Genomic DNA, 47,626 nt, shown 5'->3' on the forward strand with positions numbered 1-47,626 from the left:
GGCGGCCGTTATTCGTTGTGGTCGGCAATCGGCTTGCCGATTGCGCTCGCCGCCGACATGGACAACTTTTATGCCCTGCTCGCCGGTGCGCGCGGCATGGACCGGCACTTTGCCACCGCGCCGCTGGAAAAAAACCTGCCGGTGATGCTCGGCTTGATCGGTATCTGGCAAATCAATTTTTTCGCCACCTCATCCCATGCGGTATTGCCGTACGATCAATCGCTGCATCGCTTTCCCGCTTATTTGCAGCAACTGGAAATGGAAAGCAACGGCAAACGCATCACCCGTGACGGCGAAGCGGTCGACTATGCCACCGGCGCGGTCGTGTGGGGCGAGCCGGGAACCAACGGGCAGCACGCGTTCTATCAATTATTGCATCAGGGCACGCAAACCGTTTCCGCCGATTTCCTGGCGCCTTGCCAGAGCCATTATCCAATCGGCGATCATCACCGCATGCTGTTGGCGAATTACTTCGCCCAGACGGAAGCATTGATGACTGGCAAGAATGCGCAGGAAGTCCGTGCCGAGCTTACCGCGCAGGGTATGAGCGCGGACGCCGTGGAACAACTGCTGCCGCACAAAATTTTTCCCGGCAACCGCCCGACCACGTCGATTCTGTTCAAAAAACTCGATCCGGAAACGCTGGGCGCGTTGATTGCCCTATACGAGCATAAAGTGTTCGTACAAAGCGTGATCTGGAATATCAATCCGTTCGACCAATGGGGCGTGGAGCTGGGCAAGCAACTGGCCGGAAAAATCCTGACCGAATTGGAACACACAGGTACCGTCACTTCGCATGATGCATCCACCAACGGCTTGATCGGTTACTTCAAAGCCAACCAGTAGACAATCCTTATGCCGTCACCGCAAGAACTGCGTGTTCTATTCATCACGCCGGAAGTTTTTCCACTGTGTAAAACCGGCGGTTTGGGCGATGTCAGCGCGGCATTGCCCGCCGCATTGCGCGCGTTGCATACCGATGTGCGGCTGCTGCTGCCGGGCTACCCTCAAGTGCTGGCCGGGGTTAAATACAAATCCAAAGTCGCCGAGTTCACGGCGCTGCCGCAATTCCCCCCTGCCACCTTGCTGTCGGCACGGCTTTCTCTCAGCAAAGCCGTGCACATTCCGGTCTTTGTCATCGACTGTCCGGGGTTGTACCGCCGCGATGGCGGGCCTTACATGGATGAATTCGGGCGCGACTGGCCGGACAATGCGCTGCGTTTCGGTTTGCTGTCGAGAATCGGCGCTATTTTGGCCAGCGACGCCAGTCCGATCGCCTGGCGTCCGCACATTGCGCATTGCAACGACTGGCAAAGCGGTCTCACACCGGCCTATTTGCATTCCCATGCCGGTAAAAAAGCCGCCACGCTGATGACGATCCACAACCTCGCATTCCAGGGTGTTTTCCCGCCCGGCAGCGTGGTGCAATTGGGGCTGCCACCGCACAGTTTCGCTATCAACGGCGTGGAATATTACGGCAATCTGTCGTTCCTCAAAGCCGGACTGTTTTATGCCAATCACATCACCACGGTCAGCCCCAACTACGCGCAGGAAATTCAAGCCGAACCGCTCGGTTTCGGTATGCAAGGCTTGCTGAAATCGCGCAACCGCCACTTGACCGGGATCGTCAACGGCATTGATGTCAACGAATGGGATCCCGCAGCCGACCGGCATCTGGTCAAAAACTACAGCAGTAAAAAACTCGCGGACAAAGCGCACAACAAAAGCGCATTGCAACATCAGATGGAACTGACGGTTAACGCCGAGATCGCGCTATTCGGTATGATTAGCCGCTTGAGCCACCAGAAAGGCATCGATGTGCTGATCGAGATTGCACCGCAACTGGTAAAAATCCCCGCGCAACTGATCGTGCTCGGCAGCGACCAGGCGCAATTGGAACACCAGCTCACGATGCTGGCGCAGGCTCATCCCGGTGCTATCGCCGTGCGCATCGGTTTCAACGAAGCGTTGTCGCATCTGATCGAAGCCGGGGCGGATTGCTTCCTGATGCCGTCGCGTTTTGAACCATGCGGACTGAATCAAATGTACAGCCAGCGCTACGGCACGCCGCCCATCGTGCACGCGACCGGAGGCCTGCTCGACACCGTGGTCGACTGTACGCCGCAAACCCTGGCCAATGGCAGCGCCAGCGGGTTTGTATTCGATACGATGAGCGCGGAGCATCTGCTCGCCACGATCAAACGCGCGGCAGCGGCTTATCACGATAAAAAAATCTGGCAGCGCTTGCAGAAAAACGGCATGGCGAAGGATTTCAGCTGGCATGCCAGTGCAACGGCTTACCGGGAAATCTATTTGTCATTGTTATCCTGATCCCAGGATTCTGGCTACTCGTCATCGAGTCATCAACGCATGCAGGACAAGATAGCTATCAATCAAGCGCTTCCGTATTATAAGCGCCGCACATCGACAAATCGGATTCGTTGACGGACGGAAGCTGCACCGCCAGAGCACGCAATGCCGTGCGCAAGCCTTCCTCCAGAACCGGATGGTAAAACGGCAGACGCAGCAACTGCTGCACTGTGAGCGAGCGATCGATAGCCAGCGCCAGCAGATGCGCCATATGCTCGCCAGCAGGTGCGCACATTTCCGCGCCCAATAACCGGCCGCTGACCGCGTCGGCATAAAGTCGTTGGATACCCTTATTCCGCTGCCCAGCACGCGCCCGACCCTGACGGTCAAAATATACTTCTCCAACCAGAATCTTTGCAGGGTCGAGTGTCTCAAAGCGGCTGCCTACGACTGCGATGTCCGGGTCAGTAAAAACGATGGCCAGGGGCGTCCGGCGTGTAAAGCAAATCGGATGAGAGCGCATGGCATTAAGCCCGGCAATGTATCCTTCATCGGCCGCTTCATGCAACAGCGGCGCTTGGTCATTCGCGTCACCTGCCATGAATACCGGCAGATTAGCCACTTGCATGGTCCCAGGATTTACAGGCGGCATGCCGTGTTCATCAAGCGAGACGCCCAGTGTCTCGAGACCCAGATTGTCGATATTCGGACGGCGCCCCAACGCCGCAAGCACACAATCGACCACCACCTCTATACTCCCGGCACGTACCTGCACGCCATCGCTGACAAGACTTAATTCAGCTTTCTCACCCAGATGCAGAGGAAATTCTTTCTTAAACAGATCTGTCGCCACTGCGATCACCTGCGGGTCTGTTAATCCGGCAATCGCTTGGTTACCGCCAAATGCCGCCACTTGAATACCCAGGCGCGAAAGCGCCTGCGCCATCTCAGCGCCAATGGGCCCCATTCCCACAACAGCCATACGTGCGGGCAGCGTCTCCTGCTCAAACAAGGTATCCGTCGTGAGCAGACGATCCCCCAATGTATTCCAGGGCGCAGGTACAACCGGACGCGATCCGGTCGCAATAATAATTTTATGCGCACGCAATTCCTCGCCATTGACTTCCAGTCTATCCGGCGCAAGCAGACGCACACGTCCGGAAATGGCTCTTTCGCCCAGTTCTTCCGTCGTTTTTACTGTGCTGGCAACAAAATCATCGCGCAACCGCCGCACACGCCGCAGCACGGCAGGTATATCAAGCGTGAGCTGATCGGCACCGCGAATACCGAATTCTTCAAAGGTACTACGACGATGAAAGGCATTGGCCGCTTCGATCAGCGTCTTGGATGGCATACAACCCACCCGCGCGCAAACAGTCCCCCAGGGTCCGTCATTGATAATCACAAAGCGTTGCGTGTATTTTCTTACCTCCCGCAGCGCAGCCAAACCTGCGCTACCCGCCCCGACGATAATCACATCCAGTATTTCATTCATAGCAATTTCCTCCGATGAGGGCGGCAATTCAGTACCGCACCCGTTTTCAGTTCAAAGTTCCGGTGTTCCCGTATTTTGATTTCCCAGATTTAGCTACCAGATCACGCTGCGCATACGATACTTCCTTCGGTACTTAGCTGGCATGGGAAGCACGGTGTGGCACTCTTACAGAGCGCTACGCCTCTAATTTGACATTGGATTCCGGCTCATTCTTGTTTGCACCACGAATGTTCAGAGCGGCCAGAGCAATCTGCAAAACCACGAGTGCATGCGCATGGGCATGCCATCCCCAGACTAACCAGAGAAAGTTGCTGAATAGAGAACACCAGAAACCGAACTTACGCCTGCGTTTATCCTGGGAGGCAATCAGCCATGCAGCGATTATGGTGACGATCATTGCAGGCCACTGGAGTTGATGCAGGTAATCCATCGTTTTGACTGGCTACAGTATCAAAACTGGAGAAACTGAAGATTACCGTTGGATTTCACCTCAATTCGGTGGCGTGGTGGCAGCCATTTTACGGCAGCTCTCCGCGCATTCGCGGCAGGCTTTGACGCAATCTTCCATGCCGCCGATCTGCTCGCAACTCTTGGCGCAAGCCTCGCAGATTTCGGCACAGGTAGCGCAAACCCTGTGATGAAAGATCGAACCGCTTAACATTAAGTCGGCTGAAAACTGGCAGATGTCGACGCAATCGATCATAAGGCGAAAATGACTGGCTTCGACATGTTTGCCGCCTACCGCAAGGCAATGATTCATCGCGGTATGCAAGCAGGTTTCGTGACAGTGACGGCACGCATCTATGCATGCCTGCATGCTGATATCGTTCATGGATACTCTCCCGCAAGATAAAAGGCGCCAAGCGATTGGCATTCATTGCAGTTCACCTGCAAGAAAAAGCGGCAGATATGAATTGCAATTACCCGAAAGATACGAGGCGCGAAAAGAAGCGTCTGTACGGTATCGCACAGAGCGAACATTCAAATTTATGCTAGTATTTGAACTAGCAATAATTTCCCTCAAAAATATCAACAAGTTCCAGACGAACTGACGATTCAGGTCAAGGCCGGAATAATTTGGATAGCCATTATGCCCACGGTCGAAAAAGCTCCCTCCCAAATACAGAATCTGCTTCTGGCAGCCTTGCCGCAAAACGTATTCGATAAGATTGAACCTTCGCTAAAACTGGCCGACTTGAAACTGGATGAAATCCTGTGGGAAATGGACGAAAAGCGCAAGCATATCTATTTTCCCACGAGCGCCATGATCTGCCTGCTTTACGAAACGGAAGAGGGCGAATCGATTGAGGTTGGAATGACCGGGAGGCAGGGAATGATCGGTGTCGTCACTTTTATCGGCGATGCCCGCATGGCTAAACGGGCCTTAGTCATCAGTCCCGGACAGGCTTATGTGATGAAAGCCAAAGATGTTGAACAATATTTTGAAGAAATACCCGATTTTCAGGAAATTTGCATGCTATATACACAGACGCTGCTGGCCCAAATTTCTCAGAATGTGATCTGTAATCGCCTGCATTCTATCGAACAACAGCTATGCCGATTCCTGATGATCGTCAGCGACAATCTGCAAACAGCAACCATTCATATGACCCACAACCGCATCTCCAGTATACTGGGTGTGCGTCGCGAAAGCGTTTCCGCCGCAGCCGCACAGCTTCAGGACAATGGTCTCATCAAATATACACGCGGCAAAATCGAATTGCTTGACCGGAAGGGTCTGCTGGCTGCCACGTGTGAGTGTTACGGGGTTGTTAAGGATCAATACGAAAGGATACTGGGAAAATATATTTCCCAGCACGACTCGTAGTGACACTTTGCCAGCAAGCCTTATCGGGATCTCAGATACTTCAGCATAGCGTCAGCGCCTGAAATCTCAAAAGGATCGGCAGTACAATTGTCCGCAAAACCTGGCTCGACGAATATTTTCTCGATCTGCTTATCCTGAACCACCATGGAATACCGCCAGGAACGCATGCCGAATCCTAAGTTCGATTTGTCTACAAGCATTCCCATCTTGCGCGTGAACTCGGCATTGCCATCGGGCAGCATAAATACTTTCTCGACCCTCAAATGCTTACGCCATTGAAACATGACGAATGCATCGTTCACCGACAAGCAAATCACCTCATCGACACCCAACGTTTTGAAGTCATCATAGTGCTGCTCGTAACCGGGCAAATGCGCAGTAGTACAGGTCGGTGTGTATGCGCCGGGTAATGCGAATAATACAATCCGCTTATTCTTAAAAATATCGTCCGTTGTTACATCCTGCCAGCGAAATGGATTATCGCCGCCTATCGATTCATCGCGCACGCGCGTTTTAAACGTTGCACCGGGAACTTGCCATTGCTCTATCATGATTGCCTCCTGAAATGATTGCGCTATTTTTTCAATTGCTATACCCGAATGGGCAGATAACCAGGGGCGCTATCCCGCATTAGCCATCCCCTTTACTGCGCTCTCACAACTCACGGGTTAAATTGGCTACTCCGTAAACAGCATCAAATCTCGAACAATGGATGCCCATCGATTAATCCCGGGGCTATTCGGATTTGGCACCCCCCAGGCATGGCGGCGAATCAGGAAGTGTTCCATGCTTTTCAAACCATTCTTCCATCGTCATGGTGTGCAGAACAAGCGCATGAATCGATTGCGTCAATTCATCAGCCAGGATTGCATTCACCATCCGGTGACGCGCTAAAAGCATTTTTCCCTGAAATGCATCGGAAACGATCGTCACCTTGAAATGGGATTCGGATCCTGCCGGTACATTGTGCTGGTGGCTTTCATTAACCACTTCCAGAAACTGCGGTTGCAGTGATTGCAGTTTGGTTTCGATCGAATTCTTAATGTTCACAGTACGGTCACTCTCCTATCACGCAGCGCGGATTCCAACAGACAAAGTCCGTCAGTCTACCGCGATTCGCCCGTCCTGTTCAGCCTTGCTCGTGTCATTTACCTTGTTCAATATCTTGCTTGAGATCACCATAACCTTTCTGGGCTTTGCCGACATTTTTTTGCACATTGCCTTCCGTTTGCATTTTTTTATCATCCAGTATCACGCCGGCGGCTTCCTTGGTCTTACCTTCGGCTTCACCGACCCGGCCATCCACTTGGTCTTTATTCATCGGTGCGGGCACATGGCTCTTTTGCGCATTAACGCCAAATGTGCAAAAGGTCAATGCGATGACGGTCACTAACTGAATACATTTCATTTTATTGAATTGCATGTTTTTCTCCCTGAGAAAATAATTGAAATCAGGAATTTCTCCTGAAAACTTTTCAGCCGCAACCGGATAGTTGCAACCCGGGCGTGAATTACTTATTTCACTGCCCGGAAGTTACATTACAATCATCTTTGAATTGGATCTGTACAGTAACGCACATATACACAGGATAAAATCAAAAAACCGGTTAATCCGCTCCCGATGCGCCGTATCAAAGCTAAGCGGCAACCGGCCCGCGCTGAGAAATGCCTCGCAGCCTGGAGCCTTCTATTCAACTTCACGATAAGGAATGTCAATGAAAACCCGGATCGCTGCTCTGTTTGCCCTATCCGCCATCACCCTCGCAGCCTGTAGTTCGCATCCCCTGGAAGCCCCATTGCCTCCGGCTTATGTCAGCCCGGTGCCGGATAACTGGCCACAGGCGCAAGCCAAAATAGTGCAGAAAAAAGCGGACTATCTCCAGTCGCATCAAGTCGCTTACGACTGGTTCGGCAATTTTGCCTTCAGTGAAGCCGACGGCATTCCCTATGTCGTCTTGAAACTGCTGCCGAAACTCGCGCCGGAACTGTGGGGCAGCGAGGACAACTTTCTCGACGCGGTCGGCCTGTTCATCGACGAGCGGCAAAAAACTTTCCCGGTGGCACGCGGCGTCGGTTTCAGCGGCTTATCGCGGGCCGAAGCGCAAGGCAACATCGACTACGCTTCGTTTACCTGCGGCGCTTGCCACATTGGCCGCGTGCGGCTGGAGAACGGGCAAATGGATTACCTCGACGGCGGGGTGAACGGTTCGTTCAATATTGTGCAGTTCCGCGTCAAAGCGTATCAAACGCTGCAAAAAGCCTATGCGGGAAAAACCGGCGATGAACGCTTCGCAGTATTAACGCAAAAGCTGCTGGATGCGTTGGACGCCACACACCAGCAAAACCCGAATTACTTTTACAACAATTACCAGTCCGCGGGCAGAAAATTCGATGCGGAGTACGAAGCGGCGCAGATCGCGCTGTTCAAGAAAACCGCTGGGCAAACGGTGAAAAAATACGCGCAACGCGTCGAAGCGGAATACGAAGGCTTTGGCGCTCTAGTCGCGAAAAACTACACCGGTCTTGAAGCCGCGATGATCGCCGGATTTCCCGGCATGGCCGACGCCACCGGCTTGAGCGCGATCAATGGCTATATCGGTTTGCGCAGCAACCCCATATTGAAATGGTTTGCCGGTATCGTCCTGCCGCCGGAGCCGGGCATTACCGATTTCATGTCGGTCTGGGAACAAGACAAACGCCTCGCCAGCTGGGATGAAGGCCATAAACGCCTGATCAACGGTGGCGGGCAATGGAACGGCAATATCCCGATGCCGATCTACCGCAACCTGGTCGCCATGCTGACGTTGGGCTTGGAACAGACCGACGTGCGTGTCGCCGCGTTTGCCGAAGAATTGCTCGATGGCCTCCCCGCCAGTCCTTATCCGTTCGCAGTCGATGTTGCATTGGCTAAAAAGGGACAGGATTTATTCGCCGAACACTGCGCCGATTGCCATCAACCGAAAAACGGCAAGGTGTACGACAACCTCGGCACCAGCATGAAACGCGCTTACGTGGTCGGTGCAGTGCTGAACTACGCCGCGCGCAAGGGGTTGTACGACAACTGCTCCCCGGATACCACCATCCGGCTGTACAACAAAGACATCAAGCCGTGCGCCGAATTTGACGGCGTTTCGCTGGCCGGTAAAAAAGACCTGCTGATGTCACCGAACAGCGAACACCACGGCTACAACGCCCGGCCGCTGAGCGGTGTGTGGGCGCAAGCGCCGTACTTGCACAACGGTACGGTGCCGACGATTTACCACTTGCTGGTGCCGGACGAACGCCCCGCCAGTTTCGTCAAAAGCCGCCTCGATTACGACCAGAAACTGCTCGGTTTCTCCTGGAACCCGCAACAGGCAAACGGGCAAGAAGAAGGCTATGTGTTCCAGACCAATGCGGTTCCCGCGCTGAGCAACAAAGGCCATGACAAGGACATCGTCGAAGGCAAGAAAACCTACCGTCTCAATTGGTCGAACGACAAGGACGGCGCGTTTGCGATCATTGAATACTTGAAAACTTTATAATGTCCTATCACTCACCCAAGGAGCCATCATGTCCAATCCGTTGATTCAACCTTATTTGATGTTCGGCGGGCGCTGCGAAGAAGCGCTCGAATTCTACCGCAGCGCGCTCGGCGCGCAGGTCGATATGCTGATGCGCTTCAGCGAAAGCCCCGACCCCACGCCACCCGGCATGCTACCGCCGGGTTTTGAAAACAAGATCATGCACGCCAGCTTCCGCATCGCCGGCAATGTGATCATGGCTTCGGACGGTTGCGAGGTGGGAACGCAATTCAAAGGCTTCTCGCTGTCAATCTCGGTTACCACCGAAGCCGAAGCGGATCGCTATTTCGCCGCGCTGTCGGATGGCGGTCAGGTGCAAATGCCGCTGACCAAAACCTTCTGGTCACCGCGCTTTGGCATGCTCACCGACCGCTTCGGCATCGCCTGGATGATCAACGTCGTCGGCAGCGAACACACCGCATGAACTCCCGCATTCTGGCCATCGTTGCCGCCATCGCTACGGTGACGGCAACCGGCTGCACCGCGCAGCAGCTCTACTCCACCGGGCAATCGTGGCAACGCAACGAGTGCAGCAAAATCATGGATCAACAGGAACGCGCCCGCTGTTTATCGAGTACCAGCGCTTCTTATGAGGCCTATAAGAAACAATCTGACATTGAAGGAAAGCAAGGAAGGTAGTTAAACGGTACGGTAGTTCTTCCAAGTTACACAAGGAGATATTTCATGAATCAAAAGGTATACAAAGGCAATTGTTTTTGTGGCGCGGTTGAGTTTACGGTTACCGGCGAACCGGATGCGATGGGTTATTGTCATTGCGAATCCTGCCGGCATTGGTCTGCCGGGCCGGTCAATGCTTTTACGCTATGGAAGCCGACAGCACTGCAAATTACGCGCGGCGTGGAAAACATCGGCACCTACAACAAAACAGCGCAAAGTGCCCGCAAATGGTGCAAAACATGCGGCGGCCACATTTATTCCGAGCATCCCGGCTGGAATCTCATCGATATATTTGCCCCCATTCTGCAGAATTTTTCGTTTCAACCGGCCATTCATGTGCATTATCAGGAATCCGTGCTGCGCATCGTGGACGGACTGCCCAAGATGAAAGATGTTCCGAAGGAAATGGGCGGTTCGGGTATCAGCATCGCGGAATAAATAACCGGTATTCGCATTAAAGGAAATGACTCTGAACTTTGAAACCATGAGCGAACAGCAGATATGGGCTATCGCCAATCCGATCATGGATAACTTGATGGATGCCTCCACCCAGCTCGACCACGCCCGGCACGTGCGCGATTTCACCGGACGATTGAAAGCCATCGTCACACCGGAATACTTTGCACGCATCTGCCAGCAATACCAGGCGGAAAAAGGCTACTTCACCACCCGCACCCCCGTCGCCATCTTCCGCCGCCCGGATTCTGCGGCGTTTGTATGGAAGCAAATATTCACGAAAGCACCGGGCGAGTTTGTCGCGGAAATGGTGCTGGTGTATCGGGATGGTCGGTATTGGGTGGATCATGTGATGGTGTTTTGAACGGTAACTTGATTTGATATGATGAAAACTCAATTGCCCCATTCTCATAAAGATTAAGGAAAAAACGTGAATCCTACCGTGATAGATCTCATTCTTAACGTAGTAAATTGCGTCATTTCAGACATCTGATTTTAATTAGACATCACATGCCTTGCGCACTGTGCCTTCAAGAAGCTGAACTACGACGTTCGCACGTCATTCCAGAATTCCTGTATGAGACTCTTTATGACGAGAAACACCGCCTTCAGGTGCTATCGATCATTCCAGAACAAGGAAATTGGCGCGAGCAAAAAGGGTTGCGGGAAAAATTGCTATGCGATGCATGCGAACAAAAATTCTCAGTCTGGGAGCGCTACGCCAGCTTGGTTCTCAAGGGCGGCATACCCCTCACAGTCAAGCAAGAGAGCAACATTGTTCATATTTCGGGCCTCGACTATAAACGATTCAAGCTATTCCAATTATCGGTACTATGGCGCGCTGGTATTTCCTCTCTCCAGTTCTTCGAAAAGATTCAACTCGGAAAGCACACCGAGGAATTACGCCGTCTTCTTCTCGAAGATAACCCTGGTTCTCCTGAGCGATATGGCTGCTTCATGTTCGGGTTAAAGCACAACTCCGAAGCTTTCACTGGAGTCATCATGCAGCCTGGAAAGGTTCGCCTAGACGGCCATATTGCTTATCGCTTCGTTTTTGGTGGCTTCCTCTGGGCCATGCTCGTATCCAGCCACGACCTTGGAGCGCCTTTGAATAAATGCACCCTAAGCGCCTCTGGTGATACGGTCTTACTACTGCGCAACGCTAGCGACATGGACAACTTGGTAGCTTTCTCAGTTGAACTTGGTCAAATGGGACGTGCGCCATCATCTTAAGTACGAAACCTATCCTTTCAAACGAAGTTAGGTCGCGAACAAAGAAAATGGACAGGTAACATAAAACAAGTAATCACTATCTTGAATGCCTAGGAAACCCGCCACCATGACCTCCACCTCCACGGCCCTTACCGAATAATATCGCAACAGCAACAAGACCAACGATAGCAACACCCGCTACTACTTTTCTCCAATCAACGACGGTCTTATAGAGCTAAAAATCCTCGCGCCAGTGCATGCTTTGCCAGATTTCATCCCAGGCCAATGCATTGGGGCGGCCAACGGCATTCGGCGTGACGGTGATTTTTTGATCCGCCCGGACAACCACGAATTGCCCGGTATCCTCCCGCGTCATCACTTCGATCGTGCTGCTGAGCACCATGATGTCGGTTTGTTGTTGCGACACATTGATTTGCAGCACTGCGTTTCTGGCTTGTATCCTGGCATGCAGTGTCTCGATGTTGTGCGGGCAGCTCGATGTGTCCGCGTACGCTTTGCCGGAATTGAACTGGTCGACGCGTATCGAACAGGTTGAATCCGATGCTTTGAATTCGACGCGGGCCCCGCTTTGCATTCCCGAGCTCACAAACGAATTGTTCTTCACCGGCGCGGAAACTTTTACTTGATCGCCGTTCAACAGCACATTTTTGCCCGATGCATAGAGCGTTCCGATATAGGCGGAATCCTATAGCCTCGTCTTGCTCCCAGAAACCGCCGTTTTCAGCAAAACAGCATTCTTCATCAGCCCTCGGTAGCGGGTCCGGGTGAATCCAAACTGCCGCTTGATCACCCGGAATACATGTTCCTTTACTCAACTTTAAAGACTCGAACTAAATTTTCGGCTTAGCGAGCTTGCGTACATAACTTTCCTATAATTTTAAGTAGACTTTTCTCAAGCTTATTAAATAAGCGATTCCATTTAACTAATTAATTATTTATTTAATTTAAAGGAGTTTCAAATGACTACTACTAAACATTCCAATGATAATGATAACAACTCTTCTAATAAAGGATTTGCATCGATGGATCCTGAAAAACAACGTGAGATAGCAAGCGAAGGTGGCAAAGCTGCTCATGCAAAGAAAACAGCCCATGAATTTGATTCTGAAGAAGCGGCTGATGCGGGAAGTAAAGGAGGACAGTCACGAGGAAGTAATGCGTCAAAAGAAAGTTCATCTTCTACTACGGGCCGCGGCAAAAATAGCAATGATGGTGAAGATTCAAAGAGTAATACCCGCTCCACCTCCTCATCCGAAGGCGACTCATCTTCCACCCATGCGAAATCGGGTAGCCAGAATAAACATTCAAATGATAGTAACGACGATGATAATGAAAATAGTGAATCCTCAAGCGCGAGAAACAGTTCATCAAAACAGCACTCAGAGGCGGGTAAGAAAAGCCATACCAATAAATAAGGAACGTTGGTATTAAGCTTTATTTTTAAGACGAGGAAGATCTATGGCATTCATTCCTTAAACATAATAATTTTGGGTATTTTTATGTTAGCCAACGAACAGATTCTTTACTAAGTCTCAAAGATAATCTAATTCATAGTTTTACAAAGGAAACCAATGATGTTCAAATTAAAATTGAATTCTTTATTATTTACAAGCGCCGTATTCCTATTGGCGAGCAATTTTGCACAGGCTGATCCCGAGCAAAAACAAAACAAGTCTAGCGAACATCGTGAATCACAAACACCTGATGCTGATGCTTATCCTTCAACTGAATCACCTCATGGCATAAGTGAACGCAGTAACGAAAATAGTTCAACGCCTTCTGGTTCTTTTAATAAAAGCACCGGTTCCGAGGGAACAGAAAAAAGCAAATCATCTTCTTCAAATGGTGGTAATACTCAACGTGGTTCAGATTCATCAGATAGACACTCAGCTCCCCAATCTTCCGGATCAAGCCACCAACACTCTGGTTCATCAGATGGTGGGGCTGGTAAATAACTTTATTAAACACTCTTATGGAGACAATCATGCATACATTTACTGTTGAGTCTAAAAACAAAAAGAAAGATGATGATAAAAACAAAACCCCAAGTAAGAAAAAATGATTCTTGAATTAAACCCGCTCAGGCGGGTTTAATTTTTATAATGAAGACGTATTGGAGAACTATTATGTATGAAGTTACAAACGCTCAAACCAACCCTCCTAATCCGGCACATCCAGAAGTAAAACCTGAACGGGAAAAACCAGAAATTCCAAATAATCCTGCTCTGGAACCGGAGATTCCATCGAAAACTTTCATACCAGAGAAAATTCCTCCGCTAACTGAATCAGAGTTGGACATTCCTAGAGAATAAAGCGCCCCGGTGCAAGCAGCGGGCTATCAACTGCACTCTTCAGTCAGCTGGTCTTTCACCAGCTTTCGCCCCAAGGAACGGGGAATTGAATCCTCAGAGATTAAATATCACTATATTGATAAATATGTTTCTCGGTTTATTGGAAGTGTCATCCAAGGGAGATATTAAATGATTAAGCAACTGGTATCAGTATTATTACTTCTTATTATTCCTTCGCACTTTCCTGTTTTAGCTCAGGAAGTTCCTTCAACTGCTCAAGCTTTGCAAAATTTCAATATCAATCCTAAGCAAATTGAGAAACTTGAGCAAGGTGAAATAGTGAGTTATAAGGTTAATGAAACTAACAAAAAAGAGTTAGGAATTGGGTTAGCTATAATCATCCCTGCACCTCTACCTAAAATTGTAGATTACATCAGAGAAGGCAGATTTACGCTTCACGAAATCAATTTAATTTCAAGTGGAATACTTCATATTCATGCCAATATCAGCAGCTTTAAAAAATTCGGCTTCACCCATGATCAAATCGATGAAGCAAAAAAATTTATTAATGCTAAATCTGGAGAAGTTTTTAACTTATCAAAACAGGAATTGGATAGCCTAGGGTCAATTAGAAACCAAAAAGAAGAAGACAATAACGAAAAAATATTAGAAATAGCCAATCAAAAATATCGGGAATTTCTATTACATCGTTTTACTACTTACGGGAAAAAGGGACTTTCAGGTATTGAATCATACAAGCGGGAAAAGAGTTTCGCAGATCCCGGTCAGGAGCTGCGCACCGATGCTGTCAATAGTAAAGCGTGGGCAAAATATTTTCCAGAGTTGCAGCAAGCTTGGCTAAACTACCCTGCAAAACCACCCAAAGATACTAAAGAAGAGTTTCTGTGGATAAATCGTATCATTGAAGATCGGCCTACTGCGATTCTTATGCATCGCATGATAGCTTCTAATGAGACAGGCAGCATTCTCTTATCAAGACAATTTTATGTTGGACATTCATATAACTCCAGTCAAGTAGTAGCAGGAGGTCTCCCTTATAAAGATGGCATTCTTGTGTTTTATTCGGTTCGCAGCTCTACTGATCAGGTTTCGGGTGTAGGAAGCAGTGTTAAGCGCTCATTAGGACGCGCTCAATTAAAAAAAGAAATGATTGCAAAACTAGAACAAGTAAAAGAAGATTTGAAATCGCCCGAATGACACTGTCTACATCGATGAAAAAAACATTCCATGCATGAAGTTTCGAGTATCGAAAAACCCCGACACTATTCACCTATCTCCTGAGATCATCAATTTTGTGGGAGAAAAAAACGATCCGCAGGGTAAGTGGTTAATTGAAGTGGAAATCCAGGATGTAAATAGAAACACCACGTTGCAGCTTAAGACCCGTTTTATCTTGAAAGCTGGTAGTTAAACGCTAGCGATGCCTGGGAAACCCACTACCATGACCTCCGCCACCACGGCCTTTACCGAACAATATCGCAACGGCGACAAGCGCAACGATAGCAACGCCCGCTACTACTTTTCTCCAGTCAACGACAGTTTTGTAGAGCTGAAAATCCTCGCGCCAGCGCATGCGTTGCCAGATTTCATCCGGGGCCAGTGCATGGGGTTGGCCGATGGCATTCGGCGTTACGGTAATTTTTTGATCTGCCCGGACAGCCACGAATTGCCCTGTATCCACACGCGTCATCACTTCGATCGTGCCGCTGAGCACCATGATGTCGGTTTGTTGTTGCGACACGTTGATTTGCAGGACTGCGTTTCTGGCTAGTATCCTGGCGTGCAGCGTCTCGATGTCGTGCAGACAACTCGATGTGTCCGCGTACGCTTTGCCGGAATTGAACTGGTCGACGCGTATCGAACAGGTTGAATCCGATGCTTTGAATTCAATACGAGCACCACTTTGCATGCCCGAGCTTACAAACGAATTGTTCTTTACCGGCGCGGAAACTTTTACTTGATCGCCGTTCAACAGCACATTTTTGCCCGATGCGTACAGCGTTCCGATGACGGCATCGCTTGCACCGGCGTTGCGATGAAGGCGGAATCCCATATTCTCGTCTTGCTCCCAGAAACCGCCGTTTTCGGCAAAATTCCTGTCCTGGATGGGCACGGTTTTACAACCCGCCAGGAGTAAAACTGTGATCAAAAGCAGCAGCCATTGATTGTAAGAAGAAGCCATTAAGCGTGGATAGTAACTCCGGTAAATGCCCCCCCTTATCTTGCAGAAGAATGGTTTGGTTAGAGTGGTGTCCATTTTGCTTTCCTTTTCATGGTCGTTGCGAGTGGATTGCGGATGGAGTCACTGTACCGTGATTAATCTGAATCTGCACTGAATGCAGCAAAGCGTGATCAGAGCGTTTTTTTGCAGTGTCATTTCACAGAACGTGTTGATTACGTTTGGAGTGCGCTGGTCGAGCTATCGACGTAATCCACTTAGCCTGTATCAAACAAACAATAGATCGGCAGTTACTTTATTCCGGCTCCATGTGCGTTACCGAACTGATCCCATCGGCTGAGCGTGCAATGATGAAAATAAGCGCTGAAATACATTGTTTTAAATTTCCGGAAATTCCGGATTGGCCGTCTTATCTATCATGGTGTAGTACCACCACACCGCCATTTCATCTTGCCAATTTTCACGCGACCCCAGCAATTAATACAAAGCTCTGCATCGGAGCGGTTATTAAAACATTCACGCTAAGAAATTTTTGTTACAGGAGAAATTTATGAATAATCAATATCGATTAGCAGTCATTCCAATCGTTGTTTTCAGCTTATTTACAATGGGAGGGCTTCATGCATTTGCAACGGAGCTTGGCAAGGAAGTTTCTGTGCAAAACCATTTGCAGGACGGCGATGAATTCAACACGAAAATGCGAAAGCTCATCAGTCACGGCAAGCTCTTATTCGGTGCGGCCTGGACCAGTCAAGAAGGCGGCGGGCGGCCATTAACGAAAGGAACGGATTCTCCGTTGACGGATTCATCCTCGCCCTTGGTTTTTCCACGCAATTTCAATCGTATCTCAGCACCGGATACGAATTCCTGCTCGGGCTGCCATAACAAGCCCCGCATCGGTGGCGGCGGAGAAATTGTTAACAATGCATTCATTACCGGACAACGTTTCGATTTTGCAACCTTTGACCATAACGACACGACGCCCAAGCGGGGCGCGTTAGATGAAGAAGGCAAATTTGTGCAACTGCAAACCATTGCCAATTCCCGTAATACGCTGGGTCTGTTTGGTTCGGGTTATATCGAGATGTTGAGCCGTCAGATGACAACAGATTTGCAAAAGATCCGCGATTCCATTGCCGCCGGCAAGAATGCGGAACTGATTAGCAAAGGAGTTTCTTTCGGGACTTTAGCGAGGAATCAGGATGGCAGCTGGAATACCAGCCATGTCAACGGATTGCTTGCATCAAGCCTGACTAGTGATGGTGCCGATCATCCACCGAGTCTAATTATTAAACCCTTCCATCAGGCGGGTGGCGTAGTGTCGTTACGTCAATTCACCAATAACGCATTTAATCAACATCATGGCATTCAGTCTACCGAACGGTTCGGTATCAATGTCGACGCGGATGGCGATGAGTTCGTTAACGAAATCACGCGTGCGGATATCACCGCAGTAACTTTATTTCAAGCGCAACTTGCAGTGCCTGGCCGGGTGATTCCTAATAATCCTGAAATTGAGGCGGCTGTTCGTGCGGGTGAGCAGATTTTCCAAAATATTGGATGCTCGGGCTGCCATGTCCCTAAATTACCCTTGGATAAAAAAGGATGGGTCTTCAGTGAACCTAATCCTTTCAATCCCAAGGGCAACTTACAAGCAGGCAAAGCCCAGGAGTATAAACTGGATTTAACAGATGACAAGCTTGACCAGCCAAGACTGAAAGTGGAAAAGGAAATAGTGTGGGTGCCCGCGTTTACCGACCTGAAACTACATGATATTACCAGCGGCCCCGGCGATCCCAATCGAGAGCCCATTGACCAGAATGCGCCTGAAGGATCCCCTGAGTTTTTTGCAGGAAACTCGCATTTCATGACGCGAAAACTCTGGGGAACAGCGAATGAACCGCCGTATTTTCATCATGGACAATTTACCACCATGCGTCAGGCCATCGAAGCGCATCGTGGTGAAGCCTATGGCACCTACGTCAAGTGGATAGCTCTCAGCGAGGCACATCAGAACTCAGTCATTGAATTCCTGAAAACGTTGCAGATTTTGCCTGAAGGCACTACACATCTGGTGGTCGATGAGCGTGGCCATAAGAAAGATTGGCCTTAATAAGTAATATTTAGTTCTCAGTTTCATGATTGAGAAAAATTCCTATGTGACTTTTGCTTTCCACTCATAAAAGTCCGTAGGGATTTTGGCCCAACCATCACTACCGATACTTAGTTCCTTTTATTTAGTTTGTCGATGACAAACACATATTTACCTGACAGCTCTCTTAATGAATCAACAGATATGCAAGATTACGAGTTTCATCTTGATATCTGTTAAATGAACCATGAATATCAACTCATTGATTCACAGCATTATTTTCATCTTCACTATTTTCTCCTCCCATGCTCTGAGTGCAGAAGATGTCATCAAGCCTCAAAATAACCTGCAAGAGTCAGCAAAAGATCCGGCCATAATTAAATTAGTCGACATTATTCAAAGCATAAATGCACGCAAAAAAGAAATAGGGGAAAAATTACAGTCTCTAAAGAAAGCAAAAACCGATCAAGAGAAAGAAAAAATTCAATCGATCATAGACACAATCCAGCAAGGCATTTCTGACCAAGAAACATCATTTGAAATGATTCTTACCGCGGGCATAGAGTTAGGTATAGATGAAACCGCTGCCAAAAAAGAATTTGATTGGCAACAAGACTTAATAGATATCTTGCAACCCTTTTTGCGAGAATTGCACAAGATCACAGAAAACAAGCGAAAGCTGGATACGCTGCACTACAAAATTGTTTTTCATCAATTACAAATTCAGAGAATTAATGAGGCGCTTAAGCATATTTCAAAAGTTGATAAGGAAAGCCTGCAAAATGAAGTGCTAGTTGAATTTGAAAGAATTATTAAGAAATGGCAGGATCAACTCAAGGAAAGCACACATCTATTTGAAGTAGCGCAATTACAGCGCGATGAAATGGTACAGTTTCAGACAGACCAAGAGATCTCATTTGTTGAATACATTCAAGAAATCGCTGCGGGACGCGGCGCCACACTTTTATACGCAATAACAGCATTTATTGGGGTTTGTTCCATAATGCTGCTGTTCCTGAGATTCATCAGCTGGATTACTAATCGTCGAGAAGACAAAACAAGAAGCTACTACCAGAGAGTTGCCACGCTCATATACTATTTTCTTATGGTGGTGTTGGCAGTAATTGCATTCTTTTATGTTCTGGAAGTTCGTGACGACCCGGTGATGACGGGCATCACTATCGTGCTTTTAATCAGCGTTGTCTGGGTATTAAAAAGCTCGATACCGACTTACATTGATGAAATAAGGTTATTGCTCAATACAGGTTCGGCAAGAGAGGGAGAAGCCATTGTCTATAATGGCATTCTTATGCAAATTGAGAGCTTGCATTACTATACTAATCTTAAGAATCCATTATTACCGGATTTAAAGTTGAGACTGACACTGTCAGAATTGACTAAATATGTTTCTCGCCCCATTTTAAGTGATGAGCCATGGTTTCCTTGCAAAAAAGGGGATTATGTGATGGTTTATGGCGATATTTTTGGAATGGTGAAATACATCACCCATGAGAATATCGCCTTATCGCTACCCGATGGCACAATGCCAATAACATACACCATCGAGGATTTTTTGATTGCCAATCCCAGAAACTTTTCATTGGGGTTTATTGCAAAAACCAAGATTGGCATTGACAATAAAAATCAACCTATAAGTACAGTAGAAATACCTAGAATCATGACTGAAGGAATTCAACAAGGATTATCAAAAGAAAATTACGGTAATGCATTAAAGAATTTGTCAGTTCACCTTCAAAAAGGCTGCTCAACTTTTCTGGAATACGAGATTATTGCCGTCTTTGACGGTACGGCAGCAAGTGAATATTATTGTATATTACGTGACTTACAACGATATGCGATTGAGATTTGTAATCAACGGAAATTGATGTTGATGGAATAATGTAACAAAGCCGTGGTCGAGTTACGTGCCGGACGGCTCCAGCCGGTGCAGGCGAAGCTGCCACGCCAGCAGCCAAAATAGATGGTTATTCTCTCATGCCGCGATAATGCCGGGTCAATTTAAACCCGGTGCCAACAATATAACTGCCATCTTGTACTATAATTCCGCACTATCCGGAAATTCATATCCTTATCAAACGAAATCCATGAGTACCACAGATATCAAAAGTTACATGCAGTCCGTCGGACAGGAAGCACGCGCGGCGTCACGGCTGGTTGCCAAAGCGGATACGGCGGCGAAGAATCGCGCGCTAACGGCGATGGCGGATGCCATCCGGCGCGACGAAGCGCTTTTGCTGGCAGCCAACGCCAAGGATTTGGACAATGCGCGCGCCAAGGGCTTGGAAGCATCGATGATCGACCGTCTGACATTGTCGGCCAAGGGTGTGGCAACGATGGCGGAAGGCCTGTTGCAAATTGCGGCACTGGCCGATCCGGTGGGCGAGATCAGCGGGTTGAATTACCGTCCGTCCGGCATTCAGGTCGGTAAAATGCGCGTGCCTTTGGGGGTAATCGGCATTATTTACGAGGCGCGCCCGAACGTCACCGCCGATGCCGCCGGTCTATGCCTGAAAGCGGGTAATGCGGCGATTCTGCGCGGCGGCTCGGAAGCGATTCACAGCAATCAGGCGATTGCCGCGTGCGTCAAGGAAGGTCTACGCGTGGCCGGGTTGCCGGAAAGCGCGGTGCAAGTGATTGAAACCACCGACCGCGCCGCAGTGGGCGAGCTGATCACGATGAAGGATTATGTCGATGTGATCGTACCACGCGGCGGCAAGGGGTTGATCGAGCGCATCGCCAACGAAGCGCGTATCCCGGTAATCAAGCATCTGGACGGTGTTTGTCATGTGTACATCGACGATCAGGCGGATTTCGACAAAGCGATCAAAATTGCCGATAACGCCAAAACGCAGCGCTATGGCACCTGCAACACGATGGAAACGTTGCTGATCCATGCGGGCATCGCAGAGAAAATTCTGCCCGCGTTGAGCAAGATTTATTTCGATAAAAATGTTGAACTGCGCGGCGATGCGGCGGCACGCGGCATCGTTCCGCAAATCAAGGAAGCCACCGAGCAGGATTGGTACGAGGAATATCTGGCACCGATTCTGAGCATCCGCATTGTCGATGGGTTGGATCAGGCGATCGATCACATCACCAAGTACGGCTCGCAGCACACCGACGCCATCGTCACGGAAAACTACACGCGCGCGCGCCGTTTTCTGCGCGAAGTCGATTCCAGTTCGGTGATGGTTAACACCACCACGCGCTTTGCCGACGGGTTTGAATACGGTCTGGGCGCTGAAATCGGTATTTCAACCGACAAAATCCATGCGCGTGGTCCGGTCGGATTGGAAGGATTGACCAGCCAGAAATTTATCGTGCTGGGTGATGGTCAGTTGCGGCAGTAAATCGCCGCCCACCGGTTCGATAGCACGCAAACCAACGCTCATCTCAGCAAAAGGATGTTATGACGCAAGTTGTGGAAATAAAAATTCCCGATATCGGTGATTTCAAGGATGTTCCCGTCATCGAGATTCTCGTCGCGCCCGGCGATACGGTTGAGAAGGAAGCTTCGCTGATCACGCTGGAAACCGACAAAGCTTCGATGGATGTGCCTGCGCCGCAAGCCGGAGTGGTGCAAGACATCAAGGTAAAAGTGGGTGATAAGGTATCGGAAGGAACCGTTATCCTGACGTTGACAGTCACAGAGCAATCTGCCGAACCGGTGCGCCCGGAAGCAGCTACCCAAGAACGCGAACAATCACCTGCTCAACCAGCTGCACCAGCACCCGCCGCATCTTCCCAATCCATTGTTTCAAGTGATATGCACGCGGATGTGGTCGTGCTGGGTGCCGGCCCCGGCGGCTATACCGCGGCTTTCCGCGCGGCTGATCTGGGCAAGAAAGTCATCCTGATCGAACGTTATCCAGTGCTCGGCGGCGTGTGCCTGAATGTCGGCTGCATTCCGTCCAAGGCGCTGCTGCATGCAGCCAAAGTCATCACCGAAGCGGAAGAAGTAGCAGCGCACGGGATTGTATTCGGCAAACCGCAAGTCGACCTCGGCAAACTGCGCGGCTGGAAGGAATCGGTCATCGGCAAACTGACCAAGGGGCTGAAAGCATTAGCCAAACAGCGTAAGGTCGAAGTCGTGCACGGCAGTGGAAAATTTGCCACTGCGCACAGCATTCAAGTCGAAACGGCGGAAGGTTTAAAAACAATTTCGTTCGAGCACTGCATCATCGCCGCCGGTTCCAGCGTCACGCGCATTCCCGGTTTTCCGTACGACGATCCGCGTTTGATCGATTCCACCGGCGCGCTGGCGCTGAGCGATGTGCCGCAACGCATGCTGATCATCGGCGGCGGCATCATCGGCCTGGAAATGGCCACGGTCTATGCCGCATTGGGTAGCAAAATCAGCGTGGTGGAATGGATGGATCAATTGATTCCGGGCGCAGACCCCGATCTGGTCAAACCGTTGCAGCGCCGTATCGGCAAACGCTACGAAGCGATTTATCTGAAAACCAAGGTCACCCACATAGAAGCTACCGAAGCCGGATTGACCGCCACCTTCGACGGCGAGAACGCGCCGCAACCGCAAACGTATGACTGCATTCTGATGGCAGTTGGACGCCGCCCGAATGGACGCGAGATCGGCGCCGAAGCAATCGGTATTCAGGTCAATGAACGCGGCTTTATCCCGGTCGATCCGCAAATGCGCACGAACGTGCCGCATATTTTCGCTATCGGCGATATCGTGGGCGAACCGATGCTGGCGCATAAAGCCTCCTACGAAGGCAAACTGGCTGCCGAAGTGATCGCCGGACACAAAGCCATCTTCGATGCGCGCACGATTCCGTCGGTCGCCTACACCGATCCGGAAATTGCCTGGATGGGTTTGACCGAAAAAGAAGCGATCAAACAGGGTATCGATTACGAGAAAGCCGTTTTCCCGTGGGCTGCCAGTGGTCGCGCCATTTCGATGGCGCGCGAGGAAGGTTTGACGCAACTGCTGCTGGATAAAACCACGCGCCGGATCCTGGGTGCTGGCATGACCGGTATCAACGCCGGTGAGTTGATTGCCGAGACGGTGCTGGCACTGGAAATGGGCGCGGATATGCAGGATCTCAGCCTGACCATCCATCCGCATCCGACGCTGTCAGAAACCGTGCTGTTTGCCGCGGAGATGGCGGAAGGAACTATTACCGATCTTTTCCTGCCCAAGAAATAGCCTTCCGCACCGGCATTGACTTCCCGCTCCGATCCCATAATGAATTCCAACTTGTTACCGCATTGATCATGATCTCAAAAAAAACCTTTTTGCTTTTATCCCCATGGCTGATGGTTCTAACCGGATTCACCGGTCAAGCATGGGCGACGCATATATCCCAGCCGGTGCTGATCGATCCCAAGACGCAGTACGCCGCCGGTGAAACCGTCATTCTGCACGGCAGAGTGGACTACAACGAGCAACCGGCTCCGGATGTTTTGCTCAACTTCAAGTTGATCCGCGCTGACGGATCGGTAGCTGCCGATCAATCCTATCCGAGCGATCAGAACGGGCTGTTTGAATTCAAGTTCGATACCCGCAACGAAAAAGCGGGGAGCTATCAATTTACCGTGACGTCGCACTGCCTGGAAATTCACCGCTACGCTTGCACGTAAAAAAACCAGACCTTATCGATTCATCTACAATAACAACGTACACAATTATCTTGCCGGATGAACCGCTGTATCGCCCTATTGACGGACATTGCGATGCGGCATCCGGCACAACCGGCCCGCTGTACGGGTACCATTTATTCAGCAGTAATGCCATACTCTCAAAGAATTAGAAAATACGGTCATGAGAATCGCTCATTTATACTACTTCATTAACATTTCCGGCCATTGCTTAATCCTACTGCTCGTGTGCTTCATGCTCTCCGCTTGCAATCCGCAGACCGATCCATTATCCGAGCGTGAAGCCCGCGTCAATGCACGGGAATCGGAGCTGGTCACGTTGTTCGCCGAACTGGTCGAGCTGAAAAAATCGCTGGAAAAAGATCAGACGAATAAAGCTTCCGCTGGCGATGACAATGCCGGCGCTCCCAAAGCGGATGGATGCGTTTGCGAGAATACGGAAGCATCCGCCGCGCAGAAAGGCAGCGGAAAAATCGATTCCAAAACCGTGCTGGGCGGCATAGAGATGGTGCATCTTGACCCGCCGGGACTTGAATTCAGCGCACGTATCGATACCGGTGCGCAAACGTCGTCGTTAAATGCGCTCGACATTGTCGAATTCGAGCGGGATGGAAAACCCTTTGTGAAATTCAATTTAATTCACCCGCAAAGCGGGGAAAAAATCGAACTCACCCGGCGTCTGCGCCGTTACGCGCGCGTCAAGGAGCTGGGAAACCGCGAATCGCAACGCCGCCCGGTGGTCAGGATGCGCGTAATACTGGCCGATATCGATGAGCAGATCAACTTCACCTTGGAAAATCGCAGCCGGTTTAAGCACCAGGTGCTGATCGGACGCAACTTGCTGCAAGACCTGGCCATCGTCGATGTCAGCAAAAAACCCGCTCCGGTTACAGCCGATAATCCCGCAGCCGCCACGACAAAATAATGTATGCCAAATTAAGACTCTATATTGTAGTCATCCTGCTTCTGGGATTGGGAATCGGTTTGACCTTGTACAAGCATTTCGCTTTGGGGTTTCCGTTATCGCCGGATGACAAAAAATCGGTGTGGACCATCGAAGCCCGCATCGATTTCGCCGCGCGCGGCGATCCCGTTATCGTTTCCTTCGCGCTGCCGCCGCAAACACCCGGCGTTGTTTTCATGGAAGAGGATTTCGCTTCGTCCGATTACGGCTTCAGCGAATTGACTTCGCCGTCCGGACGGCGGGCGCAGTGGAGCAAACGGGTGGCATCCGGCTTGCAGACGGCTTATTATCGCTTGAGTATGTACGAAACTGGACAGATCGCTCATCCCGCTACAGCGGCGGATCTCCCGCCCGAACCGGAGAAACCCGAGTTTGACGAGGTGCTGAGAACGGCGGCGACGACCTTACTGGATCAGGTGCGCAGCAAATCCGCCAACACCGAAATTTTTACCCGGGAACTGATCACGACGTTAAATTCCAAAGCGCCCAGCCAGAACCTGAGTCTGCTGATCAATGAACAATCCAGCGAAGATTACAAAACACACTTGATCATCAACTTGCTGGCGCTGGAAGGCATCAGCGCGCGCATCGTGCGCGGCTTGTACTTGGAAGACGGGCGGCGCAGACAGTCGCTGACCAATTTTGTGGAAGTGTACATCGGTAACGAGTGGCTGCTGTTCAACCAAAACTCGGGAAAAAGCGGGAAACCGAAAAAATTCCTGGTCTGGCAACGCGGCGACCAATCCCTGCTGGATGTGGTCGGCGGTAAAAACTCGCAGATATCCTTTTCCATTATCCGCAATGTTCATTCCACCCGCGACCTGGTGGTGCGCGACAGCATGAACAAGCAAGCCGGCATCATCGACTTTTCGATTTACAGCCTGCCGATCGAGCAACAGAACGCATTCAAAATGATTCTACTGCTGCCGATCGGCGCACTGATCGTGGTCATCATGCGCTTGTTGATCGGCATCCGCACCTCCGGCACGTTCATGCCGATTCTGATTGCATTGGCGCTGATACAGACCACATTGCTCACCGGTCTCATCATTTTTCTCACCGTGGTGGGCACGGGACTGCTGATCCGATCCTATTTGTCGCGCCTGAACTTATTGTTTGTCGCGCGGATCTCGGCGGTGATCATTGTGGTCATCGCCATTATCGCGAGTATCAGCATTCTGAGTAACAAACTCGGTCTCGATCAGGCCATGACGGTGACTTTCTTCCCGATGATCATTCTGTCCTGGACCATTGAGCGCATGTCGGTGCTGTGGGAGGAAGACGGCCCCCGGGAGGTTTTCATCCAGGGCGGCGGCAGTTTGTTGACCGCGGTTATTGCTTATCTATTCATGACCAACCGGACGATTGAATACTTAACCTTCAATTTTCCCGAGCTGATGCTGGTCAATCTGGCGCTGATCCTGATTCTCGGACAATATACCGGTTACCGGTTATCCGAGTTGTACCGCTTCCATGCCCTGGAACGACGCAATGCTGCTGGCAAGCGCTAAGAAACTGAGAAGTTTCGGCATCATCGGCATGAACCAAAGAAATTTTGGTTTGATCTCGCGCTATAATCCGCGCCGCTTATACCCGCTGGTCGATGACAAGTTAAAAACCAAACTGCTGGCCCAGCAAGCCGGGATCACGGTGCCTCAATTGCTCGGCACCGTGCAGTATCAGCACGACGTGAAAGCATTGAAGGAAATACTGCATCCGTACAGCCAGTTCGTCATCAAGCCGGTCAAGGGCAGCGGCGGCAAAGGCATTCTGGTGATTACCGAACACGATCATAATCTTTACTTCAAACCCAGCGGCGACGCGATGCAGCTGTCCGATATCGAACGGCATGTATCGAATATTCTGAGCGGTTTGCATAGTTTGGGCGGCAAACCCGATACCGTGATGATCGAATCGCTGATCCAGCTTGACCCGGTTTTCTCCGACTACAGCTATGAAGGCATTCCCGATATCCGCATCATCGTGTTGCGCGGTTATCCCATCATGTCGATGTTGCGCCTGACCACCCATGCTTCCGATGGCAAGGCGAATCTGCATCAGGGCGCGGTCGGCGTAGGCATCGATATCGGAACAGGCCGCGCGTTACACGCGGTACAGTACGGCGAGTCCGTCACGCACCACCCGGATACGCGCAAGACTTTTTCCGAATTGACCGTGCCGCATTGGGATAAGCTGTTGCAATTGGCCGCCGCTTGTTACGAGATGACCGGTTTGGGTTATTTGGGCGCGGACTTGGTGCTGGATAGGGATCAAGGACCGATGATCATTGAGCTCAACGCCCGCCCCGGGCTTGCCATTCAGGTGGCTAATCGCGCCGGTCTGGCGCCGCGCGTTGCGGTTATCGAGGCGATCAAAACCATCGATCCCGATCCGCAATCCCGCGCCGCTTTCAGCAAACGGCAATTCGCTTTCGATACGGATATCCATCCGCCCCGCTTGCTGCGCACCCGCAGCGATGACCGGTAACTACGCGGACTCAATCCCCGGCATTCACAATCACCTTGTTGCGCCCTCTTTGTTTCGCTTGATAAAGCGCTTTATCGGCCGCTTCGCTCAGGCTGACGGCATCGGGAAAATGCGCGAGATCGGCAATCCCGCAGCTGAAATTGACCGAAAACTCTTCATCGTGACTCAAATGCAGCAAGCGCGAGAAAACCGTGCGTATCTCATCGATCACTTTGGCCGCCGATGCCGCATCGGTATCGTTCATGATCACGGCAAATTCCTCGCCGCCATAGCGCCCGACAATATCCGTTTCGCGCAGGCGCTGTTTCAGCAACCGCGCCAGGCTCTTGAGCACACGATCGCCCGCGGCATGTCCGTAGGTATCGTTCACTTTCTTGAAAAAGTCGATATCCACCATCGCCAGCGACAGCGGTGAGCTCAAGCGGCTGGACCGTATCACTTCGCGCGCCAATTCTTCCTTGATCGCGGTGTGATTGAGCAAGCCGGTTAAACCGTCATGAATCATCAGCGAACGCAAAAAGCGCGCGCGCGTCGCCCGTGTCGTCACTGCCGAAACCAAATGCCCGGCGCCGATCGGTTTGACCAGAAAATCATCGCCGCACAAACTCATGGCTTCCGCTTGGGTATTGAAATCATTTTCCGAAGACAGATACACGATCGGCGTGCTCAGAAAACCATCGATTTGCCGGATGACTCGCGCCAGCTCGACACCATTGCAACCCGGCATATACAAGTCCATCAGAATCAGATCGGGGTTGAAATCGTTCAATGCGCCCAGCAGCTTGAGCGGCTCGACCACGGTTTTGACCAGCATCCCGGCCTGTTCCAGTATCGTGGCATGGTACGCCAATATGGTTTGGCTATCGTCCACAATCAAAACCCGGAACGGCTCCTGAATTTGCGACGCGGTAATCAAATCGAGTTGATCGATCAATTCGGTGGAGTTGATCGGCTTGGTGAAATACGCCACGCCACCGGCGCGCACGGCCCCGAGCCGGTACGCCATAGCGTCGTGCGTCGAGATAAAGATCACCCGGGCCGGTTGCTCCAGCTCTTTCTGAATCTGCTCCATGATCAGAATACCGCCCATTTCATCTTCCGGAAACTCGACATCCATCAGGATGATGGCATCGGGCCTATGTTGCACGGCGGCGCGGAATTTATCCAGATGGTTGAATACCTCCACTTCGTAACCGTAATAGCGCAGTTGCAGTGCGAGCTCCTGAGCGGCTTCGGTATCCGCTTCCACGACATATATCAGACTGGATGTTTGCGCATTCGGCAACAGTGCATTTTCGTCATGGGCCTGCGAAGCAGCATCCTCTGTTTGCTTGGATTCTTGCGCGATAGAAATCCGCTTCAAGGCATCGATTTGCTGCAAAATCCGGCTCGATTGCGAATCGTCTAGCGGAGTCGAAACCTGCAACATGCTTTTCAGGATTTTTTCCAGTGCACGCGCTTCGATACTCAGTTCCGGGTAACCGAATGTTTTACCATTGCTGACCAAATGGTGCACGGAACGATGCATTTCCTGCAAAGCTTTGCTATCCCACTCCGATCGCAGCTTTTGCCATAGGGATTCAATTTCATTGATCCGGTGCGGCAGCTCTTGCGCAAATGCAGCCAACACCAAACGCATCCTTTCCTGAAATTCTTTGTGCTCTTTAGTAATCATGATAAGGTATCCAATCCTGCCTGCTCTTTGCAGTTTAATGCATAGGATTTATGTCTCTGTGATAAAAACTGCCGTGCCGCGGCAGTCAGAGCAAAAGCATCCATTGCGGGTTAACGTTTCTTACAATCTTTATATCTTTTGCAGCCAGTGTATTCAAAAAAAGGAAATTCAATTTCACAATCTAGCCCCTAAAAGCCGATCACTAAATTAATTTACTTTTAAATTTCATTAGCATCATATAGAGAACTGAAAGTGAAATGTCAAAATCATCTCTATCCGGGCGTGTGATCATCGGTTAAAGCACTCGTCAGCGTTTTTACCCGATTCCTTTCGCTCCAGGTATTACGCCCTATTCAGCCTTATTGGCCGGATTAGAAGAGAAACAAACACTTTCCCGACACCGCTTATCGCTCATTTGCAATTATGCAACACACAACACGCTTCCGGATTCTGCTCGCCACCATCGTCATCGCTGCCATCACGCTCATCGTGTTTGCCCTCGGCCCGCTTCTGACCGCTCCGGCACCGACGGCGGTCAGCACGCTATCGGCGGATTTTCCGGTTGAATCCGTGGAAATTCCCGCGCAGCAGGGGGTTAGCGTGCATGGCTGGCTGGCGCGCGGAAAACCCGGCGGCGGCGCGCTGCTGCTGGTGCATTCGATGCGCAGCAACCGGATGGAAATGCTGAGCCGGGCGCGATTTTTGAAAGATCAGGGATACAATGTGCTGTTTATCGATCTGCAAGCGCACGGGGAAACCGCCGGAGATCACATTACCTTCGGTTTGCGCGAAGCGGAGAATGTCGAAGCGTCCGTCGCTTTTCTGCGCAAGACCTTTCCGTCCGAACGAATTGGCGCGATCGGCGCTTCTCTCGGTGCTGCCGCAATTGTGCTCGCGCAGCAGAATCTGAAACTGGACGCCGTCATTCTCGAGTCGCTTCACCCCACCATCGAAGAAGCGGTTGATAACCGGTTAAAGCTGCATTTCGGCGATCATGGTTCGATCCTGTTGCCGCTGATGTTGTGGCAGCTATCGTTTTATCTGGATGTTTCCCTGGATGCGCTGAGTCCGATCACGCGGATCAATAACCTCAGCGCGCCGGTATTGTTTATTTCCGGAACGCATGATGTGCACACCACGCAAACGGAAACCGAACGCCTGTACGCCGCGGCGAGATTTCCCAAGGAATTATGGATTGTCCCCGGCGCGCGGCATTTCAATATGCACAGCTACGCGGGTAGAGAATACGAGCAGCGCGTCAGTGATTTCTTGTCCTATTATCTGCGCCCGCATGATGACGGATAGCGCGGCATCATTGCGGCTCTCGCAGGCACAGATATGCTAAAAATGCTGATTAATTCGGCGGACGAGATGAAGCACGAGGCGCACGGAGCACAGCAACCAAGACACATCAATAAGATAGGCGAGGATGCGAGTACCGCGCAACGAAGTGATTCGCTCGTATAGTCAATTAATCAGCGTTTCCCTAAAGGGCCTGCCTGTTTTAGAATGTGTATTCCGTTTTTGCATCCACTTAACAAAAAAGAACTCAACATGAATCATTATCAGAATATTTTGCTCGCTGTCGATTTCACCGATCATGGCCAGACTGTCGCACAAAAAGCGCAATCGCTGGCAGAGCAGTTTAATGCGCAGCTTCACATCATTCATGTGCTGGATAATATTCCCATGCCGGACACGCCTTATGGCACGGTGATTCCACTCGATGAAGATTCATCGGATGACTTGCTGGAAGCGGAAAAAAATAAATTCATACGGATGAGCGATCAGCTCGGTATTGCAGCGGAACGGCGCTGGCTGATCTGGGGCGAACCGCAACAGGAAATTATCCGGCTGGCCGCGCAAGAACGGATCGATTTGATTGTCGCCGGTTCTCACGGACGGCACGGATTGGCGGTGCTGATGGGCTCTACGGCATCGGGAATTCTCTATCACGCGCAATGCGACGTGCTGGCCGTGCACCTGTAACGCGTCAGGACATAACGGCGGTGTGAGCGGGCAGCGTCAGTTCCGCCAGAATTGCCACCACTTTTTTCCGCCCACTTCGGGCAACTCGGTCAAAAAGTAACTTTTAGGAAAATTGATTCGCATCACCCGTTCCGCATCCTCGCGCAAATCGTGCATATCCAGTGCTTCATAGGCTTTGATCATAATATATAAGGCCTCTTCGGTAGCCGGGGTGCGAGGATATTCCTTCACCACGTTTTGCGCCCGGTTGGCTGCGGCGACATAGGCTTTACGTTTCATATAGTAACGCGCGACGTGAATATCGCTCATGGCGATGGAATTCAGCAAATACGCCATCCGCTGTCTGGAATCGGCGGCATATTTGCTCTCCGGGTAACGCGTCACCAATTCCTTGAAATTCTCAAACGACTCGTACGACGCTTTTGAATCGCGTTCGCTCATGTCCTGCTTCAGCGGGCCTCTGAGCAAGAATCCCATCATGCCCCAATTATCGTTAAAGTTTGCTAATGCTCTAATATAATAAGCATAATCCACATTCTGATGATTCGGATGCAATTTGATGAACCGGTCTGTTGCCGCGATCGCGGAAGCATGCTCTTCGTTTTTATAATGCGCATAAGCACTTTCAAGCTGCGCCTGCTGCGCAATCCGGCCATAGGGATAACGTGCTTCCAATGACTCATACAGCTTGATAGCCGCAGTATAATTGCCCTCATTAAGTTTTTCTTTCGCCTCCGAATAAAACCTATTGGCCGACCAGTCCTGCTGATCTTCCGTGCGATCCTGCAATAATTTGCACGCGGATAACGTTAACAACAGAATAAAAGCTAAACTACGTAACATGACGAATTCCATAAAAAACAAAGATGCCGCCGGGGATTATAGCGTAAAGCCGCCAGCGCAAGCACGCAATGAACTTACCGCACCTGTCATTGAATTAACGATTCCTACGGATTATGCCGGTCTCCGCTTTGATCAAGCGTTGGCGAAGCTGTTGCCGGATTTGTCGCGCAGCCGGTTGCAAACTTGGATTGGTGAGGACAGGGTTACGCTGGACGGTGTGAAAGCCAGTGTAAAACAGAAAGTGTGGGGCAATGAACATATCCGGATCTCACCTCAGGACAGCGCTGCGGAATCCGCGTACACGGCGGAAGCGATCAGCCTGACCATCGTGTACGAAGATGAAGCGCTCATCGTCGTCAACAAGCCCGCCGGTCTAGTTACTCATCCGGGCAATGGCAACTGGCAGGGCACTTTACTGAATGCTTTACTGTACCATGCGCCGCAATTGGAAAACGTGCCGCGCGCCGGCATCGTCCATCGCTTGGACAAAGACACCAGCGGATTACTGGCCATAGCCAAAACGCTCGAGGCGCAAACAAACCTGGTGCGCCAGTTGCAGCAACGCACGGTGAAACGCGATTATCTGGCGCTGGTTTTAGGTGAAATGACACAAGCGGGCAGTGTCGATGCACCGGTCGGACGCCACCCCGTTCACCGCACGAAAATGGCGGTAACCCGTACGGGAAAACCGGCAGTTACGCATTATCAGGTGCTCGAGCATTTTTCCGGTTGCACTTTGCTGCAATGTAGTCTTGAAACAGGGCGCACACATCAAATACGGGTACATATGCATTCGATCGGGCACCCGCTGGCGGGCGATCCGGTTTACGGCGGACATCCCAAGCATATCAAGCAAGCCATCGGACAACTATTAGCGGATTTCCCCCGGCAGGCATTGCACGCTCAGAAACTCGCACTCACTCACCCGCAAACAAAACAACTGCTGGCATGGGAAGCCGATATTCCGGCCGATATGGATAATTTATTGCACTCAGTGCGGCAATACAGCCAGCCGGATGCTGCAGAATAAAATCCAGTTCATTGGACTGGAATAATTTAGGGAAACGACGCCTTATCTTTCACTTCCAAAAATACGGCCTCCCTGCGGATTGAATGCACCGGCAACACCCCAATATCCACGCTGACCTTGCCCCCAGCTCCTCAAGCGGCCATGTCCATCACTTCTATATACATAATTATTATAGATAAATGAATTAATATTATTTGTCATTATAAATAACGATCGATAAAGTAAGCAGCCATCGGAGTTCGCATCTGATCTGACAGATCATTTGAAAACGCACGCAAACCAGCCGACGCCAAGCAGAGCGGAGCAGGCAATAAAGCACAGCTTATGCCGAGTCCATCAGCATTGAACCTGCTTTTCACTCTGTAGCGGCGGCACAGCTGGTTTTTCAACGACCCGCACGGAGATCGTGCGTTTTCTCCGGTACGCCATTGAAATCTCTTAACTCATTGATCAATTAAATGCAGGAGAGCGCATGAAGAAGATTACAGAAACCGCTTTATTGGCTGGGATTGGAACACTGCCTAACTTATCGTCGCTACTGGGTAAAACCTTGGAACACGCAAACCATTCCCAATGGATAACCGGGCGGACACATCTCTATTTAATTTTAGAAAGCGTCATGAAAATCTCAATCCATTTATTCTCATTGCCGCATGCCATCATCACACTCGCCGCCGCAATTATTTTATCCGCACCTCCAGCGCACGCTGACGTCATTACCGACTGGAATCAACATATCGCCAAAGCCACCAAAGGTTTTGACGGCACCACCGGCAGCGGTGTCACGCTGAATTCCAATCTATCCACTCGTATCTCCGCAATCGCGGCGCGCGCGGTATTCGATGCGGTAAATTCCATCAATCACTTCAGCAACGGTTATTACTACTACCAGCAGAGCAATAACGGTTCCGCTCAGGCCGCAGCAGCGCAAGCTGCGCACGATGTGATCGTGAGTCAGCTCCCTGCGGCGGATGCTTGGGGGCCGACCAGAATCTGGCTGGATGCACAGCTCGCCGCTGATTTGGCCGCTTTGGGCGTACCAGCATCGGATCCTGGCGTCCAAGCGGGCAAAGAGGCGGCTGCAGCCGCTATTGCCGCACGGCAGCTTGACAATGCCAGTCCAGTCACGACTTATGGCGCCGCGCTATCGCCAACAACCAATCCCGGCATCGGCTTGTGGCGTCAAAGCAATGCCGGAGCCGGAGTTACCAATCCCAGCACCGGCGCGCCAACCGGGTTTGACGCCAGCGGCGTGATCCAAGGCAGACCGGCCATCGATCTGAACTGGCGGGATGTCACGCCATTCAGCCTGAGTAACTCGGAGAAAGCCAGATTAGTGGCGCTGGTACCCATTTCTCCCGACGTTGGCAGCCAGGAATATGAACTGGAGCTGGATTATGTCCAAGCCTATGGCCAGGACACATCCAGCGTTCGCAGCGCCGACCAGACCGCGCAAGCCCTGTACTACAAAATCGATGCCGAGCTCTTTGTCAATGAAGCGGCGCGTATCGCTTCCACAACCCGGGGATTAACACTGAATCAAAACGCCAAACTATTCGCACTGCTGCACAGCGCTGTCGCCGATGCCCGCATTGCCGCATTCGCCTCCAAATACGAGCAGAAATTCTGGCGGCCGATCACGGCATTGAATGCCGGAGCGGATGGCACGGTTACCAATGGCTATAGCGACTGGCGCCCACTGGCTGCAACCCCATCCCATCCTTCCAATACCTCCGGGCATAGCGCAACCGGCGCCGCAGCGTTTGAAATCTTGCGCGCATTCTTTGGCGACAAGATCAAACCTGATGGAGGAGATGTCAGTTTGGGCACACTCCCTTGGCTTACCGGAACCAACAGTGGCACGGGCAACATCACCAGCCGCTCGGTTAAAACATTTTCACAAGCGCAACTGGAGAATGGCGCCAGCAGGCTTTATCTGGGTGTTCATTTCGGTTTTGACAACTTGCAGGGACAATTGCTGGGATTGGCCGTGGCCAACGCAATCATCAATTCGGATGATCCGGCAGCCGCTGACTTGAAGGTAAGAGAGTCGCCCGCCTCCCTCAAACGCATCCGGCATACGCTACTCAAATCCCCCGAGCTTTATGGCTACTTCGGGCGGGAATCGCACGATCAACTTGGACTTGATACGATCGATTTCTCGCATCGCCGTCACCACCGGTAAGAATCAATTCTTCAATGAAGAACTTCGCTTCAAAGCGCAGCGGAGTTCTTCGACAGATTCTCCGGAGCCTGCGACGCAGTCATTTGGAATCGCCGGAGTACCGGGAAAGTATGGATAATCTAGCGCACCTGATGCGGCAATACCGTATCAATCATTGCGGAATAAAAAAATGCGCCCAAGGGCGCATTTTTTTGTTTCATATTTCATAACTCTCGTCACATGTATCAAACTATAAACTTAGAAAGGCAAAATCGCATCCAGTGAAAACACGATCTGATCCTTGTTGCCGCCAAAAGGCCGGTAAGCCGAAGCTTGCAGCGATTCGTGCAATGCATCCACACGGTCATAACGGATATTCGGACGGATGTTCAATTGTTTCAGTCCTTGCCAGCCGATTTTTAATGTTTTAGCAGCTTTCCAGTTCGCACCGAGAGTGACTGCATAATAATCGGCGGGAGTGCTGGTACCCAGCAAGCCGATGTTACTCGCAAAACTTCTTCCCGTGTAATCGGTTGCCGCAGTCACCCTGCCTGGTGCAAACACACGGAAGCCGTCACGATCGCGAAACCATTCAGCCCGCACACCGACCGATACATCCGGCGTCACATCATAGTAAAAGTGCGAATTGACGCCATACCATTCCGCATCTTTGACAACACCGGAGTATACATTATTGAATAACATAACGTTATCCGCAAAACCATGGTCATGTTGCAGAATCAGGTGGGTTTTATCTGTGAATTTATGCTTCAGGACGATACTGTACATTCCCCAAAAACTGCTATTGCGGGTTGAAGTCGTACTGCCGGTACCGCTGACATTGAGAGAAGTTTTGTGATCGTCACTACTCCAAGTGACGCCACCGATCCCACCCCAATTTTCCATCTGTTTGTCAAAGTTACCATCCCAGCCGCCTGTTCCACTACCGCCGATGGTACCAAACATCGCGACGATGTTTTTATTGACGTTGTAGTTACCCAAGACACCGGTATGCGTGAAAGGCTCGCCGTACTGCATCGTATACGCATGGGTGTAGAAGAAGTTATTGGGTGCCGGAACCGTTTCATACCCGATTGGCGTATAGAAATGACCTACTTTAATATTCAAGCCATTACCGATTGGCGCATATACCTCGGCAAAAGCTTGCGGAATTGCAATGCCATAAGTGCGGCTGGAATTACAGCATATCTCCAGATCCCAATTACCTCTATCCGCCAATGGCCTGCCGTTATTCACATCAAAAGCGGGATTACCGTAAGCTTGGGTGAAAATAGCATCGGTACCGAACATGAAATCAGCCCGGAAACCAAAATCCCAACCTTTACCTTCTGTTTTTACCCCGCGTTGTATAAAGAAATTTAATTGATTTAACTGAAACCTGTTCGCTTGATCCGCGAAAGTGACCGGCCCCATGAAACCATGTGTCTGGCTTGGGTTAAACGTTGCACCGCCTTGCACCCAGCCACCAAATTCAATGCCGCTATTTTTAATTGCTTTGGCAAAAGGATTATTATTTAAACTGTCGGTACTTATCATGCTGTTTGCATGAACACCAGATGAACTCATACCAAGCAGTAACAACCCTCCTGCAACAACATGCGTCATCTGTTTTTTGTCGATCGCTTTATACGCCATTCTTCCCCCTCTTTAAAAAAGACTAAAAAAAACAAATAAATAACAGAACCTCAAAAACCATAACCAGCACATGGATTGAACTCTAACACCGAATTGCTTGAAGGGTCAACGCAAACCTTCGGGATATTTGACTGATCAGAAACAAATACAACACGGAAAATTGTGTTGTGCAGACTCGTTGCTGATACTGGATCCGCCACCAAAGTATTAGCGGAAACACACGCTTAAAATTTAATTTTTCCTACAATCCGTAGGCAAAATCCTTACAAGCATTCCATATCCTAACCCTGCAATACACCCACTGTCGTTAAAGTTTTAAAACAACCGCTCCGTTAAAAGCAAATCTGATACCGACAGTTTAAATGCAGGTTCGCGTCCCGTGATCCGATTTGACTAGTCCGTTGAGCAAATTTCACGATTAACTTTACGTAAACGATTATGGATTTGATACCCATACAAACAACAGACTTGATGGTTGGCCAACCGCTGCCGTGGGATTTATTCGATCAGGGCCGCCAACCCATACAGAAGCGCGGTTACATTTTCAAGACGGAAGATGAGTTAAAACAGCTGGAAGAATTACCGGTCTTTCGCATGGAAAAGCAAGATCCGGAACAAGCGGAACCCGTTGCTCAAGCACCGGAAAAAACCGTCTTTGAAGATATGCATCTGAAAGTAGGCCATAAAATGCATCTTACTTTGGCCACGTATTCAAAAAATGCCAGCGAAAACAATTCGTGCGCGGTTTCCATGATTGGCTATGTGCCAGACAGCACTCTGATTGTCTCCATGCCTGCATCCGATCAATTAATCGGCGAACCTTTTATTGAAGGCGAGCAAATTCACGTTCGCTTAATTACCGGACAATATGCGTATAAATTTACCGTTTTTGTCGACAAGATTATCAGGGTGCCTTTTAAATACTTACACTTGTCTTTTCCCAAAGACATACAGGGTCAAAGTATCCGGAAATCACGCCGAATCAAATGCAATTTCCCTGCAACGGTTGCTGAGAAATCAATTCCGATCAGCATCACGGATCTCAGTATCTGCGGCGCTGGAATCACGTCAAGCCTACCATTGGGAACATTAGGTTCGGAAGTCACGCTATCTTTTGCTATCGCCTTACATGACAGGGAAATACCCTTATCCATCAAAGCGACCATCCGATCCGCCAAGCAAAGCGCCAAGAAAAATCAGAAAATAATCTGCACGGGCGTCGAATATACCGGCATCAAGCCGGATCAAGTATTCGCGCTACGTCACTTGATTTACCAGGAAATAGTTGAACATCCTGAAAATGTGATTTAAACGATGGTGAGGATTCCTTCTCACCATCGTTTTTCATCTACCAGAAGCCCCAGTTACCTGTCACCACGACCCATATACCCAATACCGCATTGGTAACCGCATGCGCGATAATCGGCAACCACAGCGTTCTGCTGCGCGTGTACAACAAACCGTAGACAATACCGGCAAATAACCCCGCCAGCCACAAGCTGTGCGCGAGCGCAAATAAGGCGGCTACGATGCCGAAGGCTTTAATTCCCACCTGCGCCGGATTGACGCTCAGAAAATTGGGGTGTTCAATCCAACGCATCAGAAACGACCGCCAGAAAAGTTCTTCCATCACCGGAACCACCAGCGCCGCGCCGATGATCCGCACCGTCACAAGAAACCAATCAATCTCGCCGTTATCGCGCGGATCAAACCCCACCGCGTCACCCATCACCATCCAATCCGCCGTCAGATTAATCCATGCGATAAAGACCACGATACCGGCGACCAGCGCAGCCCCCCAAATCCGCAAGCCCGCGCCGCTGGGCCAGCGCAATTCGCTGTAAGCGCTTCGCATCGCCCACAATAAAGCGGCTACGACCGTGATTTTCACCGCATAGAGCAGACGCAATTCATCGGCTTGCCAGCCAAACTTCAACAACAAGTCTTCCAATATCATGAAAAAAACATAGGCGGCAAAAGGCGCAATCCGGTACAGATTCGTACGATCAATCATTGATCAATTCCTTATTAAGTTTTTTGTGATGGGCGATGGACAACAACAGCGGGCACTCAACTCATGAATCTCATCCCAGCCAGTGTATAAGAGCAGGTAAAAATCAAAATAGCAATAAAAACCAGTTACCTGTCCTTTATCGAATATTAACGTCAACCGCATTGCGATGAAATCACAACACCAGCGGCAACTCGCGTTGACGGGAAGCCTCGGCCATCGGCACGGCAGTCTCAGCGCACAACGTGCTGACTTTCACGCCCAGTAACCGGATCTTCTTCTGCAACGGCACCCGGCGCAAACACTCTCCGGCAGCCCGGCGTATCCGGGCCGGATCGTTGGTATAGGCAGGCAGGGAAAAATCGCGCGTGATGGTGCGGAAATCCTCGAAACGCAGTTTGATACTGATGGTACGCCCAGCATACCCCTTGCGTTTCAAATCACCGGCAACCTGCACGCACAATGCGGTAAATGCCTCGGACAAGTCGGGACGATCCTGGCGCGGATGCAGATCGCGCTCAAACGTGGTTTCCCGGCTGATGGATTTGGGCTCTGCGTTCGTGATCACCGGACGCTGATCGATACCGCGCGACACCTCATACAACCAGGCCGAGTAACTGCGCCCGAAATGCATCTGAAGCAAACTCAATTCGGCGCGCGTCAATTCGGCAATCGTCGTGATACCCAGTGACGCGAGCTTATTGGCCGCTTTGGGGCCGATACCGTTGATTTTCCGCACCGGCAGCGGCCAAATCCGCTCCGCGATGTCATCAAACGCCAGGATGGTCAAACCATCCGGTTTCTCCAGATCAGAGCAGATTTTTGCCAACAGTTTATTCGGCGTGATACCAATCGAACACGATAATCCGGTCGCATCTTTCACCGCTTGCTTAATGCGGCGCGCCAGCGGCAGCGTATCTTCCGGCAGACCGGTCAAATCGATATAGATCTCATCGATGCCGGAATCTTCAATCTGCGCGGCAATACCGGCAACCGCGGCTTTAAACAAGCGCGAATAATGCCGGTAAACAGGAAAGTCAACCGGCAGCAGAATCGCATCCGGCGCCAGCTGCGCCGCTTTCATCACCCCCATGGCGGAATGAACACCCAGCGCACGCGCTTCATACGTCGCGGTCGTAATGACACCGCGCCCGGCATAATCGCGCAAACGGTAAAAATGCCGCTTGCCATCGGCTTGCAGCACCGGCTGGTGCTCGTCCCGTCCGCCGATCACTACCGGCAAACCGCGCAATTCGGGATATCGCAGCAACTCGACCGAAGCGTAAAAAGCATCCATATCCAGATGCGCGATGCGGCGTTGCGGGGTATTCATTGTTTACGCGATAGCAAAATGAGGATTGTGATAAATTACACCATAAAACCGGTATCAGTCAGCGCGGCATCTGCTTTGGCCGCAAACTTTTTACTTTTATTGTTCGAGATTGCACGATCGACAACGCAAAATAATATGCATTGGACAGTCTATATCCTAAGATGCGCCGATGGAAGTCTGTATACCGGAATCACCACGGATTTGACGCGCCGGATCAAAGCGCACGACGCCGGCAAAGGCGCGCGCTATACCCAGGGCCGTGGGCCATTCCAGCTGGTACATCAAGAATTCTATGAAAACCGCGCCGAAGCGACAAAAAGAGAACTGTCGATAAAATCCCTATCGCGCAGCCAAAAGCTGGAATTAATTTCTGCATACTCAGCATCTTGAATATCCACGTGAAGAGCGCCAAAGAATTATCCTGCCCGTGTGGCAGCGGCAAACCATTTAGCAGCTGTTGCGGCCGTTATCTGGATCAAAACGAAACCGCCGCCACGGCGGAAAACCTGATGCGCTCACGCTACAGCGCCTATACCTTGATGCGCGAAGACTATCTGCTGGCCACCTGGCATCCCAGCACACGCCCGGCATCCTTGGATTTGACTGGACAACCGGCACAGCAATGGCTGGGACTAACCGTCAAACGGCATGAACAAACCGCTGCGGATCAAGCCATCGTGGAATTCGTTGCACGTTACAAAATCAACGGACGGGCGCACCGCTTACACGAAATCAGCCGCTTCGTGCGGGAAAATGACCGGTGGGTTTATGTGGATGGCGAGATTCTTTGAATCGCGAAAGATGTTCCGCAAACGCTTAAAACGATGTTTTCTTTCCCACACCAAAAAATTGCGCGATCAAGGTGATAAGATCAACGATCGATCGAATATTCCGCGCACCGGTAAAAAACCGGCCATCTTCGACCATATCGCCCCATAAGAACACGCCCAGCCCGCCAATTTCCTTCGATTGATTCAATAGATAGGCATTAAGGTACAGTTGATCCATGAGCGTTTCGACATCGTCAAAGAGTTTGTCGGCCAAGAACCCTCCAGGCACTAAAAATAACTTACGGCCTATCGGATTCGCTGATTCGAGCGCCTGCATGGTATTCCACACCCCTGTTCCATAATCAATGTGCGAGTTATAGCCCAGTTCCGGCGAGCCACAGGAATAAAAATCGCCATAACAATCAAAACCCAAGTACTCGGCATCATCCAGCATAATCACGAGCTCATCGGGGTAAGCCTGTTTTTGCAGGACTAATTCAGCCCAAGCCTCGATATGCATCACGCCTGATCCCGGAAATTGCTGTCTGAGTAACCGCCCCACTGATCTCAATGTAGCCAAAGTGTCCGCATAGCGATTCTCGATATCACGGCATGCCTTGGTTTTTCCTTCGTTACACGCCTTTCGTATAGTCCACAACGGTTCATCGAGTAAAAATAAAATTTCTCTATGGCGCACGGCGGACATCTCAATTGCATCAATAATCCCGTACGGATCGTTCCGGTACATTCCTGTTCCCGGATCAAACAGCAGCTTGCCAATCGAAATCACCGGAAGCATCTTGTGCACATTGGCATCAAGATAGTGCGTAATTTCATCGACACTCTTCGGTGCAAATCCAAACGCATTACTGAATTCTGCTACTTCATCGATGTGTTCGACCTCAGTCAAAAATGATCCCATGATTTTTTGAGGCCGGTCGGTATTGAAATACGATGCCTGAGCATCAGCCGGAGATAACAAAACAACCAGTATAAAAGCAATATACCTATCCATGCGCCCTCCCTCTTTTTCACCATGGATTCAGTATAACGCTATGATTACTATTGTTCTGTGCGGAAACTCACGAACTTACTACGACTCAATACCAACTGCTTGTCCGGATAAATTGCTGATAAAAATTGAATCTCACAACGCCTCGTAACGGATCTCCACCACTTCCAGCTCTTCCAGTCCACCCGGCGTATGCAGCCTCACCACATCGCCTTCATGCGCTTTGAGCAGCGCTTTGGCAAGCGGGGAAATCCAGCTGATGCGGCCACGCCCGGGATCGGCTTCGTCCATGCCGACGATGCTGTAGGTGTGCTCCACGCCTTGGCTATTGCAAATAGTCACGGTAGCGCCGAAAAACACTTGATCGCATTCACCGCGTTGCGCGGGGTCGACTACTTCGGCGTTATCCAGGCGTTTGGATAAAAATCGCAAGCGCCGGTCGATTTCGCGCAAACGCCGTTTGCCGTAGATATAATCGCCATTTTCCGAACGGTCGCCGTTGGAAGCCGCCCAGGTAATGGTTTTAACCAATTCCGGCCGTTCCACTTTCCACAATTGATCGAACTCGTCCTTCAGCCGCTGATGACCCGCCGGGGTAATGTAGTTTTTCAAGCCCTGCGGTAATTTCGGCGTATCGTCCGGTTCGTCGTCGTCTTCGTTTTCCTTGGTAAAGGCTTTATTCATAGTCACCATTATTATCAGCGGAAGGGAATCGCTACGATAGCGGTCTTCCCTGCGCTATTCAAGATCATTCACCGCAGCGGACCCCCGGTCTTGCAAAATAAATAAGAAAGAAACCTTACGTTCAGCACAGTATCTAATGATCGTACTCATCAGGAGGTCATCATGCTAATGAACCGGCGCCAATTTTTGAGCATATCCGGCGCAACAGCCTGTATGGCTGCATGCTCACCCCAGGCTCTCGCAACGCAAACGCTGGCGCGGGCTCCGCAACAAAACGCTGCAACCGCATTGAAAGCGATGCGGCATCTGTCGCAACAACGCAGCCGGTTGCTCGGCTATCCCATCAATATGACCACCCCGCCAGATGAGTTTTTCGCCTGGCGCAATGAACTTGCGGCCGTGGGTTTCAATCAATTCGCTTTCAACAATGTCGGCAATCCTTACGATCACAGCCATATCCCATTCAATTGCCATCCGTTTGAAAAGGAATTGATCGATCGCTTCGGCGCAGTGTATGGCTTCGCAGCGGACAATATCTGGGGATTCCTTACCAACAGCGGCACCGACAGCAATATGCACGGGCTGTACATGGGCCGTACGATTCTTAAAAGCCGCACCGGCGTCATGCCGAAAATTTATTTCACGCGCGAGGCGCATTATTCGATTCAGATTCTGCGCGACCTATTGCAGCTCGACTGGGTGGTGGTTGGCACCCGGCCCGACGGCAGCATGGACGCCAATGATCTGGAACGGCAGTTGAATGCCAATCCCAATCATCCCGCCTTGGTGGTCGCCACCATTGGCACCACGTTCAAAGGCGCAATCGATCCGATCGATGCGATCCAAGCCAAGCTGAAACAACGCACCGCCTATCTTCACTTGGACGCCGCGCTATTCGGCGGCTATTTGCCGCACACCGCGTTTGCCGCCGATTTGCAGCACAACGTCAGCCATCCGATTTCCAAAGCAGGACTGAAACGCTACGACTCCATCGCCGTTTCCTGTCACAAATTTTTCGGCTTCCCCTCGCCCGCCGGATTATTCATCACCACGCGCACGAACTTTGAAGCGTTCCGCACCCCGTTCAGCCAAATTCACGACCCGGAATATATCCAGCAAGTGCCCGGCACGATCAGCTGTTCGCGCGATGCCGTCAAACCGGCCGAATTCTACTTTTTCAGTTCCGCATCGGCGTTTGCCCGGCAAGCCGCCGATGCCAAAGCAATGCTCGATAACACCGCTTATTTACTGAAAGAAATGAACAATCACTACAGTTACCTGCGGCCGGTGCGCGCCAATGACCGCTCGAATACGGTTTATTTCATTACTCCGAGTAAAACCATCGTCGATCATTACTCATTGGCGACCATGCAACTCGATATTGACGGAGAACGGACACCCTGCGCGCATGTCGTGGTCATGCCGCATGCCAGGAAGGAAATTCTCGACCGGTTTCTCACCGACTTGCGCAAATCCTGACGACGGTATCAATGCACAATGGTGTGGGAAAACACATTGATCACGGCCACGCCCGCGATGATCAGAGCCAAACCGATCAACGCGGGCGTATCCAGCGATTGCCCAAGGAACAGCCAGCCGCTCAGCGCGATCAATACAATGCCGACGCCTGACCAGATCGCGTACGCCACACCGACCGGAATGGTCTTCAGCGTCAACGACAGCAAGTAAAAAGCCAGCAGATAACCCACGACAACCACCAGCGACGGCCACAAGCGGGTAAACCCATCGGCGGCTTTCAGGAATGATGTCGCGATCACTTCGCTGACGATGGCGACGGCAAGATAAATCCATGGCTGCATTGGTATCACTCCTTGTATTGGGATGGACAGGCGCCGGTCTCAACCGGATGCACGGATTATCTTACACTACTGCGCCATCAACTCTCACAGAAGAACTATCTGGATATCGGAAGCGTGAATGCGGCTTAGGGAGTCCTTCGCAATAAAACCACCAAGTCACGTCTTTCAAATAAATTGGGCTGAAGTAACCGCAAGATCTGCCGCATGGTTTTATTCATTTTTGACAAAACGATACTGCTCTGCAAGCGTCTTAAATATAGGCTGTGCGGCGTCTTTACGCAGATTTCTCAATGCATGTTTGAGACAATTCCAATAACTTCTGTACGCCGACCGGTTCTTCTTGGAGTAATTGCACGACGGCATAACGCTTTGCGTGCATAGTGGATACTGTTTTGATATCAGCAAGTTCGTTACTGGCGCGCTGACACAACAAAGGTGAGTGGACAGTCGTCGCAGCAACACTGTTATTAATGACCCAAGCCCATGGCTCAATACCAGCGCGGCGCAAATCGGCTTGCAGGCTGGCGGCTTCCAGCACGGGCGTTGTTTCCGCCAATGTAGCAAGCAGTATTTTGGTTTGCTTAGGATTTTTCAGTTGCATCATCGGCGTTGAGTAGTGCACGATGGAAGGGTCCATTTGTTTGATAACTTCGCGATGATAAGCGCCGGTGGCATCCAGTAACAATAATGTATGTCCTGTCGGTGCGGTATCCATCACCACGAATTTCTTTCCCGCTTCGCGGATAATGCGCGAGAATGCCTGAAATACCGCAATTTCTTCGGTGCACGGTGAACGTAAATCTTCTTCCAGTAATGCTCTACCTTGCGCATCCAGATGCGAGCCCTTGGTTTCCAGAACACGCTGACGATAACGTTCGGTTTCCACATGTGGATCGATCCGGTCAACCAGTAGATTATCCATAGTACCGCTGAGTGTTTCGCTTAAATGCGCCGCGGGGTCTGAAGTGGTGAGGTGTACTGGCAAGCCCCGATGCGCAAGATTGACCGCGATGGCCGCAGCCAGCGTGGTTTTGCCAACACCGCCTTTGCCCATCAGCATGATCAAACCGCAACCATCCTTGGCAATCTCATCCGTTAGCTTGGATAAGCTGGGAAATGGGATGGCAGTATGCGTAAATTCATTGCTGCTTTCGACAGACTGATCATCAACCAATAGCTTCCGCAAGGCTGTCAATCCGACCAGGTTAAACGGTTTCAGTACAATATGATCGCAAGGCAATTGGCCGAGGACTTCCGGTATGGCTGCCAAAGCGTTTTGCTCGCGTTGGAAGATTGCAGTTGCCAATGGATCCTGTGCTGTTTCTGTTTGTGGAAATAATCCATTAATGACTAAAAATTGTTTCGTCAATCCGATAGCAGCTAATTCTTCATGTGTCCGCGCTACTTCGCGAAGCGTGGCTTGCTGTGCGCGGGCCACCAATACCAGCCGGGTGCGTTGCGAATCGGCGAGTGCATCCACTGCCGCTTGGTATTGTGCGCGCTGTTTCTCTAAACCGGCCAGCGGGCCAAGACAGGACGCATCGCCTTTGCCTTCCGCAAGAAAATCGCTCCATGCGCCGGGCAGTTGCAGCAACCGTATGGTGTGGCCGGTCGGTGCGGTGTCAAAAATAATATGATCGTAATCCGCTGTCAGCGCCGAATCGACCAACAAAGCGGTAAATTCATCGAAAGCAGCAATTTCGGTCGTGCATGCACCGGACAGTTGTTCTTCGATGCCTTTGACCACCGTGTCCGGCAATACCCCGCGCACCGGATTGACAATGCGATCACGATAGACTTGCGCGGCAGCTTGCGGGTCGATTTCCAGAGCGGCTAATCCGGGCACTGCGGTAATCGAGGTAACCTTATTGCCAATCGTCATGCCGAACACCTGACCCACGTTGGAAGCCGGATCGGTGCTGACCAATAATACCCGCTGACCGGCATCGGCCAGCGTTATCGCGGTAGCGCAAGCCAACGACGTTTTCCCGACACCGCCCTTGCCAGTAAAGAACAGAAATCGCGGCGGTTGATCGAGGAATTTGAGTTGCGTCATGCAATTGGCTCAGGTTTGCTGTTAGCAACAGCCACCGCAGCAACTGGATTCTTCGGCTTCTGCCTCCACGGCAGCGCCAGTCCAGCGCGCCAGTTCACCGCGATTTGGATAGCGGCCTGCCAATGCCACTTCTCCATCCACAAGAATCAATGGCAGCGCTTCGGCACCGGAGCGTTCCAGGAATGCTTTCACTGTGGAATTATCTGCAAAAGCCATCGGCTGTTGTGCCAGATTAAAGCGCTCAATGGCAGCACCTTGTTGTTTGGCCCAGTCGACATCAGCGGAAAAACCGACCAATTCCTGGTCTACGTCGGAACCGCAAACGCCTGAGCTACAGCATGAAGCAGGGTCAAATATTTGTATGGTTGTCATGTTGATTCTCCAATGGTTAAGTTACAAAAACTCGATAAAATAGATAACTCGTTTAAGACTGCCGCCACTATTTGGTGTGTTGCTGCTTAAATTTCAAGATCCCAATGTAGTCCAGCTTAGTCCTAAAAGCAGCAGGATTTTGCCGCAAATCACCCAGCGGCAGCGATAAAAAAGTCTCGATGCCCTCGCGCAAGTTTCGATAAGCCTGCGCGAATGCCGCATTGATTGTCTCCTCGGTTCCGGTAGCTTCGGCGGGATCATCGACACCCCAATGCGAGCGTAGCGCGGTCCCGAGATACGCCGGGCAGGTTTCACCGGCGGCGTTACCACACACAGTAATCACAATATCCGGTGTGGCCGGCAGATTATCCCACGATTTACTGCAAAGTCCTTCGGTTGCGATCCCTTCGCGTTCAAGTAGAGCGAGTGAACGCGGATGAACTTTTCCGGCCGGTTTGCTGCCTGCGCTCATTGCTTGCCAGCCTTTGGGCGCCAGATGGTTAAAAGTGGCTTCCGCAAGGATGGAGCGGCAGGAATTTCCGGTGCAAAGAAATAGTATATTCATGATCAGGACGCGTAACGAAGCAATTCGCTCGTGCAGTTAATTAGTAATCAGCGCTTCTTTAGCTGTTTTTTTCATCACAACACACTTCAACAATGCCGCAGGGTGTGCCTGCGCAACAATTCTCGGTGAGATAGCTCAATAACGCGTTCATAGTTGCGAAATTTGCAGAGTAATAGATAAAACGGCTCTCCTGCCGGGCAATGACCAGCTCTGCATGCGTCAATTCTTTCAGGTGAAAAGATAGCGTTGCGTTAGGGATGCTTAAGTCCTTGGCAAGCTGCCCCGCAGGAAGTCCCGGTTCTCCAGCCTGAACCAGCACCCGGAATATCGTGAGACGGGTTTCGTTGGCTAGAGCAGCAAGTGCTTTCATAGCATTATTAATTTCCATATTTCCAATATATTGGAA

Annotated in this window: 49 protein-coding genes (1 of these 49 running past the window's edge); 29 read left to right on the forward strand and 20 right to left on the reverse strand. The window is 50.6% G+C overall.

Annotated elements, in window-relative coordinates; genetic code table 11:
* Both pgi and glgA read left to right on the forward strand, forming a co-directional pair.
* Nucleotides 1-846: the 3' portion of a glucose-6-phosphate isomerase gene (gene pgi / locus ABD07_RS07385; protein WP_160817763.1), read on the forward strand. It extends 789 nt beyond the left edge of the window; the window shows 846 of its 1,635 coding nt (coding positions 790-1,635); the start codon falls outside the window, past its left edge; its stop codon occupies nt 844-846.
* A gap of 9 nt (nt 847-855) precedes the next feature.
* Entirely contained in the window at nt 856-2,331 is a 1,476-nt protein-coding gene (glgA, locus tag ABD07_RS07390; protein ID WP_160817764.1) for a glycogen synthase GlgA, read from the forward strand.
* A 58-nt stretch (nt 2,332-2,389) separates the two neighbouring features.
* On the opposite strand, the gene ABD07_RS07395 is transcribed toward glgA, so the two are convergent.
* The 3 genes from ABD07_RS07395 to ABD07_RS07405 form a co-directional block, all read right to left on the reverse strand.
* Entirely contained in the window at nt 2,390-3,805 is a 1,416-nt protein-coding gene (locus ABD07_RS07395; RefSeq protein ID WP_160817765.1) for a dihydrolipoyl dehydrogenase, read from the reverse strand.
* 175 nt (nt 3,806-3,980) lie between these two features.
* A complete protein-coding gene (locus ABD07_RS07400) occupies nt 3,981-4,202 on the reverse strand; it encodes a hypothetical protein (protein ID WP_240142470.1) in 222 nt (73 codons plus the stop codon).
* A 93-nt stretch (nt 4,203-4,295) separates the two neighbouring features.
* Entirely contained in the window at nt 4,296-4,637 is a 342-nt protein-coding gene (locus ABD07_RS07405) for a four-helix bundle copper-binding protein (RefSeq protein WP_160817767.1), read from the reverse strand.
* Between the two features lie 258 nt (nt 4,638-4,895).
* Between ABD07_RS07405 and ABD07_RS07410 the strand changes: the two genes are divergently transcribed.
* Nucleotides 4,896-5,633: a Crp/Fnr family transcriptional regulator gene (locus tag ABD07_RS07410; RefSeq protein ID WP_164502784.1), complete on the forward strand. Its 738-nt coding sequence runs from the start codon at nt 4,896-4,898 to the stop codon at nt 5,631-5,633.
* 20 nt (nt 5,634-5,653) lie between these two features.
* Here the strand turns inward: ABD07_RS07410 and ABD07_RS07415 are convergent, their stop codons facing one another.
* The 3 genes from ABD07_RS07415 to ABD07_RS07425 form a co-directional block, all read right to left on the reverse strand.
* A complete protein-coding gene (locus ABD07_RS07415) occupies nt 5,654-6,184 on the reverse strand; it encodes a peroxiredoxin (protein WP_160817768.1) in 531 nt (176 codons plus the stop codon).
* Nucleotides 6,185-6,368: 184 nt separating this feature from the next.
* On the reverse strand, nt 6,369-6,683 hold the full coding sequence (locus ABD07_RS07420) for a BolA/IbaG family iron-sulfur metabolism protein (RefSeq protein WP_132423424.1): 315 nt from the start codon (nt 6,681-6,683) through the stop codon (nt 6,369-6,371).
* A 94-nt stretch (nt 6,684-6,777) separates the two neighbouring features.
* Complete coding sequence (locus ABD07_RS07425; RefSeq protein WP_160817769.1) at nt 6,778-7,056, reverse strand: CsbD family protein; 279 nt, start codon at nt 7,054-7,056, stop codon at nt 6,778-6,780.
* Between the two features lie 292 nt (nt 7,057-7,348).
* Between ABD07_RS07425 and ABD07_RS07430 the strand changes: the two genes are divergently transcribed.
* The 6 genes from ABD07_RS07430 (at nt 7,349) to ABD07_RS07455 (ending at nt 11,563) form a co-directional block, all read left to right on the forward strand.
* Nucleotides 7,349-9,157, forward strand: a complete 1,809-nt coding sequence (locus ABD07_RS07430; RefSeq protein WP_160817770.1) for a c-type cytochrome — start codon at nt 7,349-7,351, stop codon at nt 9,155-9,157.
* A gap of 28 nt (nt 9,158-9,185) precedes the next feature.
* Complete coding sequence (locus ABD07_RS07435; protein ID WP_160817771.1) at nt 9,186-9,620, forward strand: VOC family protein; 435 nt, start codon at nt 9,186-9,188, stop codon at nt 9,618-9,620.
* The gene (locus ABD07_RS07440; protein WP_160817772.1) at nt 9,617-9,835 is read left to right on the forward strand and encodes a hypothetical protein; all 219 of its coding nucleotides are present in this window, start codon (nt 9,617-9,619) and stop codon (nt 9,833-9,835) included. The genes ABD07_RS07435 and ABD07_RS07440 overlap by 4 nt, the downstream gene beginning before the upstream one ends.
* A 45-nt stretch (nt 9,836-9,880) precedes the next feature.
* Entirely contained in the window at nt 9,881-10,312 is a 432-nt protein-coding gene (locus ABD07_RS07445; protein WP_160817773.1) for a GFA family protein, read from the forward strand.
* A gap of 25 nt (nt 10,313-10,337) precedes the next feature.
* Complete coding sequence (locus ABD07_RS07450) at nt 10,338-10,694, forward strand: hypothetical protein (protein WP_240142471.1); 357 nt, start codon at nt 10,338-10,340, stop codon at nt 10,692-10,694.
* A 146-nt stretch (nt 10,695-10,840) separates the two neighbouring features.
* Nucleotides 10,841-11,563, forward strand: a complete 723-nt coding sequence (locus ABD07_RS07455; RefSeq protein WP_160817774.1) for a hypothetical protein — start codon at nt 10,841-10,843, stop codon at nt 11,561-11,563.
* A 214-nt stretch (nt 11,564-11,777) separates the two neighbouring features.
* Here the strand turns inward: ABD07_RS07455 and ABD07_RS07460 are convergent, their stop codons facing one another.
* Nucleotides 11,778-12,137 (reverse strand): hypothetical protein, encoded by a 360-nt coding sequence (locus tag ABD07_RS07460; RefSeq protein ID WP_160817775.1) that lies wholly within the window; start codon nt 12,135-12,137, stop codon nt 11,778-11,780.
* Nucleotides 12,138-12,522: 385 nt separating this feature from the next.
* Here ABD07_RS07460 and ABD07_RS07470 point away from each other — a divergent pair, with 385 nt between their 5' ends.
* The 4 genes from ABD07_RS07470 to ABD07_RS07485 all read left to right on the forward strand — a co-directional run bounded on the left by ABD07_RS07470 (nt 12,523) and on the right by ABD07_RS07485 (nt 15,072).
* Entirely contained in the window at nt 12,523-12,978 is a 456-nt protein-coding gene (locus tag ABD07_RS07470; protein ID WP_160817776.1) for a KGG domain-containing protein, read from the forward strand.
* Nucleotides 12,979-13,134: 156 nt separating this feature from the next.
* Nucleotides 13,135-13,518, forward strand: coding sequence for a hypothetical protein (locus ABD07_RS07475; protein ID WP_160817777.1), 384 nt, complete (start codon nt 13,135-13,137; stop codon nt 13,516-13,518).
* A 171-nt stretch (nt 13,519-13,689) separates the two neighbouring features.
* Nucleotides 13,690-13,875 carry a hypothetical protein gene (locus ABD07_RS07480; protein WP_160817778.1) on the forward strand — a complete coding sequence of 62 codons (186 nt, stop codon included), beginning with the start codon at nt 13,690-13,692 and terminating at the stop codon, nt 13,873-13,875.
* Nucleotides 13,876-14,043: 168 nt separating this feature from the next.
* Nucleotides 14,044-15,072, forward strand: a complete 1,029-nt coding sequence (locus ABD07_RS07485; RefSeq protein ID WP_160817779.1) for a hypothetical protein — start codon at nt 14,044-14,046, stop codon at nt 15,070-15,072.
* Between the two features lie 217 nt (nt 15,073-15,289).
* On the opposite strand, the gene ABD07_RS07490 is transcribed toward ABD07_RS07485, so the two are convergent.
* A complete protein-coding gene (locus ABD07_RS07490) occupies nt 15,290-16,132 on the reverse strand; it encodes a hypothetical protein (protein WP_160817780.1) in 843 nt (280 codons plus the stop codon).
* Nucleotides 16,133-16,604: 472 nt separating this feature from the next.
* Here ABD07_RS07490 and ABD07_RS07495 point away from each other — a divergent pair, with 472 nt between their 5' ends.
* The 8 genes from ABD07_RS07495 (at nt 16,605) to ABD07_RS07530 (ending at nt 27,240) form a co-directional block, all read left to right on the forward strand.
* Entirely contained in the window at nt 16,605-18,167 is a 1,563-nt protein-coding gene (locus ABD07_RS07495; protein WP_160817781.1) for a di-heme oxidoredictase family protein, read from the forward strand.
* Between the two features lie 226 nt (nt 18,168-18,393).
* Nucleotides 18,394-20,046 (forward strand): hypothetical protein, encoded by a 1,653-nt coding sequence (locus tag ABD07_RS07500; protein ID WP_160817782.1) that lies wholly within the window; start codon nt 18,394-18,396, stop codon nt 20,044-20,046.
* A 205-nt stretch (nt 20,047-20,251) separates the two neighbouring features.
* Nucleotides 20,252-21,517: a glutamate-5-semialdehyde dehydrogenase gene (locus ABD07_RS07505; RefSeq protein ID WP_160817783.1), complete on the forward strand. Its 1,266-nt coding sequence runs from the start codon at nt 20,252-20,254 to the stop codon at nt 21,515-21,517.
* A 59-nt stretch (nt 21,518-21,576) separates the two neighbouring features.
* A complete protein-coding gene (gene lpdA, locus ABD07_RS07510) occupies nt 21,577-23,337 on the forward strand; it encodes a dihydrolipoyl dehydrogenase (RefSeq protein WP_160817784.1) in 1,761 nt (586 codons plus the stop codon).
* Between the two features lie 68 nt (nt 23,338-23,405).
* Nucleotides 23,406-23,771: a hypothetical protein gene (locus ABD07_RS07515; RefSeq protein WP_160817785.1), complete on the forward strand. Its 366-nt coding sequence runs from the start codon at nt 23,406-23,408 to the stop codon at nt 23,769-23,771.
* 253 nt (nt 23,772-24,024) lie between these two features.
* Nucleotides 24,025-24,714 (forward strand): ATP-dependent zinc protease family protein, encoded by a 690-nt coding sequence (locus tag ABD07_RS07520; RefSeq protein WP_240142472.1) that lies wholly within the window; start codon nt 24,025-24,027, stop codon nt 24,712-24,714.
* Entirely contained in the window at nt 24,714-26,264 is a 1,551-nt protein-coding gene (locus tag ABD07_RS07525; protein ID WP_160817787.1) for an inactive transglutaminase family protein, read from the forward strand. The genes ABD07_RS07520 and ABD07_RS07525 overlap by 1 nt, the downstream gene beginning before the upstream one ends.
* Nucleotides 26,227-27,240: an alpha-L-glutamate ligase-like protein gene (locus tag ABD07_RS07530; RefSeq protein ID WP_164502785.1), complete on the forward strand. Its 1,014-nt coding sequence runs from the start codon at nt 26,227-26,229 to the stop codon at nt 27,238-27,240. Before ABD07_RS07525 ends, ABD07_RS07530 begins: the two co-directional genes overlap by 38 nt.
* 10 nt (nt 27,241-27,250) lie before the next feature.
* On the opposite strand, the gene ABD07_RS07535 is transcribed toward ABD07_RS07530, so the two are convergent.
* Nucleotides 27,251-28,915 (reverse strand): GGDEF domain-containing response regulator, encoded by a 1,665-nt coding sequence (locus tag ABD07_RS07535; protein WP_160817788.1) that lies wholly within the window; start codon nt 28,913-28,915, stop codon nt 27,251-27,253.
* A 423-nt stretch (nt 28,916-29,338) separates the two neighbouring features.
* Between ABD07_RS07535 and ABD07_RS07540 the strand changes: the two genes are divergently transcribed.
* Both ABD07_RS07540 and ABD07_RS07545 read left to right on the forward strand, forming a co-directional pair.
* The gene (locus ABD07_RS07540) at nt 29,339-30,220 is read left to right on the forward strand and encodes an alpha/beta hydrolase (RefSeq protein ID WP_160817789.1); all 882 of its coding nucleotides are present in this window, start codon (nt 29,339-29,341) and stop codon (nt 30,218-30,220) included.
* Between the two features lie 249 nt (nt 30,221-30,469).
* Nucleotides 30,470-30,904 carry a universal stress protein gene (locus ABD07_RS07545; RefSeq protein WP_160817790.1) on the forward strand — a complete coding sequence of 145 codons (435 nt, stop codon included), beginning with the start codon at nt 30,470-30,472 and terminating at the stop codon, nt 30,902-30,904.
* Nucleotides 30,905-30,940: 36 nt separating this feature from the next.
* On the opposite strand, the gene ABD07_RS07550 is transcribed toward ABD07_RS07545, so the two are convergent.
* Complete coding sequence (locus tag ABD07_RS07550) at nt 30,941-31,747, reverse strand: outer membrane protein assembly factor BamD (RefSeq protein WP_108699373.1); 807 nt, start codon at nt 31,745-31,747, stop codon at nt 30,941-30,943.
* Here ABD07_RS07550 and rluD point away from each other — a divergent pair.
* Nucleotides 31,746-32,777 carry a 23S rRNA pseudouridine(1911/1915/1917) synthase RluD gene (gene rluD, locus ABD07_RS07555; protein ID WP_160817791.1) on the forward strand — a complete coding sequence of 344 codons (1,032 nt, stop codon included), beginning with the start codon at nt 31,746-31,748 and terminating at the stop codon, nt 32,775-32,777. The two genes, ABD07_RS07550 and rluD, sit on opposite strands and share 2 nt — an antisense overlap.
* 472 nt (nt 32,778-33,249) lie before the next feature.
* Nucleotides 33,250-34,962 (forward strand): vanadium-dependent haloperoxidase, encoded by a 1,713-nt coding sequence (locus ABD07_RS07560; protein ID WP_160817792.1) that lies wholly within the window; start codon nt 33,250-33,252, stop codon nt 34,960-34,962.
* Nucleotides 34,963-35,199: 237 nt separating this feature from the next.
* Here ABD07_RS07560 and ABD07_RS07565 read toward each other — a convergent pair whose 3' ends face one another.
* Nucleotides 35,200-36,597 (reverse strand): porin, encoded by a 1,398-nt coding sequence (locus ABD07_RS07565; protein ID WP_160817793.1) that lies wholly within the window; start codon nt 36,595-36,597, stop codon nt 35,200-35,202.
* Between the two features lie 438 nt (nt 36,598-37,035).
* Between ABD07_RS07565 and ABD07_RS07570 the strand changes: the two genes are divergently transcribed.
* The gene (locus ABD07_RS07570; protein WP_160817794.1) at nt 37,036-37,908 is read left to right on the forward strand and encodes a flagellar brake domain-containing protein; all 873 of its coding nucleotides are present in this window, start codon (nt 37,036-37,038) and stop codon (nt 37,906-37,908) included.
* Between the two features lie 37 nt (nt 37,909-37,945).
* On the opposite strand, the gene ABD07_RS07575 is transcribed toward ABD07_RS07570, so the two are convergent.
* A complete protein-coding gene (locus tag ABD07_RS07575; protein WP_108699252.1) occupies nt 37,946-38,611 on the reverse strand; it encodes a CAAX prenyl protease-related protein in 666 nt (221 codons plus the stop codon).
* Between the two features lie 172 nt (nt 38,612-38,783).
* Nucleotides 38,784-39,941, reverse strand: coding sequence for a DNA polymerase IV (gene dinB / locus ABD07_RS07580; protein ID WP_160817795.1), 1,158 nt, complete (start codon nt 39,939-39,941; stop codon nt 38,784-38,786).
* Nucleotides 39,942-39,959: 18 nt separating this feature from the next.
* Between dinB and ABD07_RS07585 the strand changes: the two genes are divergently transcribed.
* Together ABD07_RS07585 and ABD07_RS07590 are read left to right on the forward strand one after the other, a co-directional pair.
* A complete protein-coding gene (locus ABD07_RS07585; protein ID WP_338040568.1) occupies nt 39,960-40,331 on the forward strand; it encodes a GIY-YIG nuclease family protein in 372 nt (123 codons plus the stop codon).
* 8 nt (nt 40,332-40,339) lie between these two features.
* The gene (locus ABD07_RS07590) at nt 40,340-40,732 is read left to right on the forward strand and encodes a YchJ family protein (RefSeq protein ID WP_338040569.1); all 393 of its coding nucleotides are present in this window, start codon (nt 40,340-40,342) and stop codon (nt 40,730-40,732) included.
* A gap of 25 nt (nt 40,733-40,757) precedes the next feature.
* On the opposite strand, the gene ABD07_RS07595 is transcribed toward ABD07_RS07590, so the two are convergent.
* Both ABD07_RS07595 and greB read right to left on the reverse strand, forming a co-directional pair.
* Nucleotides 40,758-41,726, reverse strand: a complete 969-nt coding sequence (locus ABD07_RS07595; RefSeq protein WP_160817796.1) for a hypothetical protein — start codon at nt 41,724-41,726, stop codon at nt 40,758-40,760.
* 132 nt (nt 41,727-41,858) lie between these two features.
* The gene (greB, locus tag ABD07_RS07600) at nt 41,859-42,407 is read right to left on the reverse strand and encodes a transcription elongation factor GreB (RefSeq protein WP_160817797.1); all 549 of its coding nucleotides are present in this window, start codon (nt 42,405-42,407) and stop codon (nt 41,859-41,861) included.
* A 162-nt stretch (nt 42,408-42,569) separates the two neighbouring features.
* Between greB and ABD07_RS07605 the strand changes: the two genes are divergently transcribed.
* Nucleotides 42,570-43,886 (forward strand): pyridoxal-dependent decarboxylase, encoded by a 1,317-nt coding sequence (locus ABD07_RS07605; protein WP_160817798.1) that lies wholly within the window; start codon nt 42,570-42,572, stop codon nt 43,884-43,886.
* A gap of 8 nt (nt 43,887-43,894) precedes the next feature.
* On the opposite strand, the gene ABD07_RS07610 is transcribed toward ABD07_RS07605, so the two are convergent.
* The 5 genes from ABD07_RS07610 to ABD07_RS07630 form a co-directional block, all read right to left on the reverse strand.
* Nucleotides 43,895-44,227, reverse strand: a complete 333-nt coding sequence (locus tag ABD07_RS07610; RefSeq protein ID WP_160817799.1) for a DMT family transporter — start codon at nt 44,225-44,227, stop codon at nt 43,895-43,897.
* A 274-nt stretch (nt 44,228-44,501) separates the two neighbouring features.
* Nucleotides 44,502-46,283 carry an arsenical pump-driving ATPase gene (gene arsA / locus ABD07_RS07615; protein WP_160817800.1) on the reverse strand — a complete coding sequence of 594 codons (1,782 nt, stop codon included), beginning with the start codon at nt 46,281-46,283 and terminating at the stop codon, nt 44,502-44,504.
* A gap of 21 nt (nt 46,284-46,304) precedes the next feature.
* Complete coding sequence (gene arsD / locus ABD07_RS07620; RefSeq protein ID WP_108699259.1) at nt 46,305-46,655, reverse strand: arsenite efflux transporter metallochaperone ArsD; 351 nt, start codon at nt 46,653-46,655, stop codon at nt 46,305-46,307.
* A 67-nt stretch (nt 46,656-46,722) separates the two neighbouring features.
* Nucleotides 46,723-47,220: an arsenate reductase ArsC gene (locus ABD07_RS07625; protein WP_108699260.1), complete on the reverse strand. Its 498-nt coding sequence runs from the start codon at nt 47,218-47,220 to the stop codon at nt 46,723-46,725.
* 58 nt (nt 47,221-47,278) lie between these two features.
* Entirely contained in the window at nt 47,279-47,608 is a 330-nt protein-coding gene (locus ABD07_RS07630; RefSeq protein ID WP_160817801.1) for an ArsR/SmtB family transcription factor, read from the reverse strand.
* Nucleotides 47,609-47,626: the final 18 nt, after the last annotated feature.

This window comes from Nitrosomonas oligotropha (genome assembly GCF_009833085.1).
In the GTDB taxonomy this organism is placed as follows: Bacteria; Pseudomonadota; Gammaproteobacteria; order Burkholderiales; family Nitrosomonadaceae; genus Nitrosomonas; species Nitrosomonas oligotropha.

Excerpts from the sequence above, each read along its gene's own strand:
- glgA (WP_160817764.1), top strand. The coding sequence starts at position 856 with ATGCCGTCACCGCAAGAACTGCGTGTTCTATTCATCACGCCGGAAGTT.
- ABD07_RS07395 (WP_160817765.1), bottom strand. The coding sequence starts at position 3,805 with ATGAATGAAATACTGGATGTGATTATCGTCGGGGCGGGTAGCGCAGGT.
- ABD07_RS07400 (WP_240142470.1), bottom strand. The coding sequence starts at position 4,202 with ATGATCGTCACCATAATCGCTGCATGGCTGATTGCCTCCCAGGATAAA.
- ABD07_RS07405 (WP_160817767.1), bottom strand. The coding sequence starts at position 4,637 with ATGAACGATATCAGCATGCAGGCATGCATAGATGCGTGCCGTCACTGT.
- ABD07_RS07410 (WP_164502784.1), top strand. The coding sequence starts at position 4,896 with ATGCCCACGGTCGAAAAAGCTCCCTCCCAAATACAGAATCTGCTTCTG.
- ABD07_RS07415 (WP_160817768.1), bottom strand. The coding sequence starts at position 6,184 with ATGATAGAGCAATGGCAAGTTCCCGGTGCAACGTTTAAAACGCGCGTG.
- ABD07_RS07425 (WP_160817769.1), bottom strand. The coding sequence starts at position 7,056 with ATGCAATTCAATAAAATGAAATGTATTCAGTTAGTGACCGTCATCGCA.
- ABD07_RS07430 (WP_160817770.1), top strand. The coding sequence starts at position 7,349 with ATGAAAACCCGGATCGCTGCTCTGTTTGCCCTATCCGCCATCACCCTC.
- ABD07_RS07435 (WP_160817771.1), top strand. The coding sequence starts at position 9,186 with ATGTCCAATCCGTTGATTCAACCTTATTTGATGTTCGGCGGGCGCTGC.
- ABD07_RS07440 (WP_160817772.1), top strand. The coding sequence starts at position 9,617 with ATGAACTCCCGCATTCTGGCCATCGTTGCCGCCATCGCTACGGTGACG.
- ABD07_RS07445 (WP_160817773.1), top strand. The coding sequence starts at position 9,881 with ATGAATCAAAAGGTATACAAAGGCAATTGTTTTTGTGGCGCGGTTGAG.
- ABD07_RS07450 (WP_240142471.1), top strand. The coding sequence starts at position 10,338 with ATGACTCTGAACTTTGAAACCATGAGCGAACAGCAGATATGGGCTATC.
- ABD07_RS07455 (WP_160817774.1), top strand. The coding sequence starts at position 10,841 with ATGCCTTGCGCACTGTGCCTTCAAGAAGCTGAACTACGACGTTCGCAC.
- ABD07_RS07460 (WP_160817775.1), bottom strand. The coding sequence starts at position 12,137 with ATGCAAAGCGGGGCCCGCGTCGAATTCAAAGCATCGGATTCAACCTGT.
- ABD07_RS07470 (WP_160817776.1), top strand. The coding sequence starts at position 12,523 with ATGACTACTACTAAACATTCCAATGATAATGATAACAACTCTTCTAAT.
- ABD07_RS07475 (WP_160817777.1), top strand. The coding sequence starts at position 13,135 with ATGATGTTCAAATTAAAATTGAATTCTTTATTATTTACAAGCGCCGTA.
- ABD07_RS07480 (WP_160817778.1), top strand. The coding sequence starts at position 13,690 with ATGTATGAAGTTACAAACGCTCAAACCAACCCTCCTAATCCGGCACAT.
- ABD07_RS07485 (WP_160817779.1), top strand. The coding sequence starts at position 14,044 with ATGATTAAGCAACTGGTATCAGTATTATTACTTCTTATTATTCCTTCG.
- ABD07_RS07490 (WP_160817780.1), bottom strand. The coding sequence starts at position 16,132 with ATGGACACCACTCTAACCAAACCATTCTTCTGCAAGATAAGGGGGGGC.
- ABD07_RS07495 (WP_160817781.1), top strand. The coding sequence starts at position 16,605 with ATGAATAATCAATATCGATTAGCAGTCATTCCAATCGTTGTTTTCAGC.
- ABD07_RS07500 (WP_160817782.1), top strand. The coding sequence starts at position 18,394 with ATGAATATCAACTCATTGATTCACAGCATTATTTTCATCTTCACTATT.
- ABD07_RS07505 (WP_160817783.1), top strand. The coding sequence starts at position 20,252 with ATGAGTACCACAGATATCAAAAGTTACATGCAGTCCGTCGGACAGGAA.
- lpdA (WP_160817784.1), top strand. The coding sequence starts at position 21,577 with ATGACGCAAGTTGTGGAAATAAAAATTCCCGATATCGGTGATTTCAAG.
- ABD07_RS07515 (WP_160817785.1), top strand. The coding sequence starts at position 23,406 with ATGATCTCAAAAAAAACCTTTTTGCTTTTATCCCCATGGCTGATGGTT.
- ABD07_RS07520 (WP_240142472.1), top strand. The coding sequence starts at position 24,025 with ATGCTCTCCGCTTGCAATCCGCAGACCGATCCATTATCCGAGCGTGAA.
- ABD07_RS07525 (WP_160817787.1), top strand. The coding sequence starts at position 24,714 with ATGTATGCCAAATTAAGACTCTATATTGTAGTCATCCTGCTTCTGGGA.
- ABD07_RS07530 (WP_164502785.1), top strand. The coding sequence starts at position 26,227 with ATGCCCTGGAACGACGCAATGCTGCTGGCAAGCGCTAAGAAACTGAGA.
- ABD07_RS07535 (WP_160817788.1), bottom strand. The coding sequence starts at position 28,915 with ATGATTACTAAAGAGCACAAAGAATTTCAGGAAAGGATGCGTTTGGTG.
- ABD07_RS07540 (WP_160817789.1), top strand. The coding sequence starts at position 29,339 with ATGCAACACACAACACGCTTCCGGATTCTGCTCGCCACCATCGTCATC.
- ABD07_RS07545 (WP_160817790.1), top strand. The coding sequence starts at position 30,470 with ATGAATCATTATCAGAATATTTTGCTCGCTGTCGATTTCACCGATCAT.
- rluD (WP_160817791.1), top strand. The coding sequence starts at position 31,746 with ATGACGAATTCCATAAAAAACAAAGATGCCGCCGGGGATTATAGCGTA.
- ABD07_RS07550 (WP_108699373.1), bottom strand. The coding sequence starts at position 31,747 with ATGTTACGTAGTTTAGCTTTTATTCTGTTGTTAACGTTATCCGCGTGC.
- ABD07_RS07560 (WP_160817792.1), top strand. The coding sequence starts at position 33,250 with ATGAAGAAGATTACAGAAACCGCTTTATTGGCTGGGATTGGAACACTG.
- ABD07_RS07565 (WP_160817793.1), bottom strand. The coding sequence starts at position 36,597 with ATGGCGTATAAAGCGATCGACAAAAAACAGATGACGCATGTTGTTGCA.
- ABD07_RS07570 (WP_160817794.1), top strand. The coding sequence starts at position 37,036 with ATGGATTTGATACCCATACAAACAACAGACTTGATGGTTGGCCAACCG.
- ABD07_RS07575 (WP_108699252.1), bottom strand. The coding sequence starts at position 38,611 with ATGATTGATCGTACGAATCTGTACCGGATTGCGCCTTTTGCCGCCTAT.
- dinB (WP_160817795.1), bottom strand. The coding sequence starts at position 39,941 with ATGAATACCCCGCAACGCCGCATCGCGCATCTGGATATGGATGCTTTT.
- ABD07_RS07585 (WP_338040568.1), top strand. The coding sequence starts at position 39,960 with ATGAGGATTGTGATAAATTACACCATAAAACCGGTATCAGTCAGCGCG.
- ABD07_RS07595 (WP_160817796.1), bottom strand. The coding sequence starts at position 41,726 with ATGGATAGGTATATTGCTTTTATACTGGTTGTTTTGTTATCTCCGGCT.
- greB (WP_160817797.1), bottom strand. The coding sequence starts at position 42,407 with ATGAATAAAGCCTTTACCAAGGAAAACGAAGACGACGACGAACCGGAC.
- ABD07_RS07605 (WP_160817798.1), top strand. The coding sequence starts at position 42,570 with ATGCTAATGAACCGGCGCCAATTTTTGAGCATATCCGGCGCAACAGCC.
- ABD07_RS07610 (WP_160817799.1), bottom strand. The coding sequence starts at position 44,227 with ATGCAGCCATGGATTTATCTTGCCGTCGCCATCGTCAGCGAAGTGATC.
- arsA (WP_160817800.1), bottom strand. The coding sequence starts at position 46,283 with ATGACGCAACTCAAATTCCTCGATCAACCGCCGCGATTTCTGTTCTTT.
- arsD (WP_108699259.1), bottom strand. The coding sequence starts at position 46,655 with ATGACAACCATACAAATATTTGACCCTGCTTCATGCTGTAGCTCAGGC.
- ABD07_RS07625 (WP_108699260.1), bottom strand. The coding sequence starts at position 47,220 with ATGAATATACTATTTCTTTGCACCGGAAATTCCTGCCGCTCCATCCTT.
- ABD07_RS07630 (WP_160817801.1), bottom strand. The coding sequence starts at position 47,608 with ATGGAAATTAATAATGCTATGAAAGCACTTGCTGCTCTAGCCAACGAA.